Genomic DNA, 57671 nt, shown 5'->3' on the forward strand with positions numbered 1-57671 from the left:
GCCGGTGGATCGGACCCGGCGCCCACCAGCGGCCCGCCGTCGCGTCCGTCCTGGGCCGGTCCGGCCCCGACCAGCGCTCCGCCCGCCGTCCGGCCCTTCCCGGCCGGTGGATCGGACCCGGCGCCCACCAGCGGCCCGCCGTCGCGTCCGTCCTGGGCCGGCGAATCGACGCCCAGCAGCGCACCCACGGGCGACCGGCCGTCCTGGGCCGGCCCGGCGCCGACCGACCCGCCGCTGCCGACCGAGGCTCCTCCGGCGCCGGCCGGAGCACCTCCGGCGCTGTCCGACGCACCCCCGGAACCGACCGGTCCGGCGCTCGTGGCGGAGCAGCCCTCCTGGACCGGCCGGTCGCCGGCCACTCCGGCGGGCGAGCCGCGGACCGAGCGGGCCGACTGGTCCGAGGGACGCCTCCCCGCGGCCCCGGCCGAGCGCCCGTCCTGGCCGGCCAGTCGGTCCGCGAGCACGCCCCGTGCGAGCGACGTGGGGGAGCCGTCCGGCCCGCTCCGGCCCGAAACCCGATCGACCGCGCCGTTCCGGCTCCGGTCGGAGACCCCCGAGCCGCCCCGTTCGGCTCCGGCGGCCACCGGCCCGTCACCCGCTGCCAACGCGCCGACCCCGACCGGTGCCGTCCCGGCCCCCTCGACGAGCGGGTCCGGGCGCAGCGACCGGCCCTCACCCGCGCCCGCCCCGACGAGCGCTCCTCCCTACGCGGCTCGCCGATCCGCGCCCGATCCCGCGTCGCCGGTCAACCCGGCCGACGGCGCTCGGCTGCCGGACCAGACGTCGGCGGTGCTGCCGCAGCGCGTTCCTGCGGAACCGGACGTGCCCGTCGTGCCGGAGCCGCCAGCCGTGGAGCCACCCGCCGAAACCCCGGAACTCGCCCGTATCGCCACCCACCTACGTCGTGACGACGAGCCCGCGCCCCTGCGGGAGCGCCCCGAGGGGTTCGACGTCAACGCCATCCTGGACGCCGTCCGGGAGGTCGCCGGCGTGCGGGACGCGGCGCTGCGCCGTACCCCGGCGGGAGCGCACAGCCTCCGCCTCGACCTGGCCGACGGCGCCGACCCGGCCGAGGTGAGCCGGCAGGTGGCGCGGCTGCTCCAGGAGCGGATGGGGTTGGCCGCCGCCCCGCAGAACCTGCCTGGCCTGCCCAGCACGCCGGCTCCGCCGGTCCGCCGCCGGGCGGCCGAGCCCCGCTCCGCTGAGCCCCGGCAGGCTGAGTCCCGGCAGGCTGCGCCCCGGCAAACCGAGCCCCGGTCCGCCGAGCGGCGTTCTCCAGAGCCCCGGCCCGCCGAGCCGCGCGACGCCGGTGCGGAACCGCGTACCGGCGAGGTGCGGGCCACCGGATCGGTTGCGCCCGGTCGGGTCGAGGCCACGCCGCCGAGCCCTGAACAGCAGGTGGGAGCGGACGGCTCGCGCCGTCGCCGGGCGATCGCCCCGCACCGGGGCCGCGCCACGGTGGAGGAGCCGGGGTCGGTCTCGGCCGCGCCGGCCGGTGCGGCCACCGGCAGTCCCGCGACGCTCGGCACGTCGTACTCCGGTGGTCAGGTGACCACCACGGAGTCGGCGCCGTCCCGGCCGCTGGAGACGGGCGGCACGCCGGGGCCGCGGGTGGTGATCGACCACGTGCAGGTCAGCACCTTCGGCCTGGACGCCAACGTGGAGGTCCGGCTGCTGGCCGGCGGTGAGAGCGCCGCCGGTTACGCCACAGGCCCGGCGGTGGACGGCTACGTCCTGCGGCTCTGCGCGGTGGCCGCGGCCGCCGCCGTGGACGAGTTGCTGCGCGGCGCGGAGAACGCCGAGCGGGGGCGCTGCTTCGTGGAGCACGCGGCGGTGGTGCCGTTCGGCAACTGCGAGGTGGCCACCGTGGTGGTGCTGCTGGTGTGCGAGGGCTGGGTCGAGCAGCTCGCCGGTTCGGCCCTGGTCGCCGGCGATCCGAGACAGGCGGTGGTCCGGGCGACGCTGGCAGCGGTGAACCGTCGCCTGGAGGCGCTGCTGTCCTGAGTGGTCCGGGGCAGACTGGAACGATGAAGCCCGCCACTCTCTGGCCGGACCATTTCCTTCCCGAGGCCCGTGTCCCGCCGCCGTGGCCGGGTCGGGCGGTCCGCCTCGACGGCTCGGTCACGTACGTACGGGACACCCCGGCCACCGCCGCCGGCGCGGAGCCGGCGTTGTACGTGCACGGCCTGGGCGGCTCATCGCAGAACTGGACCGACCTGGCCGGCCTGCTCGCCGATCGTCTGGACGGCCAGGCCATCGACCTGCCCGGCTTCGGCCGCAGCGAGCCGGGCCGCCGCTACACCGTGCCGGCCTTCGCTGATCTGGTCGTCCGCTGGATCGAGCACTCCGGTCGGGGTCCGGTGCACCTGTTCGGCAACTCGCTGGGCGGTGCGGTCGTGGTTCAGGTGGCCGGGCTCCAGCCCGACCTGGTGCGCACCCTCACGCTGATCTCTCCGGCGCTGCCGTTCCTGGACTTCCGTCGCTCGTTGCAGGGGCGCCTGCTGCCGGTGCTGGCCGTTCCCGGGGGTGAACGGTTGGTCGCCCGGCGGCTCACCCAGCTCGCCCCGGAGGTGATGGCCGAGCAGGTGTTGGAGGCGTGTGTCGCCGACCTCAGCCGGATCTGCGCGCAGCGCCGCGCCGAGGCGCTGGAGGAGATCCGGGTGCGCTACGAGGCGGAGCACTACGCGGCCGCGTACGTCCGGACGTTCCGCGGGCTGGTCTCCAGCTTCCTGCGGGCGTACCTGCCGGGGTCGGGCTCGCTGTGGCGGCTTGCCCGGGCGGTGCGCGCGCCGACCCTGGTGGTGGGCGGTCGGCAGGATCGGCTCGTCGACGTGCGGGTCGCGCCGCAGACCGCCCGGGCCATCCCGGACAGCCGGCTGCTGATGCTCGACGGCGTCGGCCACGTGGCGCAGATGGAGGTGCCTCGGCTGGTCGCTCGGGCGGTGGTCGGCCTCCTCGCCGAAACGGAGGAGACCGCCACGCGGCCTGATCTGGCAGGCTGAGCCGGATGCGCACGTCCTCCCGCCGCCCTGGTCGCCGTCACCGACAACTCGCACTGCTCGCCCAGCTGGTCGCGGTCGTGCTGGCCGTCGGCGCGGTGGTGACGGTGGTCGCCGAAGGGCCGGGCGGGCATCCTGGCGCCGACCGGCTGGCCGCCGACGAGATCACCGGGCCGCCACCGCTGGTGGCCGCACCGTTGCCGCCGTCGGCCGACCCGTCGCCGTCCGGGTCGCCGGTCGCCCCGTCGAGTGCACCCCCGGTGCTGCGGCTGTCCGGGGCGGTGCCGACCGCCGGCACCGGTCGGTTCGGCTACGACGACCGCACCGGGCCGTTGCTGGGCCGCGCGGGTGAGCTGCGGCGCTACCGGGTGGCGGTCGAGTCGGGCAGTGGGGAGGACCCGGTCGCGTTCGGGCAGGCGGTCCAGACGGCACTCGCCGGGCCGGGGAGCTGGGTCGACAGCGGCCGGCTGAGGTTGCAGCAGGTGCCCGGGGGCGCGGCCCGTGACTTCACCGTCTACCTGGCCACCGCTCGCACGGCGGGCCGGATGTGCGCCGACGGTGGAGTGGACATCCGGGTCGGCGGCCGGCCGTATACCTCGTGCCGCGCGCCCGGCAAAGTGGTCATCAATCTGGACCGGTGGCGGCTGTCCGTGCCGCACTTCGTCACGGCCCGCGTGCCGCCGGCGGTCTATCGGACGTACGTGGTCAACCACGAGGTGGGCCACCAGCTCGGGCACCGGCACGAGCGCTGCCCGGGCGCCGGTCGACCGGCTCCGGTGATGATGCAGCAGACCCTCTTCCTGAACGGGTGCCGGGTCAATCCGTGGCCGTACCTCGAGGGTCGCCGCTACGCCGGCCCCGCGCTCTGACCGCCTGGTCCGACACGCCGAACCATCGCGACCATCAGGCGTATTGCGTTAATCGCGGCAAAGGCGGGGAAATGCCCGAATAATCTGGCAGGCTCGAGTTCATGACGCCGTCGTCCCCTTACGGCCCGCCTCGGCCGCCCGGCCCGTCCGGCCGGTCGGAGTACCGGGCCCCGGACGCACGGCCCGCGCTGGTCCGGATGCTCCGACGACGCCGTCGCAGCCTGGTGCTCGGCCTGCTCCTGCTCGCCGTCGCCGCCGCCGGAGTGACGTTGACCCGGGGCGGCGAGCCGCCGGCCGGGCCGCCACCCGTCACCCATGGCCGGATGGGTCATGGCGGTGGGGTGGGCGCGCACCCGGCACCAACCAGCTACCCGTCCGTCGGCGCGGGCCGCTTCACCTCCGCCGACGCTGAGACCGCGGTGCACGGCGAAGACGGGCCGCTGCGCCGTTACCGGGTCGCGGTCGAACGCGGCACCGGCCAGGACGCCGACGCCTTCGCCGACACGGTGGACGAGGTGCTTGCCGACCCCCGTAGCTGGATCGCCTCCGACGAGCTGCGGGTGCAGCGGGTCGCCGACGCCGGTGCCGCCGACTTCACCATCTACCTGGCCACCCCGGTCACGTCGGAGCGGATGTGCGCCGAGGGTGGGCTGACCACCGAGCGCTACACCTCCTGCCGCCTCCCCGGTCAGGTCATCATCAACCTGGCGCGCTGGCTGGAGGCGGTGCCGGACTACGGCGCCCCGCTGGAGACGTACCGGACGTACGTGATCAACCACGAGGTCGGCCACGAGCTCGGCGAGGAGCACGAGGCCTGTCCGGGCCCCGGCGAGCCCGCGCCGGTGATGCAGCAGCAGACGTACGGCCTGGAGGGCTGCGTCGCCAACGCCTGGCCCTACGTCGACGGTCGTCGTTACGCGGGGGACATCGTCCCCTGATCGACCCGGTCGTCGGTTATTCCCGCTCCCGCATCGCGGGCCACGTGTCCTCCCTCATGGCCGAGCATCGGGCCGGCGAGCGACAATGGCGCGGTTCACACCGCCGATCCCGGGGAGTCCACCGTGTCGTTGCCCCCGCTCGTCGAGCCCGCCGCCGAGCTGACCGTTGACGAGATCCGCCGCTACTCCCGCCACCTGATCATTCCGGACGTCGGGGTGACCGGGCAGAAGCGGTTGAAGAACGCCCGGGTGCTCTGTGTCGGCGCCGGTGGCCTCGGGTCGCCCGCCCTGCTGTACCTCGCCGCGGCCGGGGTCGGCACGCTCGGCATCATCGACTTCGACACCGTCGACGAGTCCAACCTCCAGCGCCAGGTCATCCACGGCGTGTCCGACGTCGGCCGGTCCAAGGCCGAGTCCGCCGCCGCGTCGATCCGCGAGATCAACCCGCTGGTCAACGTGGAGATCCACAACACCGCGCTGGACCGGGACAACGTCCGCGAGATCTTCGCCCAGTACGACCTGATCGTCGACGGCACCGACAACTTCGCCACCCGGTACATGGTCAACGACGCGGCGGTGCTGCTCGGCAAGCCGTACGTCTGGGGCTCGATCTACCGTTTCGACGGCCAGGCGTCGGTGTTCTGGGCCGAGCATGGCCCCTGCTACCGGTGCCTCTACCCGGAGCCGCCGCCGCCCGGCATGGTTCCGTCCTGCGCCGAGGGTGGCGTGCTCGGTGTCCTCTGCGCGTCGATCGGCTCGATCCAGGTGAACGAGGCGATCAAGCTGCTCACCGGCATCGGCGAGCCGCTGGTCGGCCGGCTGATGGTCTACGACGCGCTGGAGATGGAATACCGCAAGATCAAGGTTCGCAAGGACCCGAACTGCGCGCTCTGCGGCGAGAACCCGACGGTCACCGACCTGCTGGAGGACTACGAGGACTTCTGCGGCGCGGTCTCCGACGAGGCACAGGAGGCGACGGTCGACTCGACCATCACCGCGCTGGAGCTCAAGGAGTGGCAGGACGCCGGCAAGGACATCTTCCTGGTCGACGTCCGGGAGCCGGCCGAGTACGAGATCGTCCGGATCCCCGGCGCCACCCTGATCCCCAAGGGCGACATCATCTCCGGTGAGGCGCTGGCCCAGCTGCCGCAGGACCGGCAGATCGTGCTGCACTGCAAGTCCGGCGTCCGCTCGGCGGAGGCGCTCGCCGCGCTCAAGGCGGCCGGGTTCCGCGACGCCGTGCACGTGCAGGGCGGCGTGCTCTCCTGGATCAAGCAGATCGACCCCGCGCTGCCCGCGTACTGACCGGCCCGAGCCGGGGTGGCCGACACCGCCGCCCCGGCTCCCGCACGGGAGTGCCGGGCCCGCCGGCCGGGATGCGCCGGCGAATCGACGCAGGCGGCTCCAAGCGGCCCTTTGCCCGGAGCGACGCAGCCATTCCCGGCTGGCCGATTCCCCGAGGCGGTATCGCGTCTGCGCAGGTAGCGTCTCCGCCGTGGTCGACTTGGATGCCGCGATCGGGTTCGTCGTGGCGCACGGGGACGCGGTGGAGCGTGCCCGACTCTCCTGGCTGCGCAACGGCACGCCGGTGCCCGACGAGCTGCTGGAGACCGCCGAGATCGGCCAGGCACCCGACGGCGGCTGGCCGGCGACCTGGGGCGGCGAGATCGCGTCGATCGACGCCACCTGCTTCCGGCTCGCCGAGCTGGACGACCTGGGCGCGCTCGGTCGTCCCGCCGCCCGCCGGGCACTGGACTGGCTGGCCTCCCGTCAGCAGGCCGACGGTGGCTGGGACGAGGACCCGACACTGGCCGGCTCGGCTCCGGAGTGGGCCCGCCCCGGCGATCCGGAGGCAGGGCTTTTCCTCACCGCCAACGCCGGCTTCTGGCTCACCGTGGCCGGCCTGGACGCCCGTGCCGCGGGTCCGCTCGATCACCGGGTCGGAGGGGCGTACGCGGGGGTGGTGCAGGCGGCCGCCCACTCGCTCGCCGTGCGGCTGCACCCGGACGGCAGTTGGCCGTCCTTCCTCGCCGCCGGCTGGCTGAGCGCGGCCGTGCTGCACCGCCAGGACATGTTCCAGGAGTCCGCGCGGATCCAGGTGGTGCTCGCCGAGCGGATGCCCAAGATGTCCCCGGGGGACGTGGCCTGGCTGGCGGCCACGCTGCGCCGGGTCGGCATCGACCCGCAGGACTGGATCATGGTCCGGGCCCTGCGCCGCCTGGCCGAGACCCAGCGCAGCGACGGTGGCTGGGAGAGCGACGACGGGCACCAGTTCGACGTGCACTCCACGCTGTCCGCCATCCGGGCCTGCCGGCCGGCGACCAGCTGAGGCCCTCGGCTCTAGCGCAGGTGCCCGTTCCCGGTGACCACGTACTTGGTGCTGGTCAGCTCGGGCAGGCCCATCGGACCCCGGGCGTGCAGCTTCTGCGTCGAGATGCCGATCTCCGCGCCGAATCCGAACTCGCCCCCGTCCGTGAACCGGGTCGAGGCGTTCACCATCACCGCCGCCGCGTCCACCCGGGCGACGAACTCCCGGGCCGCGCTCGCCGAGTCGGTGAGAATCGCCTCGGTGTGCCCGGTGCCGTACCGCCGGATGTGCGCGACCGCCGCGTCGAGCGAGTCGACGACCGTGACGGAGATGTCCGCTGAGAGGTATTCGGTGGCGTAGTCCTCCTCGGTGGCCGGGACCACGGCGGCGGAATGTTCGGCCACCTCGGGCGAGCCGTGCACGGTCACCCCGGCCTCGGCGAACGCGGCCAGCATCGGCGGCAGGAACGCGTCGGCGACGCCCGCGTGCACCAGCAGCGACTCGGCGGTGTTGCAGGTGGAGAGGCGCTGGGTCTTCGCGTTCAGCGTCACCGCCACGGCCTGCGCCACGTCCGCTGCGGCGTCCACGTAGACGTGGCAGTTGCCCACCCCCGTCTCGATGACCGGCACGGTGGACTCTTCGACCACGGTGCGGATCAGCGACGCGCCGCCGCGCGGGATCAGCACGTCGACCAGCCCCCGGGCGCGCATCAGCTCCTTGACCGACTCCCGGGAGCTGGCGTCGAGCAGCTGCACCGCGTCGGCCGGCAGCCCGGCCCCGGCGACCGCGTCGCGCAGCACCGCGACGAGCGCGGCGTTGGAGTGCGCGGCCGACGACGACCCGCGCAGCAGCGCCGCGTTGCCGGACTTCAGGCAGATCCCGGCCGCGTCCACGGTCACGTTGGGGCGTGCCTCGTAGATGATCCCGACCACCCCGAACGGCACCCGGATCTGGCGCAGCTCCAGCCCGTTGGGCAGGGTCGAGCCGCGGACCACCTCGCCGACCGGGTCGGGCAGCGCGGCCATCTGGTGCAGCGCGTCGGCGATGCCGGCCACCCTGCCCGCGTCGAGGGCGAGCCGGTCCAGCACGGCCGCGCTCAGCCCGGCCTCCCGGCCGGCCGCCAGGTCCGTCGCGTTCGCGGCCAGGATCTCCGGGGTACGCGCCACCAGCGCGTCGGCCATCGCGGCCAGCGCGGCGTCCTTGGCGGTACGCGTCGCCACGGCCAGCGTCTCCGCCGCCGCCCGTGCCCGCCGGGCCTGCTCGCTCACGCTCATCGGTCACTCCTCGCGTTAGGAAGGGCCCCTTGTACAACGCCAGGCGTTAACAAGGTGCCCTTGCTTACAGCAGGACGAGGTCGTCGCGGTGGACGACCTCCCGCTCGTACGCCGGGCCGAGCGCCGCGGCGAGTTCGGAGGTGGAGCGACCGAGCAGCCCGGGCAGCTCCACCGCGTCGTAGTTGACCAGCCCGCGCGCGACCGGCGCGCCGCCGGCGTCCACCAGGTCGACCGGGTCCCCGGCGGTGAACGTCCCGTCCACCGCGGTGATGCCGGCGGGCAGCAGCGACTTGCGCCGCCCGACGACGGCGGCCACCGCGCCCGGGTCGAGGTGCAGCCGTCCCCGTGGGGAGGTGGCGTGGGCCAGCCAGAACAGTCGTGCCGCCGGGCGCTGCCGCTGCGGGTGGAACAGCGTGCCGACCGGCTCGCCGGCCAGCGCAGGCGCGGCCAGGTCGGCGCCGGTGAGCACCACCGGGATGCCGAAGCCGGTGGCGATCCGGGCCGCCTCGACCTTGGTCACCATGCCGCCGGTGCCGACCCCGGATCGCCCGGCCCCGCCGATGGTGATCCCGGCGAGGCCCTTCTCGTCGCGGACCTCGGTGATCCGGGTGGAGTGCGGCCGGGTCGGGTCACCGGTCCAGAGCGCGTCCACGTCGGAGAGCAGCACCAGCAGGTCGGCGTGCACGAGCGCGGCCACCAGGGCGGCCAGCCGGTCGTTGTCGCCGAACCGGATCTCCTCGGTGGCCACCGTGTCGTTCTCGTTGACGATCGGCACCGCGTGCAGGTCGAGCAGCTTGCGCAGGGTGCGGTACGCGTTGCGGTAGTGCGCCCGTCGGGTCACGTCGTCGACGGTGAGCAGCACCTGCCCGACGGTCAGGCCGTGCCGGGCGAAGGCCGCCGCGTACCGGCCGATCAGCAGGCCCTGGCCGACGCTGGCGGCGGCCTGCTGGGTGGCCAGGTCACGCGGGCGTCGGGTCAGCCCGAGTGGGGCCAGGCCGGCGGCGATCGCGCCCGAGGAGACGAGCACCACCTCGCGCCCCTCAGTGGCGAGCCGACCGAGGGTGTCGACCAGCGCGTCGACCCGCTCGTCGGCCAGCCCGCCGGTGGCGGTGGTCAACGAGGAGGATCCGATCTTGACGACGACCCGTCGGGCCGCCGTGACTGCGTCGCGCACCCGCCCATTCTGCGTGGTCGGTGCGGCGGGGCCCGGTTGCGTTCCCATATCGTGGCGGACTGTGACACCTGACGAGTACGTCGAGGCGGTCCTCGACCTGGTCGAGCGGATTCCGGAGGGCCGGGTGATGTCGTACGGCGGGGTCGCCGACGCGCTCGCCGAGCGCTCCGGCCGCACCTCGGCCCGGCTGGTGGGCAGCATCATGGCCCGACACGGCGGCTCGGTGCCCTGGCACCGGGTGGTCACCTCCGCGGGCCGGCTGCCCCCGGGGCACGAGCGGGAGGCGCGGGCCCGACTGCGCGCCGAGGGGGCACCACTGCGCGGTGCGGGAGTGGACATCCGGATGGCGGCTTGGTCGCCGGAGGAGGGGATGTGACCTCCGTCATAACGTGAGTAACATTCGGCCCCATGAACCCGCCGCCGGGTGATGCCGGCTCACCAGCCGCCAGCCCGTTGCCCCGGCCGGTGCACGCCGGATACGCGCTCGGCTCCCTGGCCACCGGCGCGTTCGGCACCGTCCCCGGGCTCCTGCTGCTGCCGTATCTGACCGACACACTCGGGGTGGCCGCCGGGGTGGCCGCCCTGCTGGTGCTGCTACCCAAGGCATGGGACGTGCTGGTCAACCCGGTCGCCGGGCGGATCTCCGACCGCACCCGGTCCCGCTGGGGCGCCCGCCGCCCATACCTGCTCATCGCCGGCCTCGCGCTCGCCGTGCTCTTCGCGGCCATCTTCGCCGCGCCCTTCGACGGTGGTCCCGCCGCGGCGGCGTACGTGGCGTTCGCCTTCCTCGCCACCGCCACCGCATTCGCCTTCTTCCAGGTGCCGTACGTGGCGATGCCGGCCGAGTTGACCGACGACTACACCGAGCGCACGCGGTTGATAACTTGGCGGATCGCCGTGCTGGCGCTGGCCATCCTGGTCTCCGGCGCGGTCGCCCCGCTGGTGGTGACAGCCGGCGGCGACGGTGTGCCCGGGCACCGGTGGATGGGGTTGTTCGTGGCGGTGCTGATCGCCCTCGGCGCCGTCGGCGCGTTCCTCGGCACCCGGTCCGCGCCGACCGGCACGGTGGGCGGCAGCGAGCCCACACTCCGCGCCCAGCTCGCCGTCGCCGGTGCCAACCGGCCGTTCCGGGCGCTGCTGATCTGCTTCGTGGTGCAGTCCGCCGGGGTGGCGACCATCCTGGCCGGGGTCAACTACTTCGCCGGGCAGATCCTGCGCGACGAGCAGAGCGGCCCGACGTTGCTCTTCGTCTGCTTCGTCGGACCGGCGCTGCTGGTGATGCCGGTCTGGACCCGGGTCGGCGCCCGGCTGGGCAAACGGGCCGCCCTGGCCGCCGCCGCGCTGATCCTCGCCGCCGGTGCGCTCGCCCTGGTCGCCGCGCCGGTGCTGCCGGCGGTCGCGGTCTACCTGCTGGTCGCGGTGATCGGCGTCGGGTACGCCGGGCAGCAGGTGTTCGCACTGGCCATGCTGCCGGACTGCATCGCGTACGACACCGCGCGCACCGGCCGGCGGCAGGCGGGCGTGTTCACCGGGATCTGGACCGCCGGGGAGACCTTCGGCCTGGCCCTCGGCCCGGGCATCTACGGTCTGGTGCTCCAGCTCTCCGGCTACGTCTCCTCCGACACCGGCACCGCCGCCGCGCAGTCCGACCTCGCCCGCCTCGGCGTCCTGCTCGGCTTCACCGTTCTGCCCGCCCTCCTGGTGGGCCCGCCGGTCCTCCTGCTCCGCCGCTACACCCTGACTCCCGCCGTCCTGGCCGCCGCCACGCACCACCAGAGCGTCGATCATGGAGTTGTGGTGGGGGACGAAAACCGCTGACCATCACGAGAAGGGCACCACGAGTCCATGATCGACGAGAACAGGGTGGGGGCTGGGGCGCTTTCCGCCGACGGGATGGCGGCGGAGGACGTTCTCGCCGAGGTTCGTGCGCTGCGCGCGGGTGACCGGCCTACGCACGGTGGGCGGTTGTTCGCCTACGTGTACGACCCCGCGGTGCCCGGCCTGGACGAGCTGGCGGCCGCCGCGCACCGCGAGAGCGCGCACGTCAACGGGTTAGACCCGACCGCGTTTCCGTCCCTGCTGGCCATGGAGAACGCGCTGGTCGCCGCAGCCGGCTGGGTGCTCGGCGGTGGGCCGGGCACGACCGCCCCGGACGTCGTCGGCAGCGTCACCAGCGGCGGCACCGAGTCGCTGATCCTCGCGGTCAAGGCGGCCCGGGACGCCCACCCGGAGCAGGCCGCACCCCGGATCGTGGTGCCGGCGAGCGCGCACGCGGCGTTCGCCAAGGCGGCGCACTACCTGCGGGTGGCGCTGGACGTGGTGCCGGTCTCCCCGGACACGCTGCGCCCCGACCCGGCCGCGATGGCCGCCGCGATCCGCCCGGAGACGGTGCTGGTGGCCTGCTCCGCGCCGTCGTACGCGCACGGTGTGGTGGACCCGGTCGAGGAGATCGCCGCGGCGGCGGCCCGCGCCGGGGTGCGCTGCCACGTGGACGCCTGCTTCGGCGGCTGGACCCTGCCGTACCTGCGCCGCCTCGGCGAGCCGGTGCCGCCGTTCGACTTCTCGGTGCCGGGGGTCACCTCCATCTCGGTGGACCTGCACAAGTATGCGTACGCGCCGAAGGGCGTGTCGGTGCTGCTGCACCGTGACGCCGCCCTGCGCGCCCCGCAGTACTTCGCGTACGCGGACTGGCCCGGCTACACCATGATCAATCCGGTGATCGCGTCCACCCGCTCGGGTGGGCCGATCGCCGCCGCGTACGCGACCCTGCGGCACCTCGGCGACGCCGGATACCTGGCGTTGGCCGAGCGCACCCGGGACGCGGTGGCCGGGCTGGCCGCCGCCGTGCGCGGGGTCGACGGGCTGCGGCTGATGGCCGAGCCGGAGTCCACGGTGGTCTGCTTCACCGCCACCGAGGACGGGCCCGACCTGTTCGTCCTGGTCGACGAGTTGACGGCGCGCGGCTGGCACACCCAGCCCCAGCTGTCGTACGCCGGTCTGCCGGCGAGCGTGCACCTCACGGTGACCGCCGCGGTGGCGCCCCGGGTGCCCGAGTTCGGGCCGGACCTGAGCGAGGCGGTGGCGGCGGCGCGGGCGGCCGGGCCGGTCGCGCTGCCCCCCGAGTTGGCAGCCCTGGCCGGCGCCCTCACCCCGGACGCGTTGACCCCGGAGCTGGTGGCGGGTCTGGCCGCCGGACTGGGGCTGGGCGCCGAACCGGACGACGGCTCGGGCCCGGACGGCGAATCGAGCGCCGCGCCGCTCCCGGAGCGGATGGCGGTGGTGAACACGCTGCTCGACGCCGCTCCGGCGGCGTTGCGCGAGCGGCTGCTGGTGGAGTTCGTCGGCCTGCTGCAACGCCCGTCCTGGTGACCGGTGGGGTGGCGGTCAGCCCGCCACCCCAGGGTCGATCAGGCGCAGCCCGGCGAAAGCTCCGGCCGGCCTGCGCCGCCGGAGGACATCCGGCGGCGCGGCCAGTCAGCTGGCGGGCAGCTTCAAGTCGGTACGGGCCGTGTTGTCGTCGGACGAGCGGTCGGCCGGGAAGCTCCCGCTCACGTTGGCCCGCACGGTGAGCGCACAGCCGGTGAGGGTCCGTGCCGGTCCGCCCGGGGCGATGTTCACCGTGACGCCGATCCGGTACGACCGGGTACCGCCGGAGGGAATCGGCCCGTCGCCGGTGCAGAACATCGTCTTGAGGTCGTCGGTCTGGCCCTGATTGAAGCAGCCGCCGATGTTCGTGCCATTCAGGTCGATCGTCGCCTCGACGGGCAGCACCACGATCAGGTCACCAGCGTCGTATGCCCGGGTGCCGGCGTTGCCCATCGTGATGGTGAGTGATCCGGTGTAGCCGGCGTCGGACGGCCGCAGGGTGAGGATGCGGGGGGCGCTGATCGACAGGTCGATGTATCGGGTCGAGGTCGGTGTGGGGGTGGGGCGGGAGCTGGTCGAGCCGGTGGGATGGGGGGTGGGGGACCGCGTCGCACTCGGCGTCGCCGAACGGCTCGGCGGGAGCGTCGGCGATTCGCTGGGTGTGGGACCCGACGGGCTGCTCGGCAGGACCGAGGGGAGATCGGTAGCTGTCGGGCTGGCGATGACACCGGTGGGCGGCGGAGCGGCCAAGGGTCGGGCCAGGCTCACCCCGCCGATTGCGGCGGCGACCACCGCAGCGGCGATCCCCGGGGCCACCGCCCGGTTCCGAAGCCGGCGGTACGCCCGTCGACGCGGCACGTCCGGATCCGGTTCGGCGACCTGCCGGAGGCTGACGGTGTTCAGCTCGTTGAAGGCGGCCGACAACCGATCCGCTCGCTCGTTGCGCTGTTCCATCTAGTCCGCCCTCCTCTCGGTCGGGTCGTCGACCGTCGCGGGTTCGCGACCGGTGCGCTCGGGTTCGTGCTCTGCCAGGCAGTCGGCCAGTGTTGCCCGGGCTCGGTGTAGCCAGGACTTGACCGTGCCGGGGCCACCCCGCAGTCCTCGGCGATCTCACCGACGGTCAGACCGGCCAGGTAGTGCAGGACCACCGCGCGCCGATGGTTGACCGGCAGGGTGGCCAGGGCGGCGGCGAGCACCACCCGGTCCGGACCTGGCCCGTTCACCACCTCCACCCGCTGCCGAAGGCTGAACAGCCGGGCGGTGCGCAGGCGGTGCCACCGGCTGATCGCGATGTTCCAGGCGACCCGGCGGACCCAGGCCACCGGATCGTCGTACCGGGAGATCCGGTGCCAACGGGGCCAGGCCCGACTGAACGCCTCCTGCACCAGGTCCTGCGCTTCGCTCATGTCTGCGACGAACGCGTACAGCTGGACCACCAGCGGCTGGAAGTGTCGGCGGTAGACCTCGTCGAAGGTGGGGCCGTCGTCGTGCGCGGCCATCCCGCTCACCTCGATGTGCAGACGCGCGGGGGACGGCGCCGCATCGGGCGAGGTGGGCGTGCGCGGCCGCAGGAACACCTGCGGCCGCGCCCCAGCCGATGACATGTCCGTCAGCCGGCGGTGACGTCGAAGCTGGCGGTGTTGTCGGCCGGGTCGACGTCGGTCAGCACGTCGCCCCAGCCGAAGGTGGCGTCCAGCAGCACCGAGCCGGTGCCGAGGTCCCCGGGGGACACCTCGGCGGGTGCCTGGATCAGCAGCGAGACCTCTCGTTCCTCGCCCGGCATGAACCCGCCGCCGGCCACCAGGCAACTCGCCGAGCAGGCCTCGACGGGTTCGATGCCGACGATCCCGACCCCGCTCGGCAGCGTCGGGGTGAGCCAGTACCCGTCGTGCGGCGCGTCACCGGCGACCCGGACGGTCACCGGCACCCGGCCGAGCCAGCTCCCGTCTTCCTGACGCGTCAGGGCTGCGGGGCCGGCGGCAACCGCCGCGTCCGTGCTCGTGTCCCGCACGTACGGTCGAGGGGCGCGCAGCGAGCCGGTCGTCGCGCGGAACAGCGCGGCGAAGGTGGCCGTGTCGTTCTTCGGGTTCCGGTCCCCGGTCGTGACGCCGATCTGCCCACCGGAGGTGATCATCGGATACGGCCGGGTGGTGGTGAGCACCCGGAAGTCGACGGTGAACCTCCGTCGCTCGTCCCGTTGCAGCACACCACCCGGCACCTGGCAGTAGATCGTCCGCGCTGGCTGGGCCACGCCGTAGGAGCAGGGGGCGGCCGGGTCGAGTCCGGCGAAGGTGCCGGGGACCGGCTCGGTGATCGTCAGGTCGAGGTAGGACGCCTCGTTGCCGCGGTAGGTGACGGTCACCGGAAGGCTGCCCGCGTACCCCCGGTCGGTCGGCTCGAGCACCAGCCGCCCGACGGAGATCGCCGTGTCGCGTGGGGCGGCGACGGCCGTCCCGGGCAGACTGGTCAGCGCAACCGCCGTGCCCAGGGCGCCGGCCACGAGCCCGCGGGTGATGGTTCTGGTCATCTTCGTTGCTCCGTTCCCCGTAGTGCCGCCCCCCGTTAACCGGGTGGCGGTGATGCGAGCAAGACACCGGAAGAGCCCCGCGACGGTTGCGGGGGAGCCAACCGCCGAGCTGTCAGAAGCGCGACAGTTCATCGCCGCCAGCACGGGTCCGTCGGCCTGCTGCAACGCCCGTCCTGGTGACCGGTGGGGTGGCGGTCAGCCCGCCACCCCGCCGACCGTTCACCGGTACGCCATCGTGTCCTCGTTGTTCCCGAGGTCGGGATCGATCAGGTAGTGCCCACCGGGGCCGGCTGCCGTGCCGCGCACCGTCGCCGTGCCCGGTGCCAGCTCGGTGCCCGGGGGCAGCCGCACGCCGAGGCGCACCGTCAGCTCGCCGTTCGCCTCGATCGGACCGAGTCGGCACAGCAGCGGGGGACGGTACTCCCCGACGTTCGGCCCGCAGCCGGACCAGGCGGGGCCGTCCGGCGCGAGGGAGGCCGGCAGGTCCAGTTCGAGGAGAACCTCGTCGGCGCGCCGGTCCCCGACGGCGCGGATCCGCACCTCGACGGCGCCGACCCGGGACCCGTCGGTGGGGTCGTCGGCCAGGACGAGGTCCTTCGCGGTCACCGTCAGGTTGGTGGAGTACGGGTTCGGGCCGAACGAAGTAGGACCCTCGACCTGCGAGAACCGCTCGCCCGTCCAGCGGTACCCGCGCCACTGCCGCTGGGACCACTCGCCCGGCCAGCCACCGCCCGGGTGCAGGTCGGCCACCTCCACTCGGACGGTGCCGTCGGAACGGCCGTCCAGCGCGGTCAACCACTGCGGCTTCTCGCGGCTGGTGGCCACCACCCGGCCGATCGTGACGATCCTGCCTGCCTCGTCCCGATCGAACGCGACGACCTGCTGCGGGCCACCGCTGCCGAACGAACACAGCAGCATGGCCACCGTCTCGGTCGCACCGTCGCCGTCGACGTCGGCGTAGTCGATCGCCTCGATGGCGTTCGTTCCCTCCTTGGCGATGCGCGGGTCGCCGACCAACCGGACCGTGTTCACCGGGCAGTCGGGTGGCCCTGATCGCCAGGCCGGCAGGTCCACCGGTGCGGCGACCAGTTGGGCCCGGCTGAGCCGCCCGTCCGGAGCCGTGGGCCGGGTGGGGCTGGCACTGGTCGTCGAGGGCGTGCCGACGGGGCTCGGTGACAGGCTCGACGTCGGGCTCGCGGTCACGCTCGGGGTGGGCGGCAGCGGCCCGGGTGCCGGGCCGGGGCGGTTCAGGGCCGCGTACCCGACTGCAGGGCCGCCCAGCAGCGCGACCGCCACCGATGCGGCCGTGGCGCGGTGACGCCGCCGCCGGCGGCGAACCGTCCGACGGACCTCCGCGGGCCCCGGCACCTCGATCTCGGCCAGCAGCACGCTGCGGTACCGGTTGAACTCCCCGGCGAGGTCGACGTTCTCCAGCTCAGGCACTTTCCGCCCCCTCCGTGGTGTCGCGCAGATACCCGGCGAGCGTCGTCCGGCTCCGGTGCAGCCAGGACTTGACGGTGCCCTCGGCGACCCGTTCCTGAGCCGCGATCTCGGCCACCGTCAGGTCGGCGAGATAGTGCAGCACCACGGCCCGGCGCTGGCGCGGCGGCAACTTCGCCAGCGCGACGTCGAGCGCCACCCGGTCCGGCGTCGGTCCCGCGACGTGCGTCTCCCGTTGCCGCAGCAGGTAGGCCTGCGCGGTGCGCAGCCGTCGCCACCGGTTGTGGCCGAGGTTCCAGGCCACCCTGCGGACCCAGGCCAGCGGGTCGTCGTAGCCGGCCAACCGATTCCACTGCGCGAACGCCTTGCAGAAGGCCTCCTGAACCAGGTCCTGCGCGTGGCCGCGGTCCCCGGTGTAGGCGGTGAGCTGGACCACGAGGCCCCGGTAGTGCGCGTGGTAGAAGTCGTCGAAGCTCATCTCGGCCTGATCGGGCCCGGTGTCCTGAAGGTGGTCCGGCGGGGGCTCACCCGCCCGAACGTCTCTCGTCACACTCACTCGCTCTCCCCCGTGGCGTACCGGCATCGGGCACCCCGACAGAGGTGACACACCGCGCCGCCGGGGAAGGTTGCGACTGCCGGGAAGCCGACTGTGCCACGGCTCACATCGATTGGGGCGGATCCACCCCCCGACGTGTCGGGGCAGGGCCATGGCCTGCGCCGAGCGGCCACCCGGTCGCGTTCGGTCGCTGTGGTTGACTGTCTGGTGGGGGACAGGAAGGGGACGCTCGTGCAGCTGCCGGCAGTGCTCGGCGAGCCGATCCGGTTCGTGCTGAACTGGGGCCGCCGCTACTCGCTCTGGGTCTTCAACTTCGGCCTGGCCTGCTGCGCGATCGAGTTCATCGCCACCAGCATGGGTCGGCACGACTTCATCCGGCTCGGCGTGATCCCGTTCGCCCACGGCCCCCGGCAGGCCGACCTGATGGTGGTCTCCGGCACGGTGACCGACAAGATGGCCCCGGCGATCAAGCGGCTCTACGACCAGATGCCGGAGCCGAAGTACGTCATCTCGTTCGGCGCCTGCTCCAACTGTGGTGGCCCCTACTGGGACTCGTACTCGGTGACCAAGGGCGTCGACCAGCTCATCCCGGTCGACGTCTACGTGCCCGGCTGCCCGCCCCGGCCGGAGGCGCTGCTGCACGGCATCCTGCGCCTCCAGGAGAAGATCGCCGCCGAGCAGTCCGGCGTCGGTGGGGTGTCCCGCCCGGATCTGCTCGCCCCGCCGGTCGACGCGCCGCCCCGCGACGGCTCCGCCCCGCGCTCCGTCGACTCGCTCACCGCCCCGCCGGTCCGCCCACCCGCCGCCGGCTGACGTCCGCACCGGCATCGGCCCGTCGGCCGAGCGGACCAGTCGGTCGTCCGACGCCCCGGGTGGTCCGGGCGAGCTAGCCTGCGCACCATGAGCAACTCGGTGGACCAGCGGTCAGCCCACATCGTCGACGTGCTGACCGAGGAGTTCGGCGCGTCCATGGCGATCGACCCGGCCGCCTTTCGCCGCAAGTTCCGCAAGATGGCCGCCTCACCCTTCGCCTTCTACCGGGGCAGCGCCGCCCTGTTCTACGCCGACCAGCGCGGCGACTGCGCCGACGACCGGTTCCTGGACGAGCGGACCAGCCGGGTGTGGATCCACGGTGACCTGCACGCCGAGAACTTCGGCACCTACATGAACGCGTCCGGGCAGCTGGTGTTCAACGTCAACGACTTCGACGAGGCGTACGTCGGGCCGTTCACCTGGGACCTGCGACGGTTCGCCGCCAGCGTCGCGCTGCTCGGCTACAGCAAGGCGCTCTCCGACACGGTGATCGGCGAGCTGGTGGCCGGCTTCGCCGGGTCGTACCTGACCGAGCTGCGGGCGATCGCCGCCGGCGGGGACGACGCCATCGGCTCGATCACCCTGGACAACGCCGACGGGGTGCTGCGCCGGGTGCTCCAGCAGGCCCGGCTGAACACCCGGGTCGACCTGCTCGCCGAGCAGACCACCGTCGACAACTACGAGCGGCGCTTCTCCGTCGGCGACGGGGTCTTCGAGGTCGACGGGGACACCCGCGCCAAGGTGCTCGCCGCCTTCGAGGAGTACTTGGGCACGCTGCCCGCCGCCTCGGCCCGGCTGCGCCCGGTGGCGACGCGGATCAAGGACGTGGTGCTGCGCAAGGGGGTGGGCATCGGCTCGGCCGGGCTGCCGTCGTACAACCTGCTGCTGGAGGGCCACACCCAGGCACTGGAGAACGACGTCGTCATCTACATGAAGCAGGCGCAGGTGCCGGCGGTGACCCGGTACGTGTCCGACGAGTCGGTGCGCGGCTACTTCCAGCACCAGGGCCACCGGACCGCGGAGTCGCAGCGGGCGTTGCAGGCGCACGCCGACCCGTGGCTCGGCTTCACCGAGCTGGACGGGGCCGGCCAGCTGGTCGCCGAGGTCTCCCCGTACGCCGCCGACCTGGACTGGTCCGACGTCAACGAGCCGGAGGAGCTGACCGGGGTGCTCGCCGACCTCGGCCGGGCGGTGGCGCGGATGCACTCCGTCGCCGACGACGAGTCCAGCCACGACCTGGTGGACTACTCCACCGAGGAGGCGATCGTGGCCGCCGTGGAGACCGACGAGCGGGGCTTCGTCACCCACCTGGTGGAGTTCGCGCACGCGTACGGGGTGCGCGCCCGGCAGGACCACCAGCTCTTCGTGGACCTGTTCCGCAACGGCCGGCTGCCCGGCATCTGACCGGCCCGCCCGCCGCTCAGACCCCGAACTCCAGCACCACCTTGATGTCGTCCGGCTCTGCGGTGTACGCCTCGGCGTACCGGTCGACCTGCACGCGCCGGGTGAGCAGCGACTCCAACCAGGGCTGCTCGGCGCGGCTGAGCGCCTGAGCGGCCATGCTCCAGTGCCGGCGGTTGGCGTTGACCGAGCCGAAGACCACGTTGTTCTCCAGGACCAGCGCCCGGTTGAGCGCGCCGGCGTCGAAGTCGATGCTCCGGCCGCCGCTGGACACCCCGGCCAGGCAGACGATCCCGGTCTGGCCCGCCTTGCACATCACGTCGAGGACCACGGTCGGGGCGCCGGTGCACTCGACCACCACGTCCGGCTCGAAGGGCAGGTCGTTGACCGGCACCGTGTGGTACGTGGCGCCCAGCGCCGCGACCAGCTCCGGCTTCGGCCCCGAGGTCGCCCGGTCCAGCACGTGCACGGTGAGCCCGCGCTGGGTGGCGAGGAGCGCGGCCAGCAGCCCGATCGGCCCCGCCCCGGTCACCAGGACCGTCTGCGGCTGCCACTCGGCCCGGTGCCCGATCCGCTCGATGTGGTCCCACGCCTTGGCCACCACGCTGGTCGGCTCGAGCAGCACGCCAACCCGCGCCAGCGCCGGGTCGAGCCGGACCGCGAACCGGGGCTCGATCCGCCAGCGGTCGCGGGCGAACCCCGGCAGCGCCTTGATGCCGTGCTCGGTGAACTGCCCGTTGCGGCACATGTCCCACTCGCCGGCCGCGCAGTTGGGGCAGGGCACCGGGTCGGGGTGCCGGACGATCCCGGCCACCAGGTCACCGGGTTGAAAGGCGCCGCTCGGGTCTTCCAGCACCCGGCCCAACGACTCGTGTCCGATGATCAGGCGGTCCGAGCCGGGCGGCGCCTCGCCGTACTGCCCATCGATGATCTCGTGGTCGGTGCCGCAGATCCCCACCGCCAGCGCCTGGACCAGGACGGCGCCCTCCCCGGGCGCCGGCTCGGGCTGATCCTCGATGAGGCTCAGCGAGTTGGCGGTTCCGGGTTTCACGGTGACAGCGCGCACGCCCTCATCTTTCCCCGCCCAGCACCGGGCCGCCCCCCAAAGCCGGCAGATCGTCGGGCACCTCGGCTCCACTCGGCCCGAACGGCGACTTCCACACAGGCCCTAGGATCAGCGGCATGACTCCCGAAGAGGTCGGCGCTCGGCTGGTCGCGCTGCTCGCGCCGGTCGAGGCGACCCCGTCGGTCTCCGGCGGGCAGCGGTACGCGCGGGCCACCGTCGATGTTCCGCCGGGGAGCTGGCCGGACGCGCTGCGCGCCGCCCGCGACGACACCGAGCTGGCCTGCGACTTCTTCGACTGGCTCTCCGCCGTGGACGAGCTGGCCGAGGGCTTCGACGTGGTGGCGCACCTCTGGTCGACCCGGCTGCGGCGCGGCGTGTTGCTGCGTACCCGGCTGCCCCGCGGCGCGGCCACGGTGGCGTCGGTGGTCGATGTCTACCCGGGTGCCGCCTGGCACGAGCGGGAGACGCACGAGATGTTCGGCATCGGCTTCGACGGCCACGGGGAGCTGCGACCGCTGCTGCTGCCGCCGGAGTTCGAGGGCCATCCGCTGCGCAAGGAGTTCGTGCTCGCCTCCCGGGTGGCCAAGCCGTGGCCGGGTGCGAAGGAACCGGGCGAGTCCGAGGCCGGCGGTGGCCGCCGACCGATCCGCCCGCCGGGCGTGCCCGCTCCGGGCGAGTGGGGCACCACGCCCACCCCGGCCGGGGCGGGCGGGGCGGGGGAGGGTCCGCGCGGCGGCACCCCGGCCAGACCGGCCGGTGAGCGGCCGGCGCGGCCTGCCCCGGGGGCCCGTCCGGCGCGTACTCCCCGACCCGCCGGCACCGCCGACGGCCCGGCCGCGCCCGACCAGGCCGCGCCCGGCGGGAGCCCGGGCGGTCCGGTCGCGGACCCGCCGGCCCGCGGCGACCGGACCGACGACGACGGGGGTACGGCCTGATGCCGCTCTGGGTGGAGCTGGTGCTGCGGGTGGGCGGCGTGCTGGTCGCGTTCCTCACCCTGCCGTTGCTGGTGGGGCAGGCCGAACACAAGGTGATGGCGCACATGCAGGGCCGGCTCGGCCCGATGTACGCGGGCGGCTTCCACGGCTGGGCGCAGCTCGTGGCCGACGGGGTCAAGTTCGTGCAGAAGGAGGACATCACCCCGCGCGAGGCGGACCGGGCCGTGTTCCGGCTGGCGCCGGCGGTGGCCCTGGTGCCCTACCTGCTGGTGCTGCTGGTCATCCCGCTCGGCCCGAACGACCTGGTCGGGCAGCCACTGGACATCGGCCTGTTCTTCGTGCTGGCCGTGGTCGGCGTCGGGGTGGTGGCGGTGCTCATGTCGGCTTGGGCGTCGGCCAACAAGTACAGCCTGCTCGGCGGGCTGCGCGGGGCCGCCCAGCTGCTCGGCTACGAGCTGCCGCTGGTGCTGGCCGCCGCCTCGGTGGCGATGGCGGCGGGCACGCTCAGCCTCTCCGGCATCGTCGCGGCGTGGCAGCCGTGGTGGCTGCTCTGGCAGGCACCCGCGATGATCATTTTCTTCGTCGCCGGCCTGGCCGAGATCCGCCGGCCCCCGTTCGACATGCCGGTGGCCGACTCGGAGCTGGTCTTCGGGTACATGACCGAGTACACGGGCCTCCGCTTCGCGTTCTTCCTGCTCGCCGAGTACGTCGGCATCGTGGTGATCGCCGCGCTGACCACGGTGCTGTTCCTCGGCGGCTGGCAGGGCCCGTTCGCCGACGACCAGCTGGGCTGGCTCTGGACCCTGCTCAAGGTCTTCGCCGTGGCGTTCGTGATCATCTGGCTCCGGGTGTCCTACCCGCGGCTGCGCGAGGACCAGCTCCAGCGGCTCTGCTGGCTGGTGCTGGTGCCGGCCTCCCTCGCGCAGCTGGTCCTCACCGCGGCCGTCCGCATCGCCCTCTGACCGCGAAGGAAGGGCACCTTGTTAACGCCTGCGGTAGAGCAGGGGCCCCTTCTTAACGGTTGAGGAAGGGCCGCAGCTGAGGCAGAGCGGTCAGCGCAGCGGGGTGTGCGCGGGGTCGACGGGCTCGGCCGGCGGCGGTGGCGGCGTGCCGTCGCCGAAGGGACGGCCACCCAGCGCTTCCCGGCCGTGCGGGGTGATCCAGTTGGACAGGTCGGGGCCGAGGGGGACGATCCCGGTCGGGTTGATGTCCCGGTGCACCTCGTAGTAGTGCCGCTTGATGTGGTCGAAGTCGATGGTGTCCCCGAACCCCGGAGTCTGGAACAGGTCCCGGGCGTACGCCCAGAGCACCGGCATCTCGCTCAACTTCTGCCGGTTGCACTTGAAGTGGCCGTGGTAGACCGGGTCGAAGCGGACCAGCGTGGTGAAGAGCCGCACGTCGGCCTCGGTGATGGTGTCGCCGACCAGGTAGCGCTGGTTGGTCAGCCGCCCGGACAACCAGTCCAGCCGGTCGAACAGCCGGTGGTACGCCTTGTCGTACGCCTCCTGGCTGCCGGCGAAGCCGCACCGGTAGACGCCGTTGTTGACGTCCCGGAACACCACGTCGTTGACCTCGTCGATCTGCGCCCGGAGGTGGTCGGGGTAGAGCTGCGGCGCGCCCTCGCGGTGGTACGGGCCCCACTGCGTGGACAGGTCGAGGCTCATCTGCGCGTAGTCGTTGGTCACCACCTGCCCGGTCGGCACGTCGACGATCGCCGGCACGGTGATGCCCCGCTCGTAGCCGGGGAAGCGCTTGAAGTACGCCTCCTGGATGCGCTCGATGCCGAGCACCGGGTCCCGGCCGTCCGGGTCGAGGTCGAAGGTCCAGCTGCGAGCGTCGTGGGTGGGGCCGGCCACCGCCATCGAGATGGCGTCCTCCAGACCGAGCAGCCGCCGCACGATGATCAGGCGGTTGGCCCACGGGCAGGCGCGGCTGACCGCCAGCCGGTACCGGCCCGGCTCCACCGGGTAACCGTCCCGCCCGTCCGCCGTGATCCGGGTGGCTATGTACCGCTGGTCCCGGGTGAACTCACCGCCCGGCTCGACGTACTTCCCGCCTGTTTCCTCGCCCACGTCGCCCTCCCGGTCCGGAATCGTCTTCGGTTCCCATCCTCGCTGATCTCCGGCCCGCCGGCTCGCAGCTGCCCAACCTGACCGCCGGTCCCACGTCCCGATCCGACCGCGGCTGCGGTCCCGCGTCCCGGCCGGGACCGGGCCCGGTGCGACGGCGCCGGTTAACCTGCCGGCATGACGGATGTGGAGGCGGCGGCCCGGCGTTTCATCGCCGATGTGTGGAACGCCCGCCGGGAGGAGTCCGCGTACGAGCTGATCGCCGAGGAATGCCCAGGGCTGGGCGGCACCGGGCCGGAGGCGACGCTGGCCTGGCACCGGGAGCGGCGGGCGGCCTTCCCGGACCTGCGCTACAAGATCGTGGACGTGGTGGCCGCCGGCGAGCGGGTGGCCGTGCACTGGCGGGCGGCCGGCACCCAGGCGGGGCAGTTCGGGCCGGTGCCGCCGACCGGGCAGGTGGTCAGCTACTCCGGGGCGACGTTCCTGCGCTTCGACGCGGCGGGCCGGATCGTCGAGGTGTGGAGCTGCAACGAGCTGTTCCAGCTGCTCCAGCAGCTGGGCGTCGAGATGCTCCCACCGACCGTCGTCAGCGGGCCCGGGGCGTGATTCGCTCCAGCGGGATGTCCATCTCCCACGGCTCCGGCACCAGAATGCCGTCAGTGAGTTGTGCCTGCTCGACGTAGACCTGCTTCATCGCGTCGAGCTTGTGGGTGTGTACGACGATGCCGGCCTCGGTCTCTATCCGCCAGAGGTAGGGGATGTCCGCCTCGGCGTAGAGGGCCGGTTTGAGTACCCGATCGATGCTGCGGGACCCTTCCGAGACGATTTCAACCACCAGAAGAACCTGGTCCGGTAGATAGTGCGACGGATTCCGCTCTGCGGCGTCGAGGTAGGTGACCAGCAGATCAGGGATGAAGGAACGCTTCCGTGAGATGCGTACCTCGACGCCCTGGGTGACGTCGAAATCGCGTGGGCAGCTCTCCAGCATGGCCGAGCCCAGCATGAGCGCGATGGACTGATGGAGTCGCGTGGGGGAGGGCGACATGAGCAGGTTTCCGTCCAGAATCTCGGGGCGAGGCCTGCCGTCGTTGGGCAGGGCGTCCAAGGCGTCGGTTGTCCACTCGCCCGGCGGCGGAACGTCGTCGTGCAGCGCGGCGGTCATCGACGGGTCCTTTCCAGTGCGTTCGTTCTCCCCGCGACCACGGTACCGCCGCAGACCCACGGGTGGTGGTCGCGCGCGCGGGGGCCACAGGGCAGGATGGTCGACATGAGCGACCCCAGCGAGCACGGCGGCACCGAGCGTGGCCTCCCCGGCGCGGGCCTGGTGAAGGGGCTGGCGGTCACTCTCAAGACGATGACCAGCCGCTCGACCACCCAGCAGTACCCGGACGTCGCCCCCGAGCTGCCGCCCCGCTCGCGCGGCGTGATCGCGCTGTCCGAGGAGAACTGCACGGTCTGCATGCTGTGCGCCCGCGAGTGTCCGGACTGGTGCATCTACATCGACTCGCACAAGGAGGAGGTGGCGGTGCCCGGCGCCGCCCGCCCCCGCCAGCGCAACGTGCTCGACAAGTTCGACATCGACTTCTCGCTCTGCATGTACTGCGGCATCTGCATCGAGGTCTGCCCGTTCGACGCGCTCTACTGGTCGCCCGAGTTCGAGTACGCCGAGTACGACATCAAGGACCTGCTGCACGACAAGGACCACCTGGGCCAGTGGATGGCCACGGTTCCGCCGCCGCCGGCGCACGACCCGAACGGCGAGCCGGCCAAGGAGGAGACCGCCGCCGCGCGCAAGGCGGCCGCCGCACGTCCGACCCCGCCGGCGGTACGCCCCGAGCCCGGCGCCGACCCGGGTGCCGCGTCGTGACCGCGCGACAGTCGGCGCCCCGAGCCCGGAGGGCGGCCCGGTGACCGGCGCGGATCTGCTGCTGCTCGCCCTCGGCGCGGTGGCGGTCGGTGCCGGTGCGCTGGTGGTGACCACGAAACACCTGGTCCGGGCGGGGCTCTACCTGGTGGTCTGCCTGGGCGCGCTGGCCGGCGACTATCTCGTGCTCAGCGCTGAGCTGGTGGCCTGGGTGCAGGTGCTGATCTACGTGGGCGCGGTGGTGGTGCTGCTGCTGTTCGCGGTGATGCTGACCCGGGCGCCGATCGGCGCCTCCGACGACCTTGACCGGCCCGGCTGGCCGGCGGCGCTGATCGGCGGCGGCGCCGGGCTGGGGCTGACCGTCCTGCTGGTCGACGCCTACCGGTGGAGCACGGTCGCGCTGCCCGACGCGGGTACCGCGGAACGGTTGGGGGAGCAGATCTTCCGGTCGTGGGTGCTGCCGTTCGAGGTGCTCTCCGTACTGCTGCTGTCGGCGCTGGTGGGCGCGGTGGTGCTGTCCCGGCCGGATATCGGCCGGTCCGGCGCGGGAGCGGACGGCGCGGCAGCGCCGGACGGGGTGGACGTGATCTCCGGGGGGCGCCGGTGAGACCGGTCATCCCGTACGTGACCGCCGCGTTGCTGTTCGGCCTCGGCGTCTACGGCGTACTGCGCCGGCGTAACGCGGTGCTGGTGCTGATGGCGGTGGAGCTGATGCTCAACGCGGTGAACCTGATCCTGGTCACCGCGGACACCACCGCCCGCTCGGTGCTGCCGCACTCCGGTCAGGTCTTCGCGCTCTTCGTCATCGTCCTCGCCGCCGCCGAGATCGGGGTGGGGTTGGCGATCGTCCTTCAGCTCTACCGGCTGCGCGCCAGCGTGGCGGTGGACGAGGTGCAGTTGACCGAACCCGCCGAGTCGCCGCGGACCGCCGGTACGCCGGAGCCAGCCGCCGCCGGCACCGCCGGCCGGGACGCGGAGGCGGGCCGGTGACCGGGGTGCTGGGCGCGCTGCTGCCCGCCGTACCGCTGGCCGCCGGGCTCCTCGGCCTGCTGCTGCCGCCGGCCCCGCGTCACCCGACCACCGGTGTGGGCGGTGACGATCGGGCCCGGCGGGTGGCCGTCGCGCTCGGGGTGACCGGCGCGGCCGGCGCGCTCGCGCTGGCCGTCGCGCTGCTGGTCACGGTCGACGGACCCCGGGAGACGTCGACCACCTGGGTCGACCTCGGTGGGCTGACGGTGACCCTCGGCGTGCGGCTGGACGGCGCCGCCGCGCTGGTCGCGGTGGCGGTCGCCGCGGTCGCCCTGGCCGTGCAGGTCTACTCGATCGGCTACCTGCGGCGCGGCCCGCACGACGACGTCGACGTCGACCACCGCTACCCGCCGTACGCGGCGCAGATCAGTCTCTTCACCGCCGCGATGCTGCTGGTGGTGGTCGCCGGCGACCTGATCATGCTGCTGGTCGGCTGGGAGGTGATGGGCCTCTGCTCGTACCTGCTCATCGCCCATGACCGCCGGCTGCCCGGTGCGCCCGCCGCCGCGATGAAGGCGTTCCTGGTCACGCGGGTCGGCGACGTCGGGTTCCTGCTCGGCATCGCGCTGCTCGGCGTGTCGACGGGCAGCTTCCGGATCGCCGACGTGCTCGCCCACGACCACTCCACCGCGACCCTGACCGCGGCCGGTCTGCTGCTGCTGGCCGGGGTGGCCGGCAAGAGCGCGCAGTTCCCGCTGCACACCTGGCTGCCGGACGCGATGGCCGGCCCGACGCCGATCTCGGCGCTGATCCACGCCGCGACGATGGTCGCCGCCGGGGTGTACGCGGTGACCCGCCTCTATCCGCTGTTCACGGCCGCGCCGGTGACGCTGACCGTGCTCGGGGTGATCGGGTCGATCACCCTGCTGCTCGGTGCGCTCGCCGCCACCGCGCAGGACGACATCAAGCGTGTGCTGGCCTGGTCGACCGTGTCCCAACTGGGTTACATGACCGGCGCGCTGGCGGTCGGCTCGCCGTCGGCGGCGCTGTTCCACCTGTTGACCCACGCCGCGTTCAAGGCGTTGCTGTTCCTCGCCGCCGGCGCGGTGATCCACGCGGTGGGCACCACGCTGATGTCGGAGATGGGCGGGCTGCGCCGCAGCATGCCGGTGACCTTCTGGTGCACGGTGGTGGGCCTGGGCGCACTGGCCGGGGTGCCGCCGCTGGCTGGCTTCTGGAGCAAGGACGGCGTGCTGACGGTCGCCGAAGCCGCCGCCCGGGAGGGCACCGGCCCGGCGCCGTCCTGGGTGGGCTGGCTGGTCTGGCTGGCCGGGCTGGCCGGCGTCGCGATCACCGCCTGGTACGCCGGCCGGCTGCTGCTGCGGACCTTCTTCGGCGAGCCCCGGCTGCCGCTGCTCCGGCCGCACGATCCGCCGGCGGTGCTGCGCTGGCCGGTGCTGCTCCTGGCCGTGCCAGCCGCGCTGCTCGGCCTGGCCGGGTTCGTCGGGGCGTTCGCCGACCGGCTGCGGTTCGCCACCGTGCCGGTGGCGGGCGCGGAGGACGGCCTGGTCCACCTCGGGCCGGGGCTGCTGCTGCCGCTCGCGCTGCTGCTGGTCGGGGCGGGGCTGGTGCTGCTGGGCTGGCGCCAGGCCCCGGCCGCCGACCCGGCGGCCGCGCTGGGTCCGCTGCGGCCGGTCTTCGCCCGCGCGTTCCGGCTCGACGACGTCCAGCACGCCCTGGTGGCACGTCCCGTCCGCGCGCTGGCCCGGGCCGCGCGCACCGGCGACGAGGTGTTCGTGGACGGTGCTGTCGAGGGCAGCGGGCGGGCCGCGTCCGGCCTGGGCGCCGGGCTCGCCGCGCTGCACCGGGCGGCGCTGCCACGGGCCGCCGCCGGGGTGCTGGCCGGCGCGCTGTTGATCGGGCTGGCCGCCGCTCTGATCGGAGGGGTGCGGTGAGCGCGAGGAGTGAGCCGGTGTTGCGAGCCCCGCAGTCGCGAGCAGAGGCGGTCCGGTGAGCGCGAGGAGTGAGCCGGTGTTGCGAGCCCCGCAGTCGCGAACAGAGGCGGTCCGATGAGTGTCGGGCAGGTGTTGCTGGTCGCCGTCCTGGCGCTGCCGGCGCTCGGCGCGGTTGCGGTGGCGGCGACACCGCGGGACCGGACGGCCCGACTGGTCGGCACGGTGGCGGCGGCGTTGACCCTGCTGGCCGCGGTGCCGCTGGTGTTCGGCGGCCGGAGCTGGGTCGCCTGGTCGGCCGGCGCGCCGGCGGTGCGGCCCTGGCACCAACTGGACCTGCCCTGGGTGCCCGGCCTGGATCTGCGTTTCCACCTCGGCGTCGACGGCATCTCCTGGCCGCTGGTGGTGCTGACCGCGCTGCTCACGCTGTTGTGCTGCGGGTACACGCTGTGGCGGGTGCCGGCCGGCGGCAGTGGCCGAGCCCTGGTCGCGTTGCTGCTGGTGGTCGAGGTGGGCATCCTGGGCACCTTCCTCGCCCTGGACCTGGTGCTGTTCTTCCTCTTCTTCGAGGTCGTCCTGCTGCCGATGTACGCGATCATCGCCGGCTGGGGCGGCGCGGACCGGCGTCGGGCGGCCCGCAAGTTCGCGCTCTACACCCTGCTCGGCTCGGTGCTGCTGCTGGTCGGCGTGTACGTCGTGGTCGCCGCCGCGGGCACCGCCGACGTGGTGGCGCTGACCGGTGGCGGCGGATTGTCCCGGGGCACCCAGCTCGCCGCGTTCACCCTGCTCGCGCTCGCCTTCGCGGTGAAGAGCCCACTCTGGCCGCTGCACTCCTGGCTGCCCGACGCGCACACCCAGGCCCCCACGGTGGGCAGTGTGGTGCTGGCCGGGGTGCTGCTCAAGATGGGCACCTACGGCCTGATCCGGGTGGCGGTGGGGGTGGCGCCGGAGGGTGCCCGCTGGGCGGCGCCGGTGCTCGGCGTGCTGGCCGTCGCCGCGATCCTGGTCGGCTCGCTGGTCTGCCTCGCGCAGGACGAGGTCAAGCGGCTGATCGCGTACTCCAGCGTCGGCCACATGGGCTTCGTGCTGCTGGGCGTCGCCACGTTGACCACCACCGGCATCCAGGCGGCGCTGATCGGCAACGTCGCGCACGGCGTGATCACCGGCCTGCTGTTCTTCCTGGCCGGCGCGGTGAAGGACCGTACCGGCACGGGCAGCCTGTCCGAGCTGTCCGGGCTGCGGGAGACCGCGCCCCGGCTGGCCGGTCTGCTCGCGTTCGCGGCGATCGCGTCGCTCGGCCTGCCTGGGCTGGCCGGCTTCTGGGGGGAGGCGTTCGCGGTGATCGCGGCGATCCAGGTGGGCGGCCCGCTCTGGACCACCCTCGGTGTGCTGGCCGCGCTCGGCGGCGCGCTCACCGCCGCGTATTTCCTGCGGCTGCTGCGCCGTGTCACCCACGGCCGGCCGACCACCGCCGTCGGCGGGGTCGGTCCCACCCTGGCCGGGGCCGAGCTGACCGCGTGGGCGCCGCTGGTGCTGCTCGCCCTGGCCATCGGGCTGGCCCCGGCGCTGGTCCTCGGGGTCGCCGAGGCCCCGGTCGACGCCCTGGTGGGGGTGGTCCTCCGATGAACACGGTGCAGAGCGTGGACAGCGTGGCGCTGCTGCCGGCCTACCTGGCCGCCGGTACCGCCGTGCTCGTGCTGGTCACCGACCTGCTGCTGGCCCGCCCGCGGGCCACGGTCGTGGTGGCCGCGCTCGGGGCGCTCAGCACCGCCGTCGGTGCCGCCCTGGTCGGGGCGGGTGGCGAGCGGCGGACGTTCTGCGTCGGCGCCGACTGCTCCTGGATCTTCGGCGGCCGGGCCGCCCTGGTCGGCGCGGTGGTGGCGCTGCTCACCCTGGGCGTGCTCGGGTTGTCCGTGCCCGCGCTGCGGGCCGGGCGGTCACCGGTGGGGGAGTACTGCTTCCTGCTTGCCTGCTCGATGACCGGCGGCGTCGTGCTCGGCGCGGCCGGTGACCTCATCACCCTGATCGTCGCCCTGGAGACGCTTACCCTGCCGCTGTACGTGCTGGTCGGCCTGCGCCGGGGGAGTCTGGCCAGCGCCGAGGCGGCGGTCACCTTCTTCGTGGTCAGCGTCGTGGCCACCACGGTCGCCCTGCTCGGCGCGGCGCTGCTGTACGCGGTGACCGGCTCGCTGCACCTGGACCGGCTCGGCACGCTGCTCGCCGAGCGGCCGGAGCTGCGGGACCTGCCGCTGACCACCGCCGCGGTGGCGTTGCTGCTGCTCGGGCTGGCCTTCAAGGTGGCGGCGGTGCCGTTCCACGCCTGGGCCCCGGCCACCTACGACGGCGCACCCCTGCCGGTGGCCGCGTACCTGTCCACGGCGTCGAAGGTCGGCGGCGTGGTCGCGTTGCTCGCCGTGGTGCAGCGGTCGCTGCCGGCCGACCAGACCGGTCCGGTGCTGGCCCTGCTCGCGGTGCTCACCATGACCGTCGGCAACCTCGTGGCCCTGCGCCAACGGCGTACCGTCCGGCTGCTCGCCTGGTCCTCGGTCGCGCAGGCCGGTTACATCCTCGCCCCGCTGGGCGCGTTGGCGCTGGCCGCCGGCCGTACGGGCGAGGCACGGGATGCCGCGTACGCGGCCGCGGTGGCGTACACCGTCTTCTTCGTGGTCCTGGAGCTGGCCGCGTTCGCCGGGGTGACCGCCCTGCGCCCGACGGGTGCGGACGGCGGCACCCTGGACGACCTGCGCGGTGCGGCCCGCCGGCACCCGTGGCGGGGTGCGGCGCTCGGTCTCGCGCTGGTCGGCCTGGCCGGTCTGCCGCCCGGGTTGGCCGGGTTGTTCGCGAAGGTGACCGTGGTCCGGGCGCTGCTGGACGGTGGCGCCGCCTGGCTGGCGCTGGTGGTGGCGGTCAACGCGGTGATCGGGCTGGCCTACTACCTACGCATGACCGCCGCCCTGTGGGCGCCGACGGCGACGCCGGGCGTGGCGGTTCCCGGCGGTGCGGCGGCCGTACCTCTGGTGGGTGTGGTGGCGGTGGTGCTCGCGGTGGCCACGGTGGCTGCCGTGGTGCTGGGAGTCGCCCCGCAGTTGGTGCTCGACCTGGCCGGCCGTTGATCGCACCGGGCAGGTCTCAGTGAATTCTCAGCGTTGAGACGGATGGTTGGTGGGTACCGGGTTGTTGCACCGGTCAGCGGATCCCGGCGATCCGTGCACCGAAGGAGACATTGTGCACCACAACCGTCTGAAGACCGCCGCGCTGCTCGGCCTGCTCACCGCCCTGATCCTGGCGGTCGGCTACGGGTTCGGCGGCAGTGGCGGCCTGGTCATCGCCGTCCTCGTGTCTCTGGTCATGAACGGCATTTCCTACTTCTACTCCGACAAGCTCGCACTGCGCTCGATGCGGGCGCAACCGGTCAGCGAGGCGGAGTTCCCCGAGCTGTACCGGATGGTGCGGGAGTTGGCGGCCGAGGCCCGGCAGCCGATGCCGCGGCTCTACGTCAGCCCGACCGCGCAGCCCAACGCGTTCGCCACGGGTCGTAACCCACAGCACGCGGCGGTCTGCGTGACCCAGGGCATCACCGAGATCCTCGACTACCGCGAGCTGCGCGGTGTGATCGGGCACGAACTGTCGCACGTCTACAACCGCGACATCCTGATCTCCAGCGTGGCGGCCGGCCTGGCCGGCATCATCACCTTCCTGGCGAACATCGCCTTCTTCATCCCGCTGGGCGGTGGCGACGACGAGGACCGGCCGAACCCGGCCGTGCTGCTGTTGACCCTGATCCTGGGGCCGATCGCGGCCACCGTGATCCAGCTGGCGATCAGCCGGAGCCGCGAGTTCCAGGCGGACGCCTCGGGCGCCGAGTTGAGTCGTGACCCGCTTGCCCTCGCGAGCGCACTTCGCAAGATCGACGCCGTGGCGCGACGCCGGCCGTTGCCGGCACAGGGCCAGCTCACCAGCACCGCGCACCTCATGATCGCCAACCCGTTCCGGGGCGGCGGCGTGGCCGCGCTCTTCTCCACCCACCCGAAGATGGAGGACCGGGTCGCCCGGCTGGAGCAGATGGCCGCCAACTCGGGGCCTGTGCAGTTCCAGCGCTGACCCGCTGATCCAAGCCTCCGCCCGCACCCGTACCGGGTGCGGGCGGAGTGCTGTGTCACCCGCGATATCCGATACCTCGCACTGACCGGCGGCGTTAGGGTCGGAACGGCTCACGCTCATTACATTCTCTGGAGGTTCACGGTGGCCGCACTGCGCCAGTACCTGGGTGTCTGGCGGATCCCCGGCGCGCCGATGCTGCTGATCACCGGCATCATCGGGCGACTCGGGATCGGCATGACCCCGCTGGCGCTGCTGCTGGTGGTCGAGCAGGTGACCGGGCGGTACGCTCTCGCCGCCGTCGCCGGCGGGATCTACGCCGTCGCCGGTGCCGCGCTCAGCCCGGTGGCCGGCCGGATCGCCGACCGGGTCGGCCCGAGCCCGGTCCTGCTGGTCACCGCGGTGGCCCACCCGCTGGCGCTGATCGGGCTGCTGCTGGCCAGCCGGTCAGGCGACGACGCCCTTCCCGCCATCTACCTGGCCGCCGGCATCGCCGGAGCGACCTACCCGCCGCTCACCGCCGCGATCCGTGGTGCGTGGAACGACCTCACCGGCCCCGGCTCCGACCGGTACCACCTGCGCAACACCGCCCTGGCCGCGGAGACCTCGCTGTTCGAGATCGTCTTCGTGCTCGGCCCGCTGCTCGTCGCCGGCTTCGTGCTGTTCGCCGACGCCGCGGCCGCGCTGATCGGGGCGGCCGTGGTCACCCTGGTCGGCACCACCGCCGTCGCCCTCGGCCGTGTGATGCGTGGCTGGCGTCCGCACTCGCGTGAGCACCACGCCCGGGGGCTCGGCCCGCTGCGGGTGGGGGGCTTCCCGGCCCTGCTGGTCTGCGTGGCCAGCCTCGGCATCGCGTTCGGCGCGGCCGGCGTGATCGTCCCGGCGTACGCCGGCAACTACACCGCCGACGACCCGGAGAGCCTGGCCGGGATCCTGCTGGCGGTCTGGGGGATCGGCAGCGCGGCCGGAGGCTTCTGGTTCGGTGTCCGCCGGCCGTCCCCGAACATGACCCGGCAGTTCGCCATGCTGCTCGCCGCGCTCGCCGGCACCTTCGTGGTGTTCGCGGTCATGCCCACGCCGCTGGCGCTGGGTGTCGCGCTGGTCGTCGGCGGGGCCACCATCGCTCCCGCGCTGACCCTGGAGAACACCCTGGTCGGCCGGATCGCGCCGACCGGCATGCTGAACGAGGCGTACACCTGGGTGGTGACCATGTCGGTGGCGGCGAGCGCCGCCGGCGGCGCGGTGGCCGGCCTGATCGTGGACCACGCCGGCGGTGTGCCGTGGGCGTTCCTGTTCGCGGGGGCGTCGGTCGCCGTCGGGGCCGCGGTCGCCGCGCTGCCCGCCGGGCCGATCGCCCGCGCGGAGATTTCGACGGTACGCACCGACGAGCCCGTCGCCGCCTGACCCACCTGCCGCCGCGCGGTCAGGCTTGATCGAACGGGAGCGGGCAGCCGGAGCTGCCGGCGCAGGCCACCAGGTCGTCGCAGCCGGCGGAGATCGCCGCTCGCAGGGTGTCCCGGACGGCCGTCAGGTCGGCCAGCCTCCGCTCCACCTCGGCCAGCTTGGCCGTGGCGTGAGCCCGTAGGCCCGTGCTCGGGCGGTGATGCCGCTGGCCGGCGTGGAGCAGGTCGGCGACCTCGCCGAGCGTGAAGCCGAGACGCTGCGCGGTCTTGATGACCCGCAGCCGGGTGACCGACTCCGCCGGGTACAGCCGGTGCCCTCCGGGCGAGCGCCGTGGCGCGGCCAGCAGGCCACGACGTTCGTAGTAGCGCAGCGTCTGCGGGTTCACCCCCGCCGCGCCGGCCAGTTGACCGCTGCGCAACCACGACCCGGCCGACCCGGGTACGCCGACGGGCCGCGCCCGCTCCGCCAGGCCGTCGAGAACGCCGACGTGCGAGGCCGGCACCCGTACGTCGAGCGTCACCGCGTCCCGGCCGGTCCGCGTGACCTTAAAGGTGAAGAACGAGCAGCACGCCGACTCACGGGCGGTCAGGTCCCGGGCGGCGCGCTCGGCCTCCGCCGTGCCGACCAGGTGCAGCCGCAGGAGCTGCGCGGACGGCCGATCGAGCCGTCGGACGGCGTCGGCGAAGAAGCGGTCGAACTCGGCGAGGCGCACGGGCTGCTCGGCGGTGGGCAGGTCACAGGAGTCGGGGACCCACGTATCGTCCGTTCCAGGGTGTCGGTCGCTCACCACCCGACGGTAAGCCCGTACCCGGGTACCGGATGCAAGCCCGCACCCTTCCGGCTCTAGGCGGTCGGTCTTCGGACCGACCAGTGGAAGGAGGCCCATGGCAAAGCTGCTGTACTCCGCGACAGCGTCACTCGACGGCTACATCGCCGGTCCGGGCGGTGACATGTCCTGGCTGACCGAGCACCTCGTCGGCGAGAACCCGACGGCGGACCACCTGTTGGCCAACATCGGCGCGATCCTGGCCGGCAACAGCACCTTCGGCGGCGACGACCCGAACCGCGGCACCGACAGCGAAGGGGCCTTCGGCGGTCGGTACCACGGACCGGTGGTCGTGCTCACCCACCGGCCGCCCGCCGAGCCAGCCCCGGGCGTCACGTTCGCCGGCGACCTGCACAGCGCCGTCGCGCAGGCCAAGGAGGCCGCCGGGGACAGGTACGTGAACGTCCTCGGCGCGAACGTCGCCAGACAGTGCATCCAGGCCGGGCTGCTCGACGAGATCCTGATGTTCTTCGCCCCGGTGCTGCTCGGCGACGGGGTACGCATGTTCGACCAGCCGGGCGGAACCAGGGTGCGATTGGCGCCGATTCCCGGCGAGACCGCCCACTGGTACAGCGTCATCTATTGAGCCGTGTGTGGCGTCGCCGGAAACCGCTTCAGGTGGCGGGTGAGGTTGGCGGCGGGTTCCTGTTGCTCAGCGGGTTCTTGTAGCTGAGGGGTTGCCGCCGAGTCCAGAACTACGCCCAAGGTGGGGTGTATCGGCTCACGTAGTCGCGAGCACGGGGGAGCGGGTCCTGCCAGTACTGGTGCGGCATGCGGGAGTGGTGCGTCTCGCAGAATTCGGCGAGACTGTCCACGATCTTGACGCGCTCCAGCGGCAGGCATTCGAAGGCTGTGTTGGCCGTCAGCAATTCCGGCTCGGGGTTCCACCCCGAATGGTCGAACGCCCAGCCCTCCCAGAGCGCGTAGGCGTGGAAGACCTGCCAGCCGTCTGCCAAGCGCACCCCTGCGATCTCAATCGGCCGATCCGGGTAGGAATCCCGGCACACCCAGGCCAGGATGTGACACGCTCCGGCAGCGAAGAAGGCCTGGTCCGTCCGGTCCCAGGCGATGCGCTGATCCGATCGCTCGATCGCTGTCCGACGAAATGCCCCCGCTGCTTCGGCCGCCACCAGCCAGACGTTAGCGAATGGTCCCGACCCATCGCTCATGCCGCGATGCATTGCAGTCGCGGCCGTAAAGGCCACCAGAAGAGGTACGCCGGCTTCGGGCGGGCCGACGAGGACCAACTCCAGGCCGTCGTCTGCCCAGGTGACAAGGCGTGATCGGCCCCATGGCCAGGCCCCGAAGCCGCCTTACCTGTAGTTGGTGAACTGGAGCGCGACGCCGAAGTCCTCGCCCTTGAGCAGCGAGATGACCGCCTGGAGGTCGTCCCTCTTCTTGCCGGTGACGCGCAGCTGATCGCCCTGGATCTGGGCCTGGACGCCCTTGGGGCCCTCGTCGCGGATCTTCTTGCTGATCGCCTTGGCCTTGTCCGTCTCGATGCCCTGGATCACCTTGCAGTCGATCTTGAACACCTTGCCGGACGGGCGCGGATCGCCGGCGTCCAACGACTTCAGCGAGATGTTCCGCTTGACCAACTTCTCCTTGAAAACGTCCAGCGCGGCGCGCACCCGCTCCTCGGTCTCTGCCTGGAGGCCGATCGCCTCCTCGCCCGACCAGGAGATCTCCGCCCCGGTGCCACGAAAGTCGAACCGCGTCGAGAACTCCTTCTCCGCCTGGCGGAGGGCGTTGTCGACCTCCTGGCGGTCGACCTTGCTCACGATGTCGAACGACGGGTTCGCTGCCATGCTTCTGCTCCTGCTGTCCGGCGGTCTGGGCCTGCCGTCGGCCGCCGACCGGCGGCACGACCCCCTGACCGTACCCGGTTGCGCCGGTGCCGGGGTGAGTCGCTATCCTTGCTTTCGCCGCCGCGTTGCGACGCGGTGGGGTGCCCTGGCGGGTTGCCCGAGCGGCCAATGGGAGCGGACTGTAAATCCGTCGCGAAAGCTACAGAGGTTCGAATCCTCTACCCGCCACCAGGTGCAGAGATGACCCCGTGAGCTGCGGAAACGCGCTCCGGGGTCTTTCTCTTGGAGGCCACGGGCTGGACCCAGGCGCGAATTCGCGTTTCGGTGCGCCGGTTGCGGGTCCGCTGCGAGACTGGGCGCGTGCCAGCTCGCCGGCGCCCGGTGCCGGTCGACCCGACCCGGTAGGTGGAGAACATGTCTGACGACAACGAGATCCGCCCCTTTCGGCTCGACACGCCGGAAGAAGTAATCGACGACATGCGGCGCCGGATCGCGGCCACGCGCTGGCCCACCCGAGAGCTGGTCACCGATCGCTCCCAGGGCGTGCAGTTGGCGACGGTCCAGGAGCTGGCCCGCTACTGGACGACCGACTACGACTGGCGCGCGTGCGAGGCGAAGCTGAACGCCCTGCCGCAGTACACGACCGTCATCGACGGCGTCGAGATCCACTTCATCCACGTACGGTCGCAGCACGAGAACGCCCTGCCGCTGGTCATGACGCACGGCTGGCCGGGCTCGGTCGTCGAGCTGCTCGGGACCGTCGGCCCGCTCACCGACCCGACCGCGCACGGCGGCGCCGCCGAGGACGCCTTCCATCTGGTGCTGCCGTCCCTGCCCGGCTACGGCTTCTCGGGTGAGCCGACCGAGCTCGGCTGGGACTCCAACCGCATGGCCGGCGCGTGGGCGCAGCTGATGGCCCGCCTCGGCTACACGCGCTACGTCGCCCAGGGTGGTGACGTGGGTGCCGCCGTCACGGACGCGATGGCCTGGTCGGCATCCACGTCAATCTGCTCGCCGGGGCGATCGGTATCAAGGACAAACTGCCGGCGAAGTCCGAGCAGGAGCGCGTGGCGCTCGACGCGCTCAACACGTTCACAATGGACGGCTTCGGCTACTTCCTGGAGCAGTCCACCCGGCCGCAGACGATCGGCTACTCCCTGCTGGATTCACCCGTCGGGCTGGCGGCCTGGATGCTCGACCACGACACGGACAGCTATTACAAGATCTCCCGCGCGTTCGTCGACGGCAAGCCGGTGGGCAACCTGACCCGGGACAGCATCGTCGACAACATCACGCTGTACTGGCTGACAGGCACCGGCGCCTCGTCCGCCCGGTGGTACTGGGAATTTGGACGGACCATCGCCGCAGCCACCGCGGCCGGCCAGGCGCCTCCGCCGGTCTCGGTTCCGGTCGGCTTCACCACGTTCCCCGACGAGATCTGGGCTGCCCCGCGTAGCTGGGCCGAGACGGTCTACCCCGACCTCGCGTACTTCAACGAGGTCGACCGCGGCGGCCACTTCGCCGCCTGGGAGGAACCGGAGCTCTTCTCCACCGAGGTGCGGGCCGTGTTCCGGCCGCTTCGGAGCTCCTGAGCTCGTACGTCCGAGGTCGCCAAAGCGTAGGCAGTTCACCATCGGGCGCGACGGTGGCTCGGCCTGGCGAGGAAGGCCATATAGACGGGATCTCACCTCGGTCTGTCCTTGGGCTGGTGCAGCGTTCTTCGAGCCGCCAGCCGCGGATCCGGAAGGGATCCGTCGAGGTGCTGGCGCGCTGGCGAAGACCCGGTATGGTGGTCGATGGTTGGACACGGAGCGCAAGCGCGTCCCACCCTCTCGGACCGTTACTGACAGTGACCGGCTCGCCAGATTTGATGGCCCCGGTACGGCTGAGCCGAATTGTGTTGAAGGTCGTATTCAACGCTGTACGAAGCGGTGAGCTGCGCTGCGGGCTCGTGATCTGGCCCGGCGTGATGAGGGCGGTGGGCCGAACGGCGGCAAGTCACAGACGGTGGGGCCATTCGGGCCGTCCACCACTTCTCTGGCTGCCCGCACTGTGGCACGATCGTGGAACCTCCACTACCCCCACGATACTTTCCGACAGGAGCAATCATGTCTGGTCGTAGGTTGGGCCGGCTGTTTGGCTCACTTCTAGTCCTCGCCGCACTCGTGAGCGGCATCGGCGGTGTCAGTCTCGGCGGCAGCGCAGGGGGCGGCGCGCAGGCTGGCGACATTGTCTGGCAGAGCGTGCAGGCTGGCGACATTTTGTGGCAGAGCGTGCAGGCTGGCGACATTGTCTGGCAGGTGCGGGGTGACCACGTCAGGCCGACCGCGCAGACTGCAGACATCGTCTGGCAGTGAGCTGGGCGCCCTGGGTCCGTCATCCAATTGGGCTGTTCGGGGCGCCACGCGCCAATGGCGGAGTGCTCCGTGACGGTGTCGTGACCGCTCGGCGTCATTCCGAAGGAGCGCCATGATCGGTCGCGGTCAACCCCGGCGCAGGTCGTCCGAGGACGCATGGATCATCACCGCGCCTCTCGCTTTGATCGCGGTTACCTGCGCCACCATCACGGGGTTGGTCGCGAAGGAGCCATTCGGCGACTGGCCGGAGGCAGCTCTTCTTCTCGTCCTGATGATCGTGGCGGGGTTGCCGCTGCTCAGCCTGGTTGTTCGGCGGCAGACGATCGGTGTCACGCTCACCGAGCTGCCAATGGTCCTCGCGCTCTACTTTCTGCCGCCGCTGACAGTGGTGGTCATCTACACGTTGAGTTCGCTCATCACTCACACTCGGCAGCGGTTTTCGGCGCCCAAAGTGTGGTTCAACGTGGCGCGGGCCGCTGCGGGGACGTCACTGGCCGTCTTGGTCCTCCAGGCATTCCCGCCCATCAAGGGGGTGGGGCCAAGCACTTGGGTCAGCATCTTCGCCGCCGTAAGCATGGTGATCCTGATCAGTTACGCCAGCGTGGCCGCGGTGCACACGCTGCTGCACGGCTGGCAGACCGGGCGCGGGACATTGCGTACCGCCACGCCGGCGGTGCTCACCGCGGCGATCAACGTGTCGGTTGGCCTGATCGTGCTGATCATGGTCCGGAGCACGTGGTGGTCGCTGCTCCTGCTCGCCGCCCTCGGCGCCGGCCTTGTCCTGGTCTATCGGGCCTACGCCCAGTTCTTCCGTCAGCACCGCACCCTCACCGACCTGTACGACCTGACCCGCGCGGTGGTCGAGAGCGGGCACAGCGGCAGGCTGGCGGACGCGCTGCTCGGCCGGGTCCGCGCTCTGATGCAGGTGGAGTACGCGACGCTGTGGCTCCCGGCCCAGGGGCGGCACCCCGAGACCTTGTTGACTGCCCGGGTGGACGACCCCGGTCTGCTCGACCTGGCGCTCACCCCGCCGACGATCCGGGAGCGGGTCCGCGACACCCGGCGCACGATTGCCGTCGGCCGCGGTGTGACCACCGACGGAGAGTTCCGCGCCGATCTGGCCGAACGGCGGATCAAGGACGTGGTAGTGGTGCCGCTGCGGTCTGGTCAGGTCGTCATCGGCACCCTCGAGGTGGCCAATCGCCTCGGTGATGGCAACAACTTCACGCCCGCGGACATCGCCGTCTTCGAGACGGTGGCCGCGCACGCCGCGGTGGCCCTGGAGAATTCTCGGCTGGTCGATCGGTTGCGACACGACGCGTACCACGACGCCCTGACCAAGCTGCCCAATCGGCGGCGGATCACCGGCGCACTGGAGGAGTCGGTCAAGATCCGCACCGACGGCGAGGTGGTGGCCTTGCTGCTCTTCGACGTCGACGGGTTGCGGCAGGTCAACGAGTCGCTCGGCCACGCGGCGGGTGACAAGGTCCTCGCCGAGGTCGCCAACCGGTTGCGGGCCAGCGCGCCGTCGTCGGCCCTGGTCGGCCGGGCCGGTGGGGACGAGTTCCTGGTGACGCTGCGGTTGGAGAGCGCCGACGCGGCACTGGAGCTGGCCGGCCAGTTGCGCGACCAGATCCGCGACGAGATGGTCTTCGACGCGCTCACCCTCGACGTGAACACCGCCGTCGGGGTGGCCGTACATCCGGATCATGGCAGCGACGCGGCGACCCTGCTGCTCCGGGTCGACCTCGCCGCCACGGCCGCCAAGTCGGTGCCGGGCAGCGTGCAGCTGTTCAACCCTGCGCTGGAGTCCCGATCGCTGCGCCGGCTGGGTCTCGCCGGCGATCTGCGCCGAGCACTGGACCATGACGAGCTGGAGGTCTACTTCCAGCCCAAGGTCACTCTGCGGGACCGCCATCTGGTCGGTGTCGAGTGCCTGGCCCGGTGGGAGCACCCGACGCACGGCACCGTGGCCCCCGAAGACTTCGTGGCGGTGGCCGAACACACCGGCCAGTTGAGCCGGCTCACCGAGGTGGTGCTCCGCGAGGGGCTGCGCCGTAGCCGGGACTGGGCACTGGCCGAACAGCCGCTGTCCATCGCGGTCAACCTCTCGGCCCGTACGCTCACCGACCAGCATTTCCCGGACCGGGTGCAGGAGCTGTTGACGGAGTACGGGGTGCCGGCGCAACGCCTCACCCTGGAGATCACCGAGGCGGGGGTGCTGGACGGCACCGACCGGCCCATTCCGACCCTGCGCCGACTGCGCGACCTCGGCGTCCGGCTGTCGGTGGACGACTTCGGCACCGGCGACTCGTCCCTGGCCCATCTCCGTCGGCTGCCGGTGCACGAGGTGAAGGTGGACCGCTCCTTCGTGCAGGGCATGGCGACCGACCCGGGTGACCTGGCGATCGTCAACGCGGTGGTGACCCTGTCCCAGCAGTTCGGCCTGGCCGTGGTCGCCGAGGGTGTGGAGAGTGAGCTGACCCTGGAGCTCCTCCAGGACATCGGCTGCGAGATCGGTCAGGGCTTCCTGTTCAGCCGACCGCTGCCGTACGAGCGTCTGGCCGCCTGGTTCGGCGCCCAGGCCGACCCGGAAACGATCTCCGGCGGGGAGCTCCCACGCCTTCGTGTCGTGCCCTGAGCTGGGCGCGGACGATCACCGGGGATCCGATTTCACCTGTCGAGCCGGGCCGTGTACTCTTACTTCTGCGCGCCTCCAGGGGAGATCGCGCAGGCCCCCTTAGCTCAGTCGGCAGAGCGTCTCCATGGTAAGGAGAAGGTCTACGGTTCGATTCCGTAAGGGGGCTCGAGGGTTCAGCTGGACCCACCGCGGCGGTGTAGCTCAGATGGCAGAGCAAGCGGCTCATAATCGCTGTGTCGCCGGTTCAAGTCCGGCCACCGCTACTCTCGTCTTCCGGGCACGGTCCCGGTTGTCGTGGGGATGGGCGCCACTGGCGCCCACTTTGCATGTCCGCGCAGTCAGCGACTAGGCTGACGCGTCGTAGTTGTTTCCGTTAGCGAGGAAGGCACTCCGCCGTGGCGAAGGCTACCGATGTCCGGCCGAAGATCACTTTGGCGTGTGTGGAGTGCAAGGAGCGCAACTACATCACGCGCAAGAACCGTCGTAACGACCCCGACCGCATCGAGCTGAAGAAGTTCTGCCCGCGCGACGGTCGGCACACGGTCCACCGCGAGACCCGCTGACCTGCGGCCGGCCCCACGCCGGCCATTGTTGAAGCTTTCCCGATCGCCGATCTGACCGGGCCGGCGCGGCTCCGCCGCCGCCGACCGAGCAGATCGGCGATTGTGTTCTCCGTGTAGGTTCGCGGCATGTCTCTGGACCCTTCCTTCGTCGGCCGGACCTATCCGCCGACCGCCCCCTACCAGGTGGGCCGAGAAAAGATCCGTGAGTTCGCCACCGCCATCGGCGCCACCGACCCGGCCCACCACGACCCGGAGGCGGCCCGGGCGCTGGGCCACCCGGACGTGGTCGCCCCGCCGACCTTTCCGGTGGTCGTCACGATGGCCGCGAGCCGTCAGATCGTCGAGGACCCGGCGCTCGGCGTCGACTACAGCCGCGTGGTGCACGGCGACCAGCGGTTCGCGTACACCCGGCCGGTGGTCGCCGGCGACGAGCTGGTGTGCGCGAGCACCATCGAGGACGTCACCACCCGGGGCGGGCACGGCTTCCTGACCACCCGCACCGACGTGAGCACGGTTGCCGGCGAGCCGGTGGTCGCCGTCTGGTCCAAGATCGTCGTACGTGGGGAGGCGTGAGATGGAGCTGCCAGCCAAGACGTTCCAGGTGACCCGCGCGGACCTGGTCCGCTACGCCGGCGCCTCGGGCGACTTCAACCCGATCCACTGGAGCGACCGGTTCGCCACCAAGGTGGGTCTGCCCGGGGTGATCGCGCACGGCATGTTCACGATGGCGCTGGTCGGCCGGGCCGTCACCGAGTGGGCCGGGTCGCCCGACGCGGTGGTCGACTACGGCGTCCGGTTCACCCGGCCGGTCGTGGTCCCCGACGACGACCAGGGGACCGAGATCGAGGTCACCGCGGTGGTCCGTGAGGTGACCGAGGACGGCCTGACCCGGCTCGACGTGACCGCCACATGCCTGGGTGAAAAGGTGCTCTCGCAGGCGCGGGCCACCATCCGGACGGCACGCTGAATCTTCCCGCCACGCGAGGCGGGGAGACCGGTTGGGAAAGTCGGGCGGCTACCCGTACACTGGTCCGCCGTGGGGCAAGTGACCCCTGCTCGGCCGTCTGTGGCCGCGTGGGGCGAGAGTTGCCGCACAGGGGTGTAGCTCAATTGGCAGAGCAGCGGTCTCCAAAACCGCAGGCTGCAGGTTCAAGTCCTGTCACCCCTGCGCCTCAGGCCTGACCGTTCCCGTGGGTCGCGCCGCCGAGATGGCGGCGTCCGGCCCGTGGTGGTGGCATTGGCGGGGTGGTTCCGAGGCATCGGGCCCCCCGGTTGATCCACCGGCCGCGGCCCGTCGCGGGACGGTTGGTCCGGCCGGCGTGACAGCGCCGCGCACGCCGTCCGGCGTGCGACCCGAGATTCCGCGACGGAGGGCGAAGTGGCCGACAACAAGCGGCGCGGCGAGGACGCCGGCGACGATCGTCTGGACGACGAGGTCGTCGACGACGTAGCCGACGACGACGCCACCAGCGCGGACGAGCCGGTCTCCCGGGGAGGCACCGCGACGCGGTCCCGCGCCCGGGCGGAGTCGGCGGACAGCCGGCCGACCACCCGGTCGGAGACCGGTCGGGTGGGCGTGTTCGGCCGCATCGCCCGGTTTTTCCGCGAGGTAGTGGCCGAGCTGCGTAAGGTCATCTGGCCGACGCGCAAGGAGTTGCTGACATACACCGCCGTGGTGGTGGCGTTCGTCGCAGTGATGCTGACGATCGTGGGTGTGCTGGACTACGGCTTCGCCAAGGTCGTGCTGTTTGTCTTCGGCAACTCGAGCTGACCGGCTGCCTCCAGAGCCGATAGTGACGGAAGTGAGCGAGCGTGCCTGAGTACGACGAGACCGCCGGACCGGTGGACGAGCAGTCCACGGTCGCGACGGCGGCTGGTGACGAGTCGGTTGAGGCCGCCAGCGAGCCGGAGTTCCCAACCACCGAGCCCGCCCCGGACGAGGAATACGACCCGGTCGCCGAGCTGCGGCAGAAGCTGCGCTACGCGCCGGGTGACTGGTACGTGGTGCACTCCTACGCCGGCTACGAGAACAAGGTCAAGACCAACCTCGAGACCCGGATCACGAGCCTCGACATGGAGGACTTCATCTACCAGGTCGAGGTGCCGACCCGGGAAGAGGTCGAGGTCAAGAACGGCAAGCGTTCGCAGATCCAGGCCAAGGTCTTCCCGGGCTACATCCTGGTTCGGATGGAGCTGACCGCCGAGTCCTACTCCTGTGTCCGTAACACCCCGGGCGTGACCGGCTTCGTCGGCGCGACCGACCGGGCCGACCGGCCCGCGCCGCTCTCCCTCGACGAGGTGCTGAAGTGGCTGGCGCCGGCGATCGAGACCGAGCAGAAGAAGGCGAAGCCCGAGATCAAGGTCCTCGACTTCGAGGTGGGCGACTCGGTCACCGTCACCGACGGCGCGTTCGCGTCGCTGCCGGCCACGATCAGCGAGATCAACGCCGACCAGCAGAAGCTCAAGGTGCTGGTGTCGATCTTCGGCCGGGAGACCCCGGTGGAGCTCAACTTCAACCAGGTCGCCAAGATCTGACCGGTCGTCGGCGGCGGGCCCGGCCCGCCGCTGACGTCGGCGTACGCCCTCCCGCTCGACCTCGGCGGACGAGTGGGCTGCGGCCTGCGCTACTCTTGAACGTCGCCGCTGTCGCACCGCGCTGACCGTGCGCGCCCCGAGGGCGGTGTCAGCCGCATTTTCCCAGCTCCAAGCCCCAGGAAGTGACATGCCTCCGAAGAAGAAGCTCGTCAAGACGTTCACGCTTCAGCTGCCGGCGGGCCAGGCCACGCCGGCGCCGCCGGTCGGCCCCGCGCTCGGCCAGCACGGCGTGAACATCATGGAGTTCTGCAAGTCCTACAACGCGCAGACCGAATCCCAGCGGGGCGACATCGTCCCCGCCGAGATCAGCGTGTACGAGGACCGGTCCTTCACCTTCGTGCTGAAGACCCCGCCCGCTGCCCGGCTGCTGATCAAGGCCGCCGGTGTGCAGAAGGGCTCGGGCGTTCCGCAGAGCGAGAAGGTCGGCTCGGTCAGCCGCGCCCAGCTGCGTGAGATCGCCGAGAAGAAGATGGCCGACCTCAACGCCAACGACCTGGACCAGGCCGAGAAGATCATCGCCGGCACCGCCCGGTCGATGGGCATCACCGTCAACGACTGACCTCGGCCTAGGCCGACCACCGTGGGAGGGCCCGCGCCGAGCGGCCCGCCAGAGACCACAGGAGTAATCAGCAATGCAGCGCAGCAAGAGCTACCGCAAGGCCGCCGATGTCATCGACCGGTCCAAGCTCTACACCCCCTCCGAGGCTGTGAAGCTGGCCAAGGAAACCACCAACGTCAAGTTCGACGCCACGGTCGAGGTCGCCATGCGCCTCGGCGTCGACCCCCGCAAGGCGGACCAGATGGTCCGCGGCACGGTCAACCTGCCGCACGGCACCGGTAAGACCGCCCGCGTGATCGTCTTCGCTGCCGGCGCGAAGGCCGATGAGGCCACCGCGGCGGGTGCGGACGAGGTGGGCACCGACGAGCTGGTCGCCCGGATCCAGGGCGGTTGGCTCGACTTCGACGCGGCGATCGCCACGCCGGACCAGATGGCCAAGATCGGCCGGATCGCGCGGATCCTGGGCCCGCGCGGTCTCATGCCGAACCCGAAGACCGGCACGGTGACCATGGACGTCACCAAGGCGGTGCAGGACATCAAGGGCGGCAAGATCACCTTCCGGGTGGACAAGCACTCCAACCTGCACCTGATCATTGGCAAGGCCTCCTTCTCGGAGAGCCAGCTGGTGGACAACTACGCCGCGGTGCTCGACGAGGTGCTGCGCGCCAAGCCGTCCGCCGCGAAGGGCAAGTACCTCCGCAAGGTCATCCTGACCACCACGATGGGCCCGGGTGTCCCGGTCGACCCCAACCTGGTGAAGAACCTGCGCGAGGACTCGGCCGAGGCCTGAGCCGAGCCGACACTTCGCTCCACCGGGGCGCCGCCACCACCGTGGCGGCGCCCCGGCGCGTCTGAGGTGTGACAGGCTCGACCGCATGCGGCTGGAGAACGTCTGGTTCCGGTACCACCGGCGTGGTCCGTGGGTGCTGCGGGGCGTGGATGTGCGGATCGGTCCGGGTGAGGTGGCGGTCGTGCTGGGCCGTAACGGGGTGGGCAAGTCGACCCTGCTCCAGGTGGCCGCCGGGGTGCTCCGGCCGGCTCGGGGCCGGGTCACCGACCGGCCTGGGCGGGTGGGCTGGGTGCCGGAGCGCTTCCCGGCCGACCAGCCCTTCACGGTGGCGCGCTACCTGACCGGGATGGCCCGGGCGGCCGGGCTGGGCCGGGCCGCGGCCGACGCGGCCGTGACGGCCTGGACCGACCGGCTGGGGCTGGTCGCGTTCCGCGCGGTCCGGCTTCCGGAGCTGTCGAAGGGCACCGCGCAGAAGGTCGGCCTCGCCCAGGCCATGCTGCGCCCGCCGGGCCTGCTGGTGCTCGACGAGCCGTGGGAGGGGCTGGACGCCACCACCCGGGCCCTGGTTCCCGAGCTGATCGACGAGGTCCTGGCCGTCGGCGGGGCGGTCCTGGTCAGCGACCACCGTGGCGAGACGGTTCGGCTGCCGGGCGCGCGCCACTGGGCGGTGGCCGACGGCACGGTGGTCGAGGAGACCCGGGCACCGGACGGGACGGTCGCGGTGATCGAGGTCGCGGTGCCGACCGCGCGGGTCGCTGGAACCGTTGCTCGGTTGCGCGCCGAGGGCCACCAGGTGCTGCGGGTACGCGCCGACGCCCGGCCCGCCCCGCCGTCGGCCCGACCGGGCGGTGACGACCCGGCACCGGACGAGCCGGTTACGGTGGACGGCGTCGGCGTGGCCGTCGATCACGCCGCGGGGGAGGCCCGATGATCGCCCTGGTCCGGCTGCGACTGGCCGGTTTCCTGCGGACCGGGCGGGCGGTCGCGCCGCTGCTCGCCGGCCTCATCGCGCTCGGCATCCTGTACGGCGGCGGCCGGGCCCAGCCGGCGGAGGCGTACGGCGTCTCCGCGGTGGTGCTGTTCCCGTTGCTCGCCTGGCAGACCAAGATCCTGCTGGACGTCGAACCGGACGTGCAGCGCCGGCTCGCCCAGGTGACGGTGGGGGTGGCCCGGGAGCGGCTGGCCGGGCTGTTCGCCGCTGTCGTGGCGGCGCTGGTCGCGGTGGCCGTCGCGCTGGCCTTCCCGTGGTTGGTGGGCGGTGTCACCGGTCCGGTCGACCCGGCGGACCGGTCGGTGCCGGTCGGTGTCGCGCTGGGGCTGTGGGCGCATCTGCTGGTCGTACCCGCCGCGGTGGCCCTCGGCGCGCTGGCCAGCCGGCCCTCCGTGGGCGGCGCCGGGTACGGCGTCGCGGTGCTGGCCCTCGGCGGCGTCGGCGCGGTCGTGCTCGGCCTGACCGGGTCGGTGGCCCCCTGGCTGGCGCCGCCGATCATGGCGGTAGCCCGGACCACGGCGGGCGACGCCGCCGCGCTCACCCTGCTCGGGCTCACCGCCTGGGCGCTGGCGTGGAGCGCCGCGGCGGTCGGCGGATACCTGTGGCGGCGGCGGGCCCGGGGTTGAGGCGCCCGGGGTCGACGCAGCGGTGGCCTGGCTCACACCGGGCGATTTGGTGCTGGTCACGGGGTCGCGTACTCTTCAAACGTCATCCGTGTTCTCATGGATGAGGAACCACCCAGAGACCGCTGGTCACCGTGCTTCGGCACGGTCGAAGGTCCCGCGACAACGGGCGACCCGCGTAGGGCGGCAAGCGTAACTCGGCAGTGAGCATGGTCCGCCGACCGTGACGATCCGCCGGCCCTCGCCCCGTGCGCCCTGCGCCGGGGCTTTTTCGTTGTCGTGCTGCCTCCGCCCCCGCTCCGGCTTCGGCCGTAACGGGGACCAGCCTCGAGTAACGAGAGAGGAGGGACATGGCGGACAAGCCGATCCGGGCCGACAAGGCCACGGCCGTCGCAGAGCTGACCGAGAACTTCCGCAACGCGGGCGCCACCGTGCTGACCGAGTACCGCGGTCTGACGGTCTCCCAGCTCACCCAGCTGCGGCGCTCGCTCGGCGCCGACACCAGCTACACGGTCGCGAAGAACACGCTGGCGAAGCGTGCTGCGACGGACGCGGGCATCAACGGCCTCGACGAGCTGTTCACCGGTCCTACCGCGCTGACTTTCGTTTCGGGCGACGTCGTCGAGGCGGCGAAGGGGCTTCGCGACTTCGCGAAGGCCAACCCGAAGCTCGTCATCAAGGGCGGTGTCTTCGAGGGCAAGGCCATCACCGCGGCCGAGGTCACGAAGCTCGCCGACCTGGAGTCCCGCGAGGTGCTGCTGGCCAAGCTGGCCGGCGCGATGAAGGGCAACCTGAGCAAGGCCGCGGCCCTGTTCCAGGCCCCGCTGTCGAAGACCGCCCGTCTGGCGGCTGCCCTGCAGGACAAGCGCGAGAAGGAGGGCGCCGAGGCGGCCTGACGGCCTCCCGGCGCACCAGTTTTTACTTAACAGATCCAGGAAAGGACGCCAGACATGGCGAAGCTCAGCACCGACGAGCTGCTCGACGCGTTCAAGGAGATGACGCTGATCGAGCTCTCCGAGTTCGTGAAGCAGTTCGAGACGACCTTCGAGGTCACCGCCGCGGCCCCGGTCGCCGTGGCCGCCGCGGGTGGGGCTCCGGCCGCCGCCGAGGCCGAGCCGGAGAAGGACGAGTTCGACGTCGTCCTCGAGGCTGACGGTGGCAAGAAGATCCAGGTCATCAAGGTCGTGCGTGAGCTGACCGGCCTGGGCCTCAAGGAGGCCAAGGACGCGGTCGAGTCCGCGCCGAAGGCCATCCTGGAGAAGGTCAACAAGGAGACCGCCGAGAAGGCGAAGGCCAAGCTCGAGGGCGAGGGCGCCAAGGTCACCCTCAAGTGACCTGACGTTCCACCTGCGCGTGCCCGGCTCGGCGAGCGGGGACACGATCGCGTCGCGACGGGCGGCGATCCGACACGGATCGCCGCCCGCCGTGTTGGTGAACCCGGCGACAGCCGTCCTGAGCTGGGCGCCGACGCCCTCTCCGGAGGACCCGAACGAGTGCGGCGGGTCGCCCTGCGGTGGGAAAGACGGCGCGACCCGGATTCCGGCCCTTGACGCGGCCCCGGGCTGCCAGGCACGCTGACACCAGCAAGACACCGCGCTTGCGACGGCCACGACGTGGGTAATGAAAGCGGCGGCACCATCGGCCGCAGCAACCCGAGCGGCCCAGCGGGAGCGTTGCGTTCCGAGCGGCCCGGCAGACCCCGGTTCACGGGGGCCGAGGCACGTTCCGCAACGACCTGCGGGGTGGGCTGGACAGCGGTTAGCCTCTCGGCTACACTGCTAGTTTGCGCTGCCTTCCGACTTGACCCCTGCTCGGAAATGTCCGTTTACGGATATTTCTGGTGGGGTCATTGGAGTGCACGCGTACCAGCCGTTCTGCAGCACCGGTCCTCGGAAGGACGCATCTTGGCAGCTTCCCGCCCTGCGAAGACCAGTCGTACGTCGAGCGCATTCGCTCCCCGCCGAGTTTCATTCGGCAGGATCACCGAACACCTCGAGGTCCCCAACCTCCTCGCCATCCAGAACGAGTCCTTCGACTGGCTCGTCGGCAACGAGGGTTGGCAGGGCCGGTCGGCGGACGACCCGCACGCACGCTCGGGTCTCGCGGAGATCCTTGAAGAGATCAGTCCCATTGAGGACTTCTCTGGCACCATGTCACTCTCCTTCTCGGCACCGCGCTTCGACGAGGTCAAGGCCTCGATCGAGGAGTGCAAGGAAAAGGACCTGACCTACTGCGCTCCGCTCTTCGTGACCGCGGAGTTCACCAACAACACCACTGGCGAGATCAAGAGCCAGACGGTGTTCATGGGTGACTTCCCGATGATGACGCCCAAGGGCACCTTCGTCATCAACGGCACCGAGCGCGTCGTGGTCAGCCAGCTCGTCCGGTCCCCGGGCGTGTACTTCGACAAGCAGCCGGACAAGACCTCCGACCGCGACCTCTCCAGCGTCAAGGTCATCCCGAGTCGGGGTGCCTGGCTGGAGTTCGACATCGACAAGCGCGACACGGTCGGCGTACGCATCGACCGCAAGCGTCGGCAGGCCGTCACGGTCCTGCTCAAGGCCATCGGATGGTCGGCCGAGCGGATCCGTGAGCGGTTCGGCTGGTCCGAGCTGATGATGACCACGCTCGAGAAGGACCACATCGCCGGCCAGGACGAGGCCCTGCTCGACATCTACCGCAAGCTGCGCCCTGGCGAGCCGCCGACGCGCGAGAACGCCCAGACCCTGCTCGACAACCTCTTCTTCAACCCGAAGAGGTACGACGTCGCCAAGGTCGGGCGCTACAAGTTCAACAAGAAGCTCGAAGTCGACGTGCCGATCACCACCGGCACGCTGACCGAGGACGACATCGTCGCCACCGTGGAGTACCTCTGCCGGCTGCACGCCGGTGAGGAGGGCTACGAGGCCGACGACATCGACCACTTCGGCAACCGGCGCCTGCGCACCGTGGGTGAGCTGATCCAGAACCAGGTTCGGGTCGGCCTCTCCCGGATGGAGCGGGTCGTCCGCGAGCGGATGACCACGCAGGACGTCGAGGCGATCACCCCGCAGACCCTGATCAACATCCGCCCGGTGGTGGCGGCGATCAAGGAGTTCTTCGGGACGTCGCAGCTGTCCCAGTTCATGGACCAGACCAACCCGCTGGCGGGCCTGACCCACCGGCGCCGGCTGAGCGCGCTCGGCCCGGGTGGTCTGTCCCGGGAGCGGGCCGGCTTCGAGGTCCGCGACGTGCACCCGTCCCACTACGGCCGGATGTGCCCGATCGAGACGCCGGAAGGCCCGAACATCGGCCTGATCGGCGCGCTGTCCACCTTCGCCCGGGTCAACCCGTTCGGCTTCATCGAGACGCCGTACCGGAAGGTCGTCGAGGGTCGGGTCACCGACCAGATCGACTACCTGACCGCGGACGAGGAGGACCGGTTCGTCAAGGCCCAGGCCAACGCGCCGCTGAAGGCTGACGGCACGTTCGCCGAGGACCGGGTCCTGTGTCGTCGTAAGGGTGGCGAGACCGAGGACGTCGTCCCCGGTGCCGTCGACTACATGGACGTGTCGCCGCGGCAGATGGTCTCGGTCGCGACCGCCATGATCCCGTTCCTCGAGCACGACGACGCCAACCGGGCACTGATGGGCGCGAACATGCAGCGCCAGGCGGTGCCGCTGGTCAAGGCCGAGGCGCCGCTGGTGGGTACGGGCATGGAGTACCGGGCCGCGGTCGACGCTGGCGACGTGGTTGTCGCCGAGGTCGGCGGTGTGATCGAGGATCTCTGCGCCGACTACGTCACCATCCACCAGGACGACGGCCACCGCCGGACGTACCTGCTGCACAAGTTCCGCCGCTCCAACGCCGGCTCCTGCGTCAACCAGAAGCCGGTCGTCTTCGAGGGCGACCGCGTCGAGGCCGGTCAGGTCATCGCCGACGGTCCCTGCACCGACGAGGGCGAGATGGCGCTCGGGCGCAACCTGCTCGTGGCGTTCATGTGCTGGGAGGGTCACAACTACGAGGACGCGATCATCCTGTCGCAGCGCCTCGTGCAGCAGGACGTGCTCACCTCGATCCACATCGAGGAGCACGAGGTCGACGCCCGGGACACCAAGCTCGGCCCGGAGGAGATCACCCGCGACATCCCGAACGTCAGCGAGGAAATGCTCGCCGACCTAGACGAGCGCGGCATCATCCGGATCGGTGCCGAGGTCGTCCCCGGCGACATCCTGGTCGGCAAGGTCACGCCGAAGGGCGAGACCGAGCTGACCCCGGAGGAGCGGCTGCTCCGCGCGATCTTCGGTGAGAAGGCGCGCGAGGTTCGGGACACCTCGCTGAAGGTGCCGCACGGCGAGACCGGCACGGTCATCGGTGTGCGTACCTTCTCCCGCGAGGACGGCGACGAGCTGCCTCCGGGTGTCAACGAGCTGGTCCGGGTCTACGTCGCCCAGAAGCGGAAGATCCAGGACGGCGACAAGCTCGCCGGCCGGCACGGTAACAAGGGCGTCATCTCCAAGATCCTGCCGATCGAGGACATGCCGTTCCTTGAGGACGGCACCCCCGTCGACATCGTGCTCAACCCGCTGGGTGTGCCGAGCCGGATGAACATCGGCCAGGTGCTCGAAACCCACCTCGGCTGGGTCGCCAAGACCGGCTGGAAGGTCGAGGGCGACGACGCGTCCTGGAAGAAGCAGCTGCGCTCGATCGGCGCCGACGAGTCCGAGGGGGACACCAACGTGGCCACCCCGGTCTTCGACGGTGCCCGCGAGGAGGAGATCGCCGGTCTGCTCTCGTCGACCCTGCCCAACCGGGACGGCAACCAGCTGGTCGGCGCCAGCGGCAAGGCGCAGCTGTTCGACGGCCGCTCCGGCGAGCCGCTGCCGGACCCGATCGCGGTCGGCTACATCTACATCCTGAAGCTCAACCACCTGGTCGACGACAAGATCCACGCACGGTCGACCGGCCCGTACTCGATGATCACGCAGCAGCCGCTGGGTGGTAAGGCGCAGTTCGGTGGTCAGCGCTTCGGTGAGATGGAGTGCTGGGCGATGCAGGCGTACGGCGCCGCGTACGCCCTGCAGGAGCTGCTCACGATCAAGTCCGACGACGTGCTCGGCCGGGTGAAGGTCTACGAGGCCATCGTCAAGGGCGAGAACATCCCGGAGCCGGGCATCCCGGAGTCCTTCAAGGTGCTGCTCAAGGAGCTGCAGTCGCTGTGCCTCAACGTTGAGGTGCTGTCCAGCGACGGCGTGGCCCTGGAGATGCGCGAGACCGACGACGAGGTGTTCCGGGCCGCCGAGGAGCTGGGGATCGACCTGTCCCGGCGCGAGCCGAGCTCGGTCGAAGAGGTCTGAGGTGAGCGGTCGGGGGCCGGCTTGCCGGCCCCCGACCTCGCCCGAGTATTAGCAGTACAGACGACGACATAGGGGACATAGTGCTCGACGTCAACTTCTTCGACGAGCTGCGCATTGGTCTCGCCACCGCCGACGACATCCGTCAGTGGTCGCACGGCGAGGTCAAGAAGCCTGAGACGATCAACTACCGCACCCTGAAGCCGGAGAAGGACGGGCTCTTCTGCGAGAAGATCTTCGGTCCGCAGCGGGACTGGGAGTGCTACTGCGGTAAGTACAAGCGCGTCCGGTTCAAGGGCATCATCTGTGAGCGCTGCGGCGTCGAGGTGACCCGTTCCAAGGTCCGTCGTGAGCGGATGGGGCACATCGAGCTCGCCGCTCCGGTGACCCACATCTGGTACTTCAAGGGCGTGCCGAGCCGGCTGGGCTACCTGCTGGACCTCGCCCCCAAGGACCTCGAGAAGATCATCTACTTCGCCTCGTACGTCGTGACGAGCGTGGACGCGGAGTCGCGTCACCGTGACCTCTCGACGATCGAGAACGAGATCCTGGCCGAGAAGCGGCAGTCCGAGAACAGCCGCGACTCGGAGATCGAGAAGCGGGCCGCCAAGCTCGAGGCCGACCTGGCCGAGCTGGAGGCCGAGGGTGCCAAGGCGGACGTCCGGCGCAAGGTCAAGGAGGGCGGAGAGCGCGAGATGCGCCAGATCCGCGACCGGGCCCAGCGCGAGATCGACCGCCTGGACGAGGTGCTGGACACCTTCCGCAAGCTGGAGCCGAAGCAGCTGGTCACCGACGAGCTGCTCTACCGCGAGCTGCGCGACCGGTTCGGTGAGTACTTCACCGGTTCCATGGGCGCCGAGGCGATCAAGGCGCTGGTCCAGAACATGGACCTCGACGCCGAGGCCGACAGCCTGCGGGAGACCATCCGGTCCGGCAAGGGCCAGCGGAAGATCCGGGCGCTCAAGCGGCTCAAGGTCGTGGCGGCGTTCCTGAACACCCGCAACTCGCCGCTCGGCATGGTGCTGGACTGCGTCCCGGTCATCCCGCCGGACCTGCGCCCGATGGTCCAGCTCGACGGTGGCCGTTTCGCCACCTCGGACCTGAACGACCTGTACCGCCGCGTGATCAACCGGAACAACCGCCTCAAGCGGCTGATCGACCTCGGCGCGCCCGAGATCATCGTCAACAACGAGAAGCGGATGCTCCAGGAGGCCGTCGACGCGCTGTTCGACAACGGCCGCCGTGGCCGGCCGGTCACCGGTCCGGGTAACCGCCCGCTCAAGTCGCTGTCCGACATGCTCAAGGGCAAGCAGGGCCGGTTCCGGCAGAACCTGCTGGGCAAGCGCGTCGACTACTCCGGCCGTTCGGTCATCGTGGTCGGCCCGAAGCTCAAGCTGCACCAGTGCGGCCTGCCCAAGCAGATGGCGCTGGAGCTGTTCAAGCCGTTCGTGATGAAGCGGCTGGTCGACCTCAACCACGCGCAGAACATCAAGTCCGCCAAGCGGATGGTCGAGCGGCAGCGCCCGGTCGTCTGGGACGTGCTGGAAGAGGTCATCGGCGAGCACCCGGTGCTGCTCAACCGGGCACCGACCCTGCACCGCCTGGGCATCCAGGCCTTCGAGCCGCAGCTGGTCGAGGGCAAGGCGATCCAGATCCACCCGCTGGTCTGCACCGCGTTCAACGCCGACTTCGACGGTGACCAGATGGCGGTGCACGTGCCGCTGTCCGCCGAGGCCCAGGCCGAGGCGCGGATCCTGATGCTGTCGTCGAACAACATCCTCAAGCCGGCCGACGGCAAGCCGGTCACCATGCCCACCCAGGACATGGTCATCGGTCTCTACCACCTCACCCACCTCACCCCCGGTGAGAAGGGCGACGGCCGGGCGTTCAGCTCGGACGCCGAGGCGCGGATGGCGTTCGACAACGGCGAGCTGCACCTGCAGGCGCCGGTGCGGATCCGGCTGCGTGACGTGATCGGGGTCGACAACGGCGCCGGCGCCGAGCCGTGGACCGCCCCGGAGGGCTGGGTCGAGGGTGAGCCGCTGACCGTGGAGACCACCCTCGGTCGGGTGCTGTTCAACGAGACGTTGCCGCAGGGCTACCGCTTCGTGAACTACGAGATCCGCAAGGGTCAGCTCTCCGCGATCGTCAACGATCTGGCCGAGCGCTTCCCCAAGGTGGCGCTGGCCGCCACCCTGGACGGGCTCAAGGAGGCCGGTTTCCACTGGGCCACCTGGTCCGGCGTGACGATCGGCATGGAGGACGTCATCGCTCCGCCGCGCAAGGCGGAGATCCTGGCGAAGTACGAGAAGGAAGCCGACCGGATCGACAAGCAGTACCAGCGTGGTCTGATGACCGCCGAGGAGCGTCGCGGCGAGCTCATCGAGATCTGGACCAAGGCGACCAACGAGGTCGCCAAGGAGATGGACACCGCGCTTCCGCAGGAGAACCCACTGTGGAAGATGATCAACTCGGGTGCCCGCGGTAACCTGCTCCAGCTCAGGCAGATCGCGGCGATCCGTGGTCTGGTGGCCAACCCGAAGGGCGAGATCATCCCGCGGCCGATCAAGGCCAGCTACCGGGAGGGTCTGTCCGTGCTGGAGTACTTCATCTCCACGCACGGTGCCCGTAAGGGTCTCGCCGACACCGCGCTGCGTACCGCCGACTCGGGTTACCTGACCCGTCGTCTGGTGGACGTCTCGCAGGACGTGATCATCCGCGAGGAGGACTGCGGCACCGACCGGGCGATCCCGATGCAGATCGGCGAGCGCCTGGAGGACGGCAGGCTGGTCGTGCACGAGCACGCCGAGACCAGCGTGCACGCCCGTACGCTGGCCGACGACATCAAGGGGCCGGACGGCACCGTCGTCGCCGAGCGGGGTCAGGACATCAACTCCATCGGGGTCGACAAGATCGTCGCCGCCGGCGTGGAGACGGTCCGGGTGCGCAGCGTGCTCACCTGCGAGTCGAAGCTGGGTGTCTGCGGTGCCTGCTACGGGCGCTCGCTGCCGACCGGCAAGACCGTGGACGTCGGCGAGGCGGTCGGCATCATCGCCGCCCAGTCGATCGGTGAGCCGGGTACGCAGCTGACGATGCGTACCTTCCACACCGGTGGTGTCGCGGGTGAGGACATCACCCAGGGTCTGCCGCGTGTCCAGGAAATCTTCGAGGCCCGGGTCCCGAAGGGTAAGGCGCCCATCGCCGACACCCCCGGCCGGATCCGGATCGAGGACGGCGAGCGCTCGCGGAAGATCATCGTGGTGCCGGACGACGGCAGCGAGGAGATCGTCTACGACAAGATCTCCAAGCGGGTTCGGCTGCGGACCCACGACGGCGGTCACGTCGAGGTCGGCGAGAAGCTCACCGAGGGCACCATCGACCCGCACGAGCTTCTGCGGATCATGGGTCCGCGGGCGGTCCAGGTCCACCTGACCAGTGAGGTCCAGGAGGTCTACCGCTCGCAGGGCGTGCTCATCCACGACAAGCACATCGAGATCATTATCCGTCAGATGCTCAAGCGGGTGACGGTCATCGACTCCGGCTCGACCGAGTTCCTGCCGGGTGTGCTCGTCGACCGGGCGCTGTTCGAGTCGGAGAACCGCCGGCTCGTCTCGGAGGGTGGCGAGCCCGCCGCCGGTCGTCCGGTGCTGATGGGTATCACCAAGGCCTCGCTGGCCACCGACTCCTGGCTCTCGGCGGCCTCCTTCCAGGAGACCACCCGGGTGCTGACCGACGCTGCGATCAACTCGCGCAGCGACTCGCTGGTCGGCCTCAAGGAGAACGTGATCATCGGCAAGCTCATCCCGGCGGGTACCGGCATCAGCAAGTACCGCAACGTCCGGGTGGAGCCGACCGAGGAGGCCAAGGCCAAGGTCTACTCGATGACCGGGTACCCGGAGACCGACTACGGCTTCGGGCCGGCCAGCGGGCAGGCTGTGCCGCTGGACGACTTCGACTTCGGGTCGTACCGCTAAGCACCAACCGCACGACGAGGCCCCCGGCGGATGCCGGGGGCCTCGTCGCGTCCGGAGCTGCCCACCCACGGACCGGGTTCGGCATGATGGAGGCATGACGACCGCACCCGAGCAGGTGTCCGTCGCGCAGCAGGGCCTGCGCCACCCGCTCGATCCCGACCCGGTCCGCTCCACCAAGGCGCGGGCGGTCTTCGCGCTGGGGCTGCTCGGCATGCTGACCGGCCTGTTCATCGGCGGGGTGGTGCCCGCGACGGTGGCACTCCACCTGGCGCGGCAGGCGCGCCGGGAGGCGTACGCCTCGGGGGGCTTTCTGACCGGTGGCGTCTGGCTGCGGCGAGGGGAGCGGCTGGCCTGGGCCGGTCTGGCGCTGGCCGCGGTCAGCATGGTGGCCGCGGTGGTGATCGGGGTGGTCCGGTTGGCCGGCGCGCCGTTCGGCCACGACTACCCCGCGAACATGGACTGAGCCGCCCGCGGCCGCGCCCGTCGGGGCGGCGGCGCCCCGGCGGTAGCCTGACGGGTGTCCGCCGTGCGGCGGTGGCGGCCCTGTGACAGGAGGACCTCGTGACGGAACCGGCGCGGCCCCCGGCGG

At 71.7% G+C, this 57671-nt stretch carries 50 protein-coding genes, 4 tRNA genes and 3 pseudogenes; 44 read left to right on the forward strand and 13 right to left on the reverse strand.

Features of this window, described 5'->3' with window-relative positions; genetic code table 11:
- Positions 1-294 precede the first annotated feature (294 nt).
- The 6 genes and pseudogenes from ACWD5O_RS06355 to ACWD5O_RS06380 form a co-directional block, all read left to right on the forward strand.
- Positions 295-2004, forward strand: a pseudogene (locus ACWD5O_RS06355) (hypothetical protein); the annotation flags it as partial.
- 23 nt (positions 2005-2027) lie between these two features.
- Positions 2028-3002, forward strand: a complete 975-nt coding sequence (locus tag ACWD5O_RS06360) for an alpha/beta fold hydrolase (protein WP_354964843.1) — start codon at positions 2028-2030, stop codon at positions 3000-3002.
- Positions 3003-3007: 5 nt separating this feature from the next.
- Positions 3008-3868, forward strand: a complete 861-nt coding sequence (locus tag ACWD5O_RS06365) for a DUF3152 domain-containing protein (protein WP_354964842.1) — start codon at positions 3008-3010, stop codon at positions 3866-3868.
- 101 nt (positions 3869-3969) lie between these two features.
- Entirely contained in the window at positions 3970-4806 is an 837-nt protein-coding gene (locus tag ACWD5O_RS06370; protein WP_354964841.1) for a DUF3152 domain-containing protein, read from the forward strand.
- A gap of 123 nt (positions 4807-4929) precedes the next feature.
- Entirely contained in the window at positions 4930-6111 is a 1182-nt protein-coding gene (moeZ, locus tag ACWD5O_RS06375; protein ID WP_387324521.1) for an adenylyltransferase/sulfurtransferase MoeZ, read from the forward strand.
- 139 nt (positions 6112-6250) lie between these two features.
- Positions 6251-7135, forward strand: a complete 885-nt coding sequence (locus ACWD5O_RS06380; RefSeq protein WP_387324647.1) for a prenyltransferase/squalene oxidase repeat-containing protein — start codon at positions 6251-6253, stop codon at positions 7133-7135.
- 11 nt (positions 7136-7146) lie between these two features.
- Here the strand turns inward: ACWD5O_RS06380 and ACWD5O_RS06385 are convergent, their stop codons facing one another.
- Both ACWD5O_RS06385 and proB read right to left on the reverse strand, forming a co-directional pair.
- Positions 7147-8388 carry a glutamate-5-semialdehyde dehydrogenase gene (locus ACWD5O_RS06385; protein ID WP_354964840.1) on the reverse strand — a complete coding sequence of 414 codons (1242 nt, stop codon included), beginning with the start codon at positions 8386-8388 and terminating at the stop codon, positions 7147-7149.
- 64 nt (positions 8389-8452) lie between these two features.
- Positions 8453-9610, reverse strand: a complete 1158-nt coding sequence (gene proB / locus ACWD5O_RS06390; protein WP_450084740.1) for a glutamate 5-kinase — start codon at positions 9608-9610, stop codon at positions 8453-8455.
- A gap of 13 nt (positions 9611-9623) precedes the next feature.
- Here proB and ACWD5O_RS06395 point away from each other — a divergent pair, with 13 nt between their 5' ends.
- From ACWD5O_RS06395 to ACWD5O_RS06405, 3 genes are read left to right on the forward strand one after another with little or no spacing between them, the layout of a single operon-like run.
- The gene (locus ACWD5O_RS06395) at positions 9624-9938 is read left to right on the forward strand and encodes an MGMT family protein (RefSeq protein ID WP_450084741.1); all 315 of its coding nucleotides are present in this window, start codon (positions 9624-9626) and stop codon (positions 9936-9938) included.
- Between the two features lie 32 nt (positions 9939-9970).
- Positions 9971-11380, forward strand: coding sequence for an MFS transporter (locus ACWD5O_RS06400; RefSeq protein WP_450084742.1), 1410 nt, complete (start codon positions 9971-9973; stop codon positions 11378-11380).
- Between the two features lie 27 nt (positions 11381-11407).
- Complete coding sequence (locus tag ACWD5O_RS06405; protein WP_387324529.1) at positions 11408-12931, forward strand: pyridoxal phosphate-dependent decarboxylase family protein; 1524 nt, start codon at positions 11408-11410, stop codon at positions 12929-12931.
- 105 nt (positions 12932-13036) lie between these two features.
- On the opposite strand, the gene ACWD5O_RS06410 is transcribed toward ACWD5O_RS06405, so the two are convergent.
- The 5 genes and pseudogenes from ACWD5O_RS06410 to ACWD5O_RS06430 form a co-directional block, all read right to left on the reverse strand.
- Positions 13037-13882, reverse strand: coding sequence for a hypothetical protein (locus ACWD5O_RS06410; RefSeq protein ID WP_387324531.1), 846 nt, complete (start codon positions 13880-13882; stop codon positions 13037-13039).
- Positions 13883-14427 (reverse strand): annotated as a pseudogene (locus ACWD5O_RS06415) (RNA polymerase sigma factor).
- Positions 14428-14537: 110 nt separating this feature from the next.
- Positions 14538-15455, reverse strand: coding sequence for a hypothetical protein (locus ACWD5O_RS06420; protein ID WP_354964833.1), 918 nt, complete (start codon positions 15453-15455; stop codon positions 14538-14540).
- A 219-nt stretch (positions 15456-15674) separates the two neighbouring features.
- Positions 15675-16898: a hypothetical protein gene (locus ACWD5O_RS06425; protein ID WP_387324537.1), complete on the reverse strand. Its 1224-nt coding sequence runs from the start codon at positions 16896-16898 to the stop codon at positions 15675-15677.
- Positions 16891-17451, reverse strand: a complete 561-nt coding sequence (locus tag ACWD5O_RS06430; protein WP_354964831.1) for an RNA polymerase sigma factor — start codon at positions 17449-17451, stop codon at positions 16891-16893. Before ACWD5O_RS06430 ends, ACWD5O_RS06425 begins: the two co-directional genes overlap by 8 nt.
- Before the next feature lie 231 nt (positions 17452-17682).
- Between ACWD5O_RS06430 and ACWD5O_RS06435 the strand changes: the two genes are divergently transcribed.
- Together ACWD5O_RS06435 and ACWD5O_RS06440 are read left to right on the forward strand one after the other, a co-directional pair.
- The gene (locus ACWD5O_RS06435) at positions 17683-18264 is read left to right on the forward strand and encodes an NADH-quinone oxidoreductase subunit B (protein WP_354964830.1); all 582 of its coding nucleotides are present in this window, start codon (positions 17683-17685) and stop codon (positions 18262-18264) included.
- A gap of 87 nt (positions 18265-18351) precedes the next feature.
- Complete coding sequence (locus ACWD5O_RS06440; RefSeq protein WP_354964829.1) at positions 18352-19668, forward strand: DUF2252 domain-containing protein; 1317 nt, start codon at positions 18352-18354, stop codon at positions 19666-19668.
- A gap of 16 nt (positions 19669-19684) precedes the next feature.
- On the opposite strand, the gene ACWD5O_RS06445 is transcribed toward ACWD5O_RS06440, so the two are convergent.
- On the reverse strand, positions 19685-20731 hold the full coding sequence (locus ACWD5O_RS06445; protein WP_354964828.1) for a glucose 1-dehydrogenase: 1047 nt from the start codon (positions 20729-20731) through the stop codon (positions 19685-19687).
- Positions 20732-20847: 116 nt separating this feature from the next.
- Here ACWD5O_RS06445 and ACWD5O_RS06450 point away from each other — a divergent pair, with 116 nt between their 5' ends.
- Entirely contained in the window at positions 20848-21666 is an 819-nt protein-coding gene (locus ACWD5O_RS06450; protein WP_354964827.1) for an NADH-quinone oxidoreductase subunit C, read from the forward strand.
- Positions 21666-22628 (forward strand): complex I subunit 1/NuoH family protein, encoded by a 963-nt coding sequence (locus ACWD5O_RS06455; RefSeq protein WP_121656084.1) that lies wholly within the window; start codon positions 21666-21668, stop codon positions 22626-22628. The genes ACWD5O_RS06450 and ACWD5O_RS06455 overlap by 1 nt, the downstream gene beginning before the upstream one ends.
- Positions 22629-22718: 90 nt before the next feature.
- On the opposite strand, the gene ACWD5O_RS06460 is transcribed toward ACWD5O_RS06455, so the two are convergent.
- Positions 22719-23738, reverse strand: coding sequence for a glutathione S-transferase family protein (locus ACWD5O_RS06460; protein WP_354964826.1), 1020 nt, complete (start codon positions 23736-23738; stop codon positions 22719-22721).
- A gap of 174 nt (positions 23739-23912) precedes the next feature.
- Here ACWD5O_RS06460 and ACWD5O_RS06465 point away from each other — a divergent pair, with 174 nt between their 5' ends.
- Positions 23913-24341 (forward strand): ester cyclase, encoded by a 429-nt coding sequence (locus ACWD5O_RS06465; protein ID WP_354964825.1) that lies wholly within the window; start codon positions 23913-23915, stop codon positions 24339-24341.
- Here the strand turns inward: ACWD5O_RS06465 and ACWD5O_RS06470 are convergent.
- Positions 24322-24897 carry a Uma2 family endonuclease gene (locus ACWD5O_RS06470; RefSeq protein WP_354964824.1) on the reverse strand — a complete coding sequence of 192 codons (576 nt, stop codon included), beginning with the start codon at positions 24895-24897 and terminating at the stop codon, positions 24322-24324. The two genes, ACWD5O_RS06465 and ACWD5O_RS06470, sit on opposite strands and share 20 nt — an antisense overlap.
- Positions 24898-24993: 96 nt before the next feature.
- Here ACWD5O_RS06470 and ACWD5O_RS06475 point away from each other — a divergent pair, with 96 nt between their 5' ends.
- The 8 genes from ACWD5O_RS06475 to ACWD5O_RS06510 all read left to right on the forward strand — a co-directional run bounded on the left by ACWD5O_RS06475 (position 24994) and on the right by ACWD5O_RS06510 (position 34022).
- Positions 24994-25602: a NuoI/complex I 23 kDa subunit family protein gene (locus ACWD5O_RS06475; protein ID WP_354964823.1), complete on the forward strand. Its 609-nt coding sequence runs from the start codon at positions 24994-24996 to the stop codon at positions 25600-25602.
- A 40-nt stretch (positions 25603-25642) separates the two neighbouring features.
- Positions 25643-26206 (forward strand): NADH-quinone oxidoreductase subunit J family protein, encoded by a 564-nt coding sequence (locus ACWD5O_RS06480; RefSeq protein WP_450005162.1) that lies wholly within the window; start codon positions 25643-25645, stop codon positions 26204-26206.
- The gene (gene nuoK, locus ACWD5O_RS06485; protein ID WP_354964821.1) at positions 26203-26589 is read left to right on the forward strand and encodes an NADH-quinone oxidoreductase subunit NuoK; all 387 of its coding nucleotides are present in this window, start codon (positions 26203-26205) and stop codon (positions 26587-26589) included. The genes ACWD5O_RS06480 and nuoK overlap by 4 nt, the downstream gene beginning before the upstream one ends.
- The gene (locus ACWD5O_RS06490) at positions 26586-28523 is read left to right on the forward strand and encodes an NADH-quinone oxidoreductase subunit 5 family protein (protein ID WP_450084743.1); all 1938 of its coding nucleotides are present in this window, start codon (positions 26586-26588) and stop codon (positions 28521-28523) included. The genes nuoK and ACWD5O_RS06490 overlap by 4 nt, the downstream gene beginning before the upstream one ends.
- Positions 28524-28637: 114 nt before the next feature.
- A complete protein-coding gene (locus tag ACWD5O_RS06495; protein WP_354964819.1) occupies positions 28638-30146 on the forward strand; it encodes a complex I subunit 4 family protein in 1509 nt (502 codons plus the stop codon).
- On the forward strand, positions 30143-31633 hold the full coding sequence (locus ACWD5O_RS06500) for an NADH-quinone oxidoreductase subunit N (protein WP_354964818.1): 1491 nt from the start codon (positions 30143-30145) through the stop codon (positions 31631-31633). The genes ACWD5O_RS06495 and ACWD5O_RS06500 overlap by 4 nt, the downstream gene beginning before the upstream one ends.
- Positions 31634-31745: 112 nt before the next feature.
- Entirely contained in the window at positions 31746-32621 is an 876-nt protein-coding gene (htpX, locus tag ACWD5O_RS06505) for a zinc metalloprotease HtpX (RefSeq protein ID WP_354964817.1), read from the forward strand.
- A gap of 141 nt (positions 32622-32762) precedes the next feature.
- Complete coding sequence (locus tag ACWD5O_RS06510) at positions 32763-34022, forward strand: MFS transporter (RefSeq protein WP_354964816.1); 1260 nt, start codon at positions 32763-32765, stop codon at positions 34020-34022.
- A gap of 19 nt (positions 34023-34041) precedes the next feature.
- Here the strand turns inward: ACWD5O_RS06510 and ACWD5O_RS06515 are convergent, their stop codons facing one another.
- The gene (locus tag ACWD5O_RS06515; RefSeq protein ID WP_450084744.1) at positions 34042-34809 is read right to left on the reverse strand and encodes a MerR family transcriptional regulator; all 768 of its coding nucleotides are present in this window, start codon (positions 34807-34809) and stop codon (positions 34042-34044) included.
- Between the two features lie 97 nt (positions 34810-34906).
- On the opposite strand from ACWD5O_RS06515, the gene ACWD5O_RS06520 reads away from it, so the two are divergent.
- Positions 34907-35434: a dihydrofolate reductase family protein gene (locus ACWD5O_RS06520; protein ID WP_450084745.1), complete on the forward strand. Its 528-nt coding sequence runs from the start codon at positions 34907-34909 to the stop codon at positions 35432-35434.
- 109 nt (positions 35435-35543) lie between these two features.
- Here the strand turns inward: ACWD5O_RS06520 and ACWD5O_RS06525 are convergent, their stop codons facing one another.
- A complete protein-coding gene (locus ACWD5O_RS06525) occupies positions 35544-35978 on the reverse strand; it encodes a hypothetical protein (RefSeq protein WP_450084746.1) in 435 nt (144 codons plus the stop codon).
- 183 nt (positions 35979-36161) lie between these two features.
- Positions 36162-36656: a YajQ family cyclic di-GMP-binding protein gene (locus tag ACWD5O_RS06530; RefSeq protein ID WP_354964812.1), complete on the reverse strand. Its 495-nt coding sequence runs from the start codon at positions 36654-36656 to the stop codon at positions 36162-36164.
- A 147-nt stretch (positions 36657-36803) separates the two neighbouring features.
- Between ACWD5O_RS06530 and ACWD5O_RS06535 the strand changes: the two genes are divergently transcribed.
- From ACWD5O_RS06535 to ACWD5O_RS06635, 21 genes and pseudogenes are all read left to right on the forward strand, one after another.
- Positions 36804-36887: transfer RNA gene (locus ACWD5O_RS06535), tRNA-Tyr, on the forward strand.
- A gap of 183 nt (positions 36888-37070) precedes the next feature.
- Positions 37071-38248, forward strand: a pseudogene (locus ACWD5O_RS06540) (epoxide hydrolase family protein).
- 573 nt (positions 38249-38821) lie between these two features.
- Positions 38822-39013, forward strand: a complete 192-nt coding sequence (locus ACWD5O_RS06545; protein WP_450084747.1) for a hypothetical protein — start codon at positions 38822-38824, stop codon at positions 39011-39013.
- A 112-nt stretch (positions 39014-39125) separates the two neighbouring features.
- Positions 39126-41654 (forward strand): putative bifunctional diguanylate cyclase/phosphodiesterase, encoded by a 2529-nt coding sequence (locus ACWD5O_RS06550; RefSeq protein ID WP_354964809.1) that lies wholly within the window; start codon positions 39126-39128, stop codon positions 41652-41654.
- A gap of 93 nt (positions 41655-41747) precedes the next feature.
- Positions 41748-41820 (forward strand) — tRNA-Thr (locus ACWD5O_RS06555).
- Positions 41821-41844: 24 nt separating this feature from the next.
- Positions 41845-41917, forward strand: a tRNA-Met gene (locus ACWD5O_RS06560).
- 132 nt (positions 41918-42049) lie between these two features.
- Positions 42050-42217, forward strand: a complete 168-nt coding sequence (rpmG, locus tag ACWD5O_RS06565; protein WP_007073056.1) for a 50S ribosomal protein L33 — start codon at positions 42050-42052, stop codon at positions 42215-42217.
- A gap of 126 nt (positions 42218-42343) precedes the next feature.
- Positions 42344-42790: a MaoC family dehydratase N-terminal domain-containing protein gene (locus ACWD5O_RS06570; protein ID WP_074314636.1), complete on the forward strand. Its 447-nt coding sequence runs from the start codon at positions 42344-42346 to the stop codon at positions 42788-42790.
- A 1-nt stretch (position 42791) separates the two neighbouring features.
- Positions 42792-43184 carry a MaoC family dehydratase gene (locus ACWD5O_RS06575; RefSeq protein ID WP_354964808.1) on the forward strand — a complete coding sequence of 131 codons (393 nt, stop codon included), beginning with the start codon at positions 42792-42794 and terminating at the stop codon, positions 43182-43184.
- A gap of 128 nt (positions 43185-43312) precedes the next feature.
- Positions 43313-43385 (forward strand) — tRNA-Trp (locus ACWD5O_RS06580).
- 210 nt (positions 43386-43595) lie between these two features.
- The gene (gene secE, locus ACWD5O_RS06585) at positions 43596-43988 is read left to right on the forward strand and encodes a preprotein translocase subunit SecE (protein ID WP_089018931.1); all 393 of its coding nucleotides are present in this window, start codon (positions 43596-43598) and stop codon (positions 43986-43988) included.
- Between the two features lie 41 nt (positions 43989-44029).
- A complete protein-coding gene (nusG, locus tag ACWD5O_RS06590) occupies positions 44030-44752 on the forward strand; it encodes a transcription termination/antitermination protein NusG (protein WP_354964807.1) in 723 nt (240 codons plus the stop codon).
- A gap of 187 nt (positions 44753-44939) precedes the next feature.
- On the forward strand, positions 44940-45371 hold the full coding sequence (rplK, locus tag ACWD5O_RS06595; RefSeq protein ID WP_053653970.1) for a 50S ribosomal protein L11: 432 nt from the start codon (positions 44940-44942) through the stop codon (positions 45369-45371).
- Between the two features lie 73 nt (positions 45372-45444).
- The gene (rplA, locus tag ACWD5O_RS06600; protein WP_354964805.1) at positions 45445-46161 is read left to right on the forward strand and encodes a 50S ribosomal protein L1; all 717 of its coding nucleotides are present in this window, start codon (positions 45445-45447) and stop codon (positions 46159-46161) included.
- 85 nt (positions 46162-46246) lie between these two features.
- The gene (locus tag ACWD5O_RS06605; protein WP_450084748.1) at positions 46247-47092 is read left to right on the forward strand and encodes an ABC transporter ATP-binding protein; all 846 of its coding nucleotides are present in this window, start codon (positions 46247-46249) and stop codon (positions 47090-47092) included.
- Positions 47089-47778: a hypothetical protein gene (locus ACWD5O_RS06610; protein ID WP_450084749.1), complete on the forward strand. Its 690-nt coding sequence runs from the start codon at positions 47089-47091 to the stop codon at positions 47776-47778. The genes ACWD5O_RS06605 and ACWD5O_RS06610 overlap by 4 nt, the downstream gene beginning before the upstream one ends.
- A 347-nt stretch (positions 47779-48125) precedes the next feature.
- Complete coding sequence (gene rplJ / locus ACWD5O_RS06615) at positions 48126-48671, forward strand: 50S ribosomal protein L10 (RefSeq protein WP_354964802.1); 546 nt, start codon at positions 48126-48128, stop codon at positions 48669-48671.
- Positions 48672-48725: 54 nt separating this feature from the next.
- On the forward strand, positions 48726-49109 hold the full coding sequence (gene rplL / locus ACWD5O_RS06620; RefSeq protein WP_354964801.1) for a 50S ribosomal protein L7/L12: 384 nt from the start codon (positions 48726-48728) through the stop codon (positions 49107-49109).
- Positions 49110-49679: 570 nt separating this feature from the next.
- Complete coding sequence (gene rpoB, locus ACWD5O_RS06625) at positions 49680-53111, forward strand: DNA-directed RNA polymerase subunit beta (protein ID WP_450084750.1); 3432 nt, start codon at positions 49680-49682, stop codon at positions 53109-53111.
- A gap of 80 nt (positions 53112-53191) precedes the next feature.
- The gene (locus ACWD5O_RS06630; protein ID WP_450084751.1) at positions 53192-57082 is read left to right on the forward strand and encodes a DNA-directed RNA polymerase subunit beta'; all 3891 of its coding nucleotides are present in this window, start codon (positions 53192-53194) and stop codon (positions 57080-57082) included.
- A gap of 94 nt (positions 57083-57176) precedes the next feature.
- Entirely contained in the window at positions 57177-57545 is a 369-nt protein-coding gene (locus ACWD5O_RS06635) for a hypothetical protein (RefSeq protein WP_387324573.1), read from the forward strand.
- Positions 57546-57671 lie beyond the last annotated feature (126 nt).

The sequence above is a fragment of the Micromonospora sp. NPDC005161 genome, from assembly GCF_053599855.1.

Bases quoted from the DNA above. Each gene is read 5' to 3' on its own strand.
- ACWD5O_RS06360 (WP_354964843.1), top strand. From the start codon at position 2,028: ATGAAGCCCGCCACTCTCTGGCCGGACCATTTCCTTCCCGAGGCCCGT.
- ACWD5O_RS06365 (WP_354964842.1), top strand. From the start codon at position 3,008: ATGCGCACGTCCTCCCGCCGCCCTGGTCGCCGTCACCGACAACTCGCA.
- ACWD5O_RS06370 (WP_354964841.1), top strand. From the start codon at position 3,970: ATGACGCCGTCGTCCCCTTACGGCCCGCCTCGGCCGCCCGGCCCGTCC.
- ACWD5O_RS06385 (WP_354964840.1), bottom strand. From the start codon at position 8,388: ATGAGCGTGAGCGAGCAGGCCCGGCGGGCACGGGCGGCGGCGGAGACG.
- proB (WP_450084740.1), bottom strand. From the start codon at position 9,610: ATGGGAACGCAACCGGGCCCCGCCGCACCGACCACGCAGAATGGGCGG.
- ACWD5O_RS06400 (WP_450084742.1), top strand. From the start codon at position 9,971: ATGAACCCGCCGCCGGGTGATGCCGGCTCACCAGCCGCCAGCCCGTTG.
- ACWD5O_RS06405 (WP_387324529.1), top strand. From the start codon at position 11,408: ATGATCGACGAGAACAGGGTGGGGGCTGGGGCGCTTTCCGCCGACGGG.
- ACWD5O_RS06410 (WP_387324531.1), bottom strand. From the start codon at position 13,882: ATGGAACAGCGCAACGAGCGAGCGGATCGGTTGTCGGCCGCCTTCAAC.
- ACWD5O_RS06420 (WP_354964833.1), bottom strand. From the start codon at position 15,455: ATGACCAGAACCATCACCCGCGGGCTCGTGGCCGGCGCCCTGGGCACG.
- ACWD5O_RS06440 (WP_354964829.1), top strand. From the start codon at position 18,352: ATGAGCAACTCGGTGGACCAGCGGTCAGCCCACATCGTCGACGTGCTG.
- ACWD5O_RS06450 (WP_354964827.1), top strand. From the start codon at position 20,848: ATGACTCCCGAAGAGGTCGGCGCTCGGCTGGTCGCGCTGCTCGCGCCG.
- ACWD5O_RS06455 (WP_121656084.1), top strand. From the start codon at position 21,666: ATGCCGCTCTGGGTGGAGCTGGTGCTGCGGGTGGGCGGCGTGCTGGTC.
- ACWD5O_RS06465 (WP_354964825.1), top strand. From the start codon at position 23,913: ATGACGGATGTGGAGGCGGCGGCCCGGCGTTTCATCGCCGATGTGTGG.
- ACWD5O_RS06470 (WP_354964824.1), bottom strand. From the start codon at position 24,897: ATGACCGCCGCGCTGCACGACGACGTTCCGCCGCCGGGCGAGTGGACA.
- ACWD5O_RS06475 (WP_354964823.1), top strand. From the start codon at position 24,994: ATGGTCGACATGAGCGACCCCAGCGAGCACGGCGGCACCGAGCGTGGC.
- ACWD5O_RS06495 (WP_354964819.1), top strand. From the start codon at position 28,638: ATGAGTGTCGGGCAGGTGTTGCTGGTCGCCGTCCTGGCGCTGCCGGCG.
- ACWD5O_RS06500 (WP_354964818.1), top strand. From the start codon at position 30,143: ATGAACACGGTGCAGAGCGTGGACAGCGTGGCGCTGCTGCCGGCCTAC.
- ACWD5O_RS06520 (WP_450084745.1), top strand. From the start codon at position 34,907: ATGGCAAAGCTGCTGTACTCCGCGACAGCGTCACTCGACGGCTACATC.
- ACWD5O_RS06530 (WP_354964812.1), bottom strand. From the start codon at position 36,656: ATGGCAGCGAACCCGTCGTTCGACATCGTGAGCAAGGTCGACCGCCAG.
- ACWD5O_RS06550 (WP_354964809.1), top strand. From the start codon at position 39,126: ATGATCGGTCGCGGTCAACCCCGGCGCAGGTCGTCCGAGGACGCATGG.
- ACWD5O_RS06570 (WP_074314636.1), top strand. From the start codon at position 42,344: ATGTCTCTGGACCCTTCCTTCGTCGGCCGGACCTATCCGCCGACCGCC.
- ACWD5O_RS06575 (WP_354964808.1), top strand. From the start codon at position 42,792: ATGGAGCTGCCAGCCAAGACGTTCCAGGTGACCCGCGCGGACCTGGTC.
- rplK (WP_053653970.1), top strand. From the start codon at position 44,940: ATGCCTCCGAAGAAGAAGCTCGTCAAGACGTTCACGCTTCAGCTGCCG.
- rplA (WP_354964805.1), top strand. From the start codon at position 45,445: ATGCAGCGCAGCAAGAGCTACCGCAAGGCCGCCGATGTCATCGACCGG.
- ACWD5O_RS06605 (WP_450084748.1), top strand. From the start codon at position 46,247: ATGCGGCTGGAGAACGTCTGGTTCCGGTACCACCGGCGTGGTCCGTGG.
- ACWD5O_RS06610 (WP_450084749.1), top strand. From the start codon at position 47,089: ATGATCGCCCTGGTCCGGCTGCGACTGGCCGGTTTCCTGCGGACCGGG.
- rplJ (WP_354964802.1), top strand. From the start codon at position 48,126: ATGGCGGACAAGCCGATCCGGGCCGACAAGGCCACGGCCGTCGCAGAG.
- rplL (WP_354964801.1), top strand. From the start codon at position 48,726: ATGGCGAAGCTCAGCACCGACGAGCTGCTCGACGCGTTCAAGGAGATG.
- ACWD5O_RS06635 (WP_387324573.1), top strand. From the start codon at position 57,177: ATGACGACCGCACCCGAGCAGGTGTCCGTCGCGCAGCAGGGCCTGCGC.